At 60.1% G+C, this 57671-nt stretch carries 50 protein-coding genes, 2 tRNA genes and 1 pseudogene (1 of these 53 running past the window's edge); 32 read left to right on the top strand and 21 right to left on the bottom strand.

Annotated features, from left to right (window positions below; translation table 11 throughout):
- The 5 genes from arsB to ACTG2J_RS06150 all read right to left on the bottom strand — a co-directional run.
- Positions 1-569: the 5' portion of an ACR3 family arsenite efflux transporter gene (gene arsB / locus ACTG2J_RS06170; protein WP_019445633.1), read on the bottom strand. The gene continues 496 nt to the left of window position 1, outside the view; the window shows 569 of its 1065 coding nt (coding positions 1-569); its start codon is at positions 567-569; the stop codon falls past the left edge of the window.
- A gap of 109 nt (positions 570-678) precedes the next feature.
- The gene (gene arsA, locus ACTG2J_RS06165; protein ID WP_201990828.1) at positions 679-2442 is read right to left on the bottom strand and encodes an arsenical pump-driving ATPase; all 1764 of its coding nucleotides are present in this window, start codon (positions 2440-2442) and stop codon (positions 679-681) included.
- Positions 2443-2469: 27 nt separating this feature from the next.
- On the bottom strand, positions 2470-2838 hold the full coding sequence (gene arsD, locus ACTG2J_RS06160; RefSeq protein WP_113738853.1) for an arsenite efflux transporter metallochaperone ArsD: 369 nt from the start codon (positions 2836-2838) through the stop codon (positions 2470-2472).
- Between the two features lie 4 nt (positions 2839-2842).
- Positions 2843-3211, bottom strand: coding sequence for an ArsR/SmtB family transcription factor (locus ACTG2J_RS06155; protein ID WP_005338181.1), 369 nt, complete (start codon positions 3209-3211; stop codon positions 2843-2845).
- 256 nt (positions 3212-3467) lie between these two features.
- Entirely contained in the window at positions 3468-3866 is a 399-nt protein-coding gene (locus ACTG2J_RS06150) for an META domain-containing protein (RefSeq protein WP_005359119.1), read from the bottom strand.
- A 157-nt stretch (positions 3867-4023) separates the two neighbouring features.
- Between ACTG2J_RS06150 and ACTG2J_RS06145 the strand changes: the two genes are divergently transcribed.
- Positions 4024-4503, top strand: a complete 480-nt coding sequence (locus tag ACTG2J_RS06145) for a hypothetical protein (RefSeq protein ID WP_005359117.1) — start codon at positions 4024-4026, stop codon at positions 4501-4503.
- A gap of 1 nt (position 4504) precedes the next feature.
- Here ACTG2J_RS06145 and ACTG2J_RS06140 read toward each other — a convergent pair whose 3' ends face one another.
- Together ACTG2J_RS06140 and ACTG2J_RS06135 are read right to left on the bottom strand one after the other, a co-directional pair.
- Complete coding sequence (locus ACTG2J_RS06140; RefSeq protein ID WP_043818759.1) at positions 4505-4984, bottom strand: putative 4-hydroxy-4-methyl-2-oxoglutarate aldolase; 480 nt, start codon at positions 4982-4984, stop codon at positions 4505-4507.
- A 42-nt stretch (positions 4985-5026) separates the two neighbouring features.
- Complete coding sequence (locus tag ACTG2J_RS06135; protein ID WP_113738854.1) at positions 5027-5434, bottom strand: DUF3293 domain-containing protein; 408 nt, start codon at positions 5432-5434, stop codon at positions 5027-5029.
- A 396-nt stretch (positions 5435-5830) separates the two neighbouring features.
- On the opposite strand from ACTG2J_RS06135, the gene arcA reads away from it, so the two are divergent.
- Positions 5831-6550, top strand: a complete 720-nt coding sequence (gene arcA, locus ACTG2J_RS06130) for a two-component system response regulator ArcA (protein ID WP_005338193.1) — start codon at positions 5831-5833, stop codon at positions 6548-6550.
- 162 nt (positions 6551-6712) lie between these two features.
- Here the strand turns inward: arcA and ACTG2J_RS06125 are convergent.
- A tRNA-Gly gene (locus ACTG2J_RS06125) sits at positions 6713-6787 on the bottom strand.
- A 15-nt stretch (positions 6788-6802) separates the two neighbouring features.
- A tRNA-Gly gene (locus ACTG2J_RS06120) sits at positions 6803-6876 on the bottom strand.
- 201 nt (positions 6877-7077) lie between these two features.
- On the opposite strand from ACTG2J_RS06120, the gene cydD reads away from it, so the two are divergent.
- The 4 genes from cydD to ACTG2J_RS06100 all read left to right on the top strand — a co-directional run bounded on the left by cydD (position 7078) and on the right by ACTG2J_RS06100 (position 11501).
- A complete protein-coding gene (gene cydD, locus ACTG2J_RS06115; RefSeq protein WP_439988893.1) occupies positions 7078-8847 on the top strand; it encodes a heme ABC transporter permease/ATP-binding protein CydD in 1770 nt (589 codons plus the stop codon).
- Entirely contained in the window at positions 8840-10570 is a 1731-nt protein-coding gene (gene cydC / locus ACTG2J_RS06110) for a heme ABC transporter ATP-binding protein/permease CydC (RefSeq protein ID WP_335847969.1), read from the top strand. The genes cydD and cydC overlap by 8 nt, the downstream gene beginning before the upstream one ends.
- 163 nt (positions 10571-10733) lie before the next feature.
- Positions 10734-11105 carry an Rcs stress response system protein RcsF gene (gene rcsF, locus ACTG2J_RS06105; protein ID WP_013723982.1) on the top strand — a complete coding sequence of 124 codons (372 nt, stop codon included), beginning with the start codon at positions 10734-10736 and terminating at the stop codon, positions 11103-11105.
- A 9-nt stretch (positions 11106-11114) separates the two neighbouring features.
- Complete coding sequence (locus ACTG2J_RS06100; RefSeq protein ID WP_216948227.1) at positions 11115-11501, top strand: DUF488 domain-containing protein; 387 nt, start codon at positions 11115-11117, stop codon at positions 11499-11501.
- Between the two features lie 159 nt (positions 11502-11660).
- Here the strand turns inward: ACTG2J_RS06100 and ACTG2J_RS06095 are convergent, their stop codons facing one another.
- Positions 11661-12659, bottom strand: coding sequence for an NAD-dependent epimerase/dehydratase family protein (locus ACTG2J_RS06095; RefSeq protein ID WP_266134216.1), 999 nt, complete (start codon positions 12657-12659; stop codon positions 11661-11663).
- A gap of 212 nt (positions 12660-12871) precedes the next feature.
- Between ACTG2J_RS06095 and tsaA the strand changes: the two genes are divergently transcribed.
- Complete coding sequence (tsaA, locus tag ACTG2J_RS06090) at positions 12872-13576, top strand: tRNA (N6-threonylcarbamoyladenosine(37)-N6)-methyltransferase TrmO (RefSeq protein ID WP_439988894.1); 705 nt, start codon at positions 12872-12874, stop codon at positions 13574-13576.
- Between the two features lie 288 nt (positions 13577-13864).
- Positions 13865-14413, top strand: coding sequence for a cytochrome b (locus ACTG2J_RS06085; protein WP_439997290.1), 549 nt, complete (start codon positions 13865-13867; stop codon positions 14411-14413).
- Between the two features lie 75 nt (positions 14414-14488).
- On the opposite strand, the gene ACTG2J_RS06080 is transcribed toward ACTG2J_RS06085, so the two are convergent.
- Positions 14489-15169 carry a polymer-forming cytoskeletal protein gene (locus ACTG2J_RS06080; RefSeq protein ID WP_204483919.1) on the bottom strand — a complete coding sequence of 227 codons (681 nt, stop codon included), beginning with the start codon at positions 15167-15169 and terminating at the stop codon, positions 14489-14491.
- A 199-nt stretch (positions 15170-15368) separates the two neighbouring features.
- Here ACTG2J_RS06080 and ACTG2J_RS06075 point away from each other — a divergent pair, with 199 nt between their 5' ends.
- From ACTG2J_RS06075 to ACTG2J_RS06050, 6 genes are all read left to right on the top strand, one after another.
- The gene (locus tag ACTG2J_RS06075) at positions 15369-16043 is read left to right on the top strand and encodes a response regulator transcription factor (RefSeq protein WP_040066247.1); all 675 of its coding nucleotides are present in this window, start codon (positions 15369-15371) and stop codon (positions 16041-16043) included.
- A complete protein-coding gene (locus ACTG2J_RS06070) occupies positions 16043-17428 on the top strand; it encodes an ATP-binding protein (RefSeq protein WP_005338217.1) in 1386 nt (461 codons plus the stop codon). The genes ACTG2J_RS06075 and ACTG2J_RS06070 overlap by 1 nt, the downstream gene beginning before the upstream one ends.
- A 368-nt stretch (positions 17429-17796) precedes the next feature.
- A complete protein-coding gene (locus ACTG2J_RS06065; RefSeq protein WP_113738860.1) occupies positions 17797-18378 on the top strand; it encodes a HEPN domain-containing protein in 582 nt (193 codons plus the stop codon).
- A 38-nt stretch (positions 18379-18416) separates the two neighbouring features.
- The gene (locus tag ACTG2J_RS06060; RefSeq protein ID WP_113738861.1) at positions 18417-18698 is read left to right on the top strand and encodes a putative quinol monooxygenase; all 282 of its coding nucleotides are present in this window, start codon (positions 18417-18419) and stop codon (positions 18696-18698) included.
- 140 nt (positions 18699-18838) lie between these two features.
- The gene (locus tag ACTG2J_RS06055) at positions 18839-19267 is read left to right on the top strand and encodes an N-acetyltransferase (protein ID WP_113738862.1); all 429 of its coding nucleotides are present in this window, start codon (positions 18839-18841) and stop codon (positions 19265-19267) included.
- 112 nt (positions 19268-19379) lie between these two features.
- Positions 19380-19628, top strand: a complete 249-nt coding sequence (locus tag ACTG2J_RS06050; RefSeq protein WP_005338226.1) for a DUF3297 family protein — start codon at positions 19380-19382, stop codon at positions 19626-19628.
- A gap of 127 nt (positions 19629-19755) precedes the next feature.
- Here the strand turns inward: ACTG2J_RS06050 and ACTG2J_RS06045 are convergent, their stop codons facing one another.
- The gene (locus tag ACTG2J_RS06045) at positions 19756-21033 is read right to left on the bottom strand and encodes an NAD(P)/FAD-dependent oxidoreductase (RefSeq protein ID WP_113738863.1); all 1278 of its coding nucleotides are present in this window, start codon (positions 21031-21033) and stop codon (positions 19756-19758) included.
- 45 nt (positions 21034-21078) lie between these two features.
- Complete coding sequence (gene puuR, locus ACTG2J_RS06040; protein ID WP_113738864.1) at positions 21079-21681, bottom strand: HTH-type transcriptional regulator PuuR; 603 nt, start codon at positions 21679-21681, stop codon at positions 21079-21081.
- A 416-nt stretch (positions 21682-22097) separates the two neighbouring features.
- Here puuR and ACTG2J_RS06035 point away from each other — a divergent pair.
- The 7 genes and pseudogenes from ACTG2J_RS06035 to ACTG2J_RS06005 all read left to right on the top strand — a co-directional run bounded on the left by ACTG2J_RS06035 (position 22098) and on the right by ACTG2J_RS06005 (position 30939).
- A pseudogene (locus ACTG2J_RS06035) lies at positions 22098-23560 on the top strand (NAD-dependent succinate-semialdehyde dehydrogenase).
- Between the two features lie 124 nt (positions 23561-23684).
- The gene (gene gabT, locus ACTG2J_RS06030; RefSeq protein ID WP_376888537.1) at positions 23685-24974 is read left to right on the top strand and encodes a 4-aminobutyrate--2-oxoglutarate transaminase; all 1290 of its coding nucleotides are present in this window, start codon (positions 23685-23687) and stop codon (positions 24972-24974) included.
- A 366-nt stretch (positions 24975-25340) separates the two neighbouring features.
- A complete protein-coding gene (locus ACTG2J_RS06025) occupies positions 25341-26690 on the top strand; it encodes an APC family permease (RefSeq protein WP_005359067.1) in 1350 nt (449 codons plus the stop codon).
- 535 nt (positions 26691-27225) lie between these two features.
- Positions 27226-27492 (top strand): hypothetical protein, encoded by a 267-nt coding sequence (locus tag ACTG2J_RS06020; RefSeq protein ID WP_021230505.1) that lies wholly within the window; start codon positions 27226-27228, stop codon positions 27490-27492.
- A complete protein-coding gene (locus ACTG2J_RS06015) occupies positions 27492-28838 on the top strand; it encodes an APC family permease (protein ID WP_005350109.1) in 1347 nt (448 codons plus the stop codon). Before ACTG2J_RS06020 ends, ACTG2J_RS06015 begins: the two co-directional genes overlap by 1 nt.
- A 307-nt stretch (positions 28839-29145) precedes the next feature.
- Positions 29146-30294, top strand: coding sequence for a sodium:phosphate symporter (locus tag ACTG2J_RS06010; RefSeq protein WP_005338243.1), 1149 nt, complete (start codon positions 29146-29148; stop codon positions 30292-30294).
- A 174-nt stretch (positions 30295-30468) separates the two neighbouring features.
- Positions 30469-30939 carry an FKBP-type peptidyl-prolyl cis-trans isomerase gene (locus tag ACTG2J_RS06005; RefSeq protein ID WP_005338245.1) on the top strand — a complete coding sequence of 157 codons (471 nt, stop codon included), beginning with the start codon at positions 30469-30471 and terminating at the stop codon, positions 30937-30939.
- 65 nt (positions 30940-31004) lie between these two features.
- On the opposite strand, the gene ggt is transcribed toward ACTG2J_RS06005, so the two are convergent.
- Both ggt and rdgC read right to left on the bottom strand, forming a co-directional pair.
- Positions 31005-32786: a gamma-glutamyltransferase gene (gene ggt, locus ACTG2J_RS06000; protein ID WP_439997289.1), complete on the bottom strand. Its 1782-nt coding sequence runs from the start codon at positions 32784-32786 to the stop codon at positions 31005-31007.
- Between the two features lie 191 nt (positions 32787-32977).
- Positions 32978-33889 carry a recombination-associated protein RdgC gene (gene rdgC, locus ACTG2J_RS05995; protein ID WP_005347467.1) on the bottom strand — a complete coding sequence of 304 codons (912 nt, stop codon included), beginning with the start codon at positions 33887-33889 and terminating at the stop codon, positions 32978-32980.
- A 177-nt stretch (positions 33890-34066) separates the two neighbouring features.
- Between rdgC and ACTG2J_RS05990 the strand changes: the two genes are divergently transcribed.
- From ACTG2J_RS05990 to ACTG2J_RS05980, 3 genes are all read left to right on the top strand, one after another.
- Positions 34067-34495 (top strand): GNAT family N-acetyltransferase, encoded by a 429-nt coding sequence (locus tag ACTG2J_RS05990; protein WP_040065867.1) that lies wholly within the window; start codon positions 34067-34069, stop codon positions 34493-34495.
- A 103-nt stretch (positions 34496-34598) separates the two neighbouring features.
- Entirely contained in the window at positions 34599-35825 is a 1227-nt protein-coding gene (locus ACTG2J_RS05985) for an exonuclease SbcCD subunit D C-terminal domain-containing protein (RefSeq protein ID WP_439988898.1), read from the top strand.
- Positions 35822-39574, top strand: a complete 3753-nt coding sequence (locus ACTG2J_RS05980; RefSeq protein WP_439997288.1) for an AAA family ATPase — start codon at positions 35822-35824, stop codon at positions 39572-39574. Before ACTG2J_RS05985 ends, ACTG2J_RS05980 begins: the two co-directional genes overlap by 4 nt.
- 90 nt (positions 39575-39664) lie before the next feature.
- On the opposite strand, the gene ACTG2J_RS05975 is transcribed toward ACTG2J_RS05980, so the two are convergent.
- Positions 39665-40429 (bottom strand): DODA-type extradiol aromatic ring-opening family dioxygenase, encoded by a 765-nt coding sequence (locus tag ACTG2J_RS05975; protein ID WP_439997287.1) that lies wholly within the window; start codon positions 40427-40429, stop codon positions 39665-39667.
- Positions 40430-40596: 167 nt separating this feature from the next.
- Positions 40597-40839 (bottom strand): hypothetical protein, encoded by a 243-nt coding sequence (locus ACTG2J_RS05970; RefSeq protein ID WP_439997286.1) that lies wholly within the window; start codon positions 40837-40839, stop codon positions 40597-40599.
- Between the two features lie 308 nt (positions 40840-41147).
- Between ACTG2J_RS05970 and pykF the strand changes: the two genes are divergently transcribed.
- From pykF to ACTG2J_RS05945, 5 genes are all read left to right on the top strand, one after another.
- Positions 41148-42560 (top strand): pyruvate kinase PykF, encoded by a 1413-nt coding sequence (pykF, locus tag ACTG2J_RS05965; protein WP_031227651.1) that lies wholly within the window; start codon positions 41148-41150, stop codon positions 42558-42560.
- A gap of 149 nt (positions 42561-42709) precedes the next feature.
- On the top strand, positions 42710-46039 hold the full coding sequence (mscK, locus tag ACTG2J_RS05960; protein ID WP_201974877.1) for a mechanosensitive channel MscK: 3330 nt from the start codon (positions 42710-42712) through the stop codon (positions 46037-46039).
- 407 nt (positions 46040-46446) lie between these two features.
- The gene (locus tag ACTG2J_RS05955) at positions 46447-46851 is read left to right on the top strand and encodes a hypothetical protein (RefSeq protein ID WP_439988901.1); all 405 of its coding nucleotides are present in this window, start codon (positions 46447-46449) and stop codon (positions 46849-46851) included.
- A gap of 54 nt (positions 46852-46905) precedes the next feature.
- A complete protein-coding gene (locus tag ACTG2J_RS05950) occupies positions 46906-48936 on the top strand; it encodes a M13 family metallopeptidase (protein ID WP_439997285.1) in 2031 nt (676 codons plus the stop codon).
- A 339-nt stretch (positions 48937-49275) separates the two neighbouring features.
- Complete coding sequence (locus tag ACTG2J_RS05945) at positions 49276-50208, top strand: GGDEF domain-containing protein (protein WP_103251314.1); 933 nt, start codon at positions 49276-49278, stop codon at positions 50206-50208.
- Between the two features lie 98 nt (positions 50209-50306).
- Here the strand turns inward: ACTG2J_RS05945 and crr are convergent, their stop codons facing one another.
- The 4 genes from crr to cysK form a co-directional block, all read right to left on the bottom strand.
- On the bottom strand, positions 50307-50816 hold the full coding sequence (gene crr, locus ACTG2J_RS05940; RefSeq protein ID WP_005338264.1) for a PTS glucose transporter subunit IIA: 510 nt from the start codon (positions 50814-50816) through the stop codon (positions 50307-50309).
- A gap of 42 nt (positions 50817-50858) precedes the next feature.
- Positions 50859-52586 (bottom strand): phosphoenolpyruvate-protein phosphotransferase PtsI, encoded by a 1728-nt coding sequence (gene ptsI, locus ACTG2J_RS05935; RefSeq protein WP_439997284.1) that lies wholly within the window; start codon positions 52584-52586, stop codon positions 50859-50861.
- A 46-nt stretch (positions 52587-52632) separates the two neighbouring features.
- Positions 52633-52890, bottom strand: coding sequence for an HPr family phosphocarrier protein (locus tag ACTG2J_RS05930; RefSeq protein WP_005338266.1), 258 nt, complete (start codon positions 52888-52890; stop codon positions 52633-52635).
- 440 nt (positions 52891-53330) lie between these two features.
- Positions 53331-54299 (bottom strand): cysteine synthase A, encoded by a 969-nt coding sequence (cysK, locus tag ACTG2J_RS05925; RefSeq protein ID WP_047440293.1) that lies wholly within the window; start codon positions 54297-54299, stop codon positions 53331-53333.
- 159 nt (positions 54300-54458) lie between these two features.
- On the opposite strand from cysK, the gene ACTG2J_RS05920 reads away from it, so the two are divergent.
- From ACTG2J_RS05920 to ACTG2J_RS05910, 3 genes are read left to right on the top strand one after another with little or no spacing between them, the layout of a single operon-like run.
- On the top strand, positions 54459-55301 hold the full coding sequence (locus ACTG2J_RS05920) for an AAA family ATPase (RefSeq protein ID WP_013723987.1): 843 nt from the start codon (positions 54459-54461) through the stop codon (positions 55299-55301).
- A 3-nt stretch (positions 55302-55304) separates the two neighbouring features.
- Complete coding sequence (locus tag ACTG2J_RS05915; protein ID WP_201947976.1) at positions 55305-56468, top strand: vWA domain-containing protein; 1164 nt, start codon at positions 55305-55307, stop codon at positions 56466-56468.
- A gap of 54 nt (positions 56469-56522) precedes the next feature.
- A complete protein-coding gene (locus ACTG2J_RS05910) occupies positions 56523-57644 on the top strand; it encodes a beta-ketoacyl-ACP synthase III (RefSeq protein ID WP_201947974.1) in 1122 nt (373 codons plus the stop codon).
- Positions 57645-57671: the final 27 nt, after the last annotated feature.

Below are 57671 nucleotides of genomic sequence, written 5' to 3'. Positions count from 1 at the left end.
GTATCCCACGGCACTATGATGCTGGAGACCCCGAGCAGCAGCGCCACCAGCGGGGCAAAAGCAAACACCATGATGAGGTCGTTCACCGCCACCTGCGACAGGGTGAAGTAGGGATCGCCGTTGGTGAGGCGACTCCAGACAAACACCATGGCGGTGCAGGGAGCCGCCGCCAGCAGGATCAGACCCGCTACGTAACTGTCGAGTTGATCCGCCGGCAGCCAGTCAGCAAACAGCACGCGGATAAAGAGCCAGCCGAGGAAGGCCATGGAGAAGGGTTTGACCAGCCAGTTGATAAAGAGGGTGACCCCAATACCCTTCATGTGGCCCTTCACCTGATGCAGGGCGCCAAAATCGATCTTGAGCAGCATGGGGATGATCATCACCCAGATTAGCAGCCCCACCGGCAGGTTGACCTTGGCCACCTCCATGGCACCGATCGCCTTGAAGAGATCCGGCAAACCCTGCCCGAGGCCAATCCCCACCAGAATGCAGAGGGCGACCCAGGCGGTCAGATAACGTTCAAAAAAGCCGATGGCAGGCACGGCCTTGGCATCACATGTTGCAGACATCACAGCTCCCGATGCGGCGCAATTTCGCATCTTCTATTGGTTCAAAACACGGGTTTATAACAAGTAACGGCATATTCAAGCCGCCCCGGCAGCAGGCCGAGGCGGCGACTCAATGGTGCTGGCAGAGACGGCGCAGGGCATCGGGCCCCACCGGCTCCTCGGCGAGCAGCGGCACCACGGCGAAGCGGCTGGCGTGTTGCTGCTCGACCGCCTCGATATGGGACAACTGGCGCTCGGCCCGCAGTTGCAGCAGCGGCGAGCTGACCGCGGCTTGCTGCAAGCTGTGGTTGATAAGCCAGCCCCAGGGCTCGATGCCGGCCCGGCGCAGATCGGCCTGCAGATTGGCCGCCTCCTGCACTGGCGTGGGCTCGGGCAGCGTCACAATCAGCACCTTGGTCTGTTTGGGATCCTGCAACTGCATCATGGGGGTGGTGAAGTGCAGCCCCTTGCTTCCCATCTGGCGAGCGATCTCCCTGTGGTAGGCGCCGGTGGCATCGAGCAGCAGCAGGGTGTGGCCGGTAGGGGCGGTATCCATCACCACGAAACGCTTGCCCGCCTCGCGAATGATGCGGGAAAAGGCCTGAAACACGGCAATCTCCTCGGTACAGGGGGAGCGCAAATCCTCCTCCAGCAGTGCTCGCCCCTGCTCGTCCAGGGCCGCCCCCTTGGTGGCCAGCACCTGAGCGCGGTAACGCTCGGTCTCGGCGTGGGGGTCGATGCGGCTCACCTCAAGATGGGGCAGACTAGCTGCCAGCGTCTCGCTCAGGTGCGCGGCGGGATCCGAGGTGGTTAGGTGCACCGGCAGGCCGCGGCTCGCCAGCTCCACCGCCACGGCGGCCGCCAGCGTGGTTTTGCCCACCCCGCCCTTGCCCATCAGCATGATGAGGCCGTGACCATCGGCGGCCAGCTCGTCCACCAGCGAACTCAACTCGGGCTGGGCTGGCAGATGGGCTGACGTTGCCAGTGATACCTGCGCACCAGCATCCTGTGGTTGCAGCAGCTGGCGCAAACTGTCGAGCCCCACCAGATTGGTGGCCAGCAGCGGGATATGATCCTGCGCCAGCCCCTTTATCCCCTGCGGCATCTGGGCGAGAGCCTGTTGCTCGCGCTGCCAGAGCGCCATTGCCAGCGGATCTCCGGCAATAGCCCCCTCGGGGAAGAGGCCATTGATCACCAGTTGCTGGTTCAACAAGCCGATGGCGGCCAGCTCCTCGTGGGTGCGAGCCACTTCCCGCAGAGTGGATTGCTGGGCCCGCGCCACCAGCACCAGACGGGTGCGGGCAGCATCTGCCAGCGCGGCGACCGCGTCGGCATACTGGCTGCGCTGCTTCTCCAGCCCCGCCAGCGGACCAAGGCAGGAGGCATCCCCCTTGCCCTGCTCCAGAAATTCGCTCCAGGCGCCCGGCAGTTGCAGCAGCCGGATGGTGTGACCGGTTGGGGCCGTATCAAAGACGATGTGGTCATACTCGGCCAGCAGTGTTTGGTCGGTCAGCAGGGCGGTGAACTCGTCGAAGGCGGCGATCTCGGTGGTGCAGGCGCCGGAGAGCTGCTCCTCGATGCTGCGCACCACGCTCTCGGGCAACTTGCCGCGCACCGGCCCGACAATCCGCTCCCGATAAGCTTTGGCCGCCGCGGGGGGATCTATCTCCAGCGCCGACAAACCGGACACAGCGGCGATGGTGGTGACGCGATTGCCGATCTCGGTGGCAAACACCTGCCCCACGTTGGAGGCAGGGTCGGTGCTCACCAGCAGCACCCGCTTGCCAATATCACAGAGAGCCACCGCACTGGCGCAGGCTAGCGAGGTCTTGCCCACCCCGCCCTTGCCGGTGAAAAAGAGAAACGGCGGTGGATTGGTCAGAAAATGGTACATAGCCTCTCCCGAATGGTGCGGCGCGACTCAGCAGCAACCGCTGCCGGAGCAGCAGCCGCCCTTGACGCTCCCCTTGATTGCCGCTTGTGGCGCAGGCAGCCCGGCATAACGGGCCAGCTCGCTGCGGCTCGGATAACGGCCGGTCAACACCACCTGCCCTTCCACCAGCACCAGTGGCAACCCCTCCTCCCCGGCGTGGGTCAGAAAAGCGCTGACGGCAGGTGTCTCGGCAAATTGCATCGGCTGCTGGGCCAGATTGAAACGCTCGATGGCCACTCCCTGCTCCTTGGCCCAGGCAAGGTCGGCTGCGAAGGTGACCAGTGCCTGATCAACCTCGGTACCGCAGACACCGCTGGAGCAGCAGAGGGCGGGATCAAAAATCTGAATGGAGGACATGGCATTACTCCTTGTTGCAGCAGGGCTGCGCAGGCAGAACATGGGGGGAGCAGGCTGACTCGGCACGCATCACGCCGCACGCCTCGGGATGACCGGCGCAGCACTCCTCGGTAAGGTAGGCGATCACATCCAGCATCAGGGGAATATTGGCGCGGTAGCGCAGAAAGCGCCCCTCCTGCTCCACCGACAGCAGACCGGTGTTGAGCATCGCCTTGAGGTGAAACGAGAGGGTATTGGGGGCAATATCGAGCTCGCTGGCCAGTTCACCGGCGACCCGCCCCTCCAGCCCGGCCTTCACCAGCAGCCGCCATACATCGAGCCGGATGCCGGATGCCAGCGATTCAAAGACCTTGGTGGCCATCTCTTTGTTCATCTTCATTCCCCTTGGTGCGACCTTTTCATTTCAACTATACAAGAATTATCGAAATGATCAAGATGCGTACCGAAGCGAAGATACGAGGTGCTGACATCAAACCAGGCAGAAAGGGGGCGACGAGTGAACAACAGTAGCGGACGACCACACAGGGTTCATTGCAGATAAACAGACGCCCTCCAGAGGGAGGGCGTATCAGAGCGTTTGACCCGCCAGCACAGTCAGCGCTGTCGGGGCAATCAGACGAACGCGTGCCTTATTTGGCAGCTGGCACAGCGTTGAAGGTGAGCAGGGCCGCCTTGTTGGCATCGCTCAGAGTCAGCTGGTTGCCGTTGATGGAGTAGGTTGCCACCTTCTCCAGCTTTTGCAGGAACTCGGTCTCTTTGTTCATGGCGTCGCCGATGCACATCATGCGAGTGGAGCCCATGGCGCCCAGCGTCAAGACACCGTCACCCTGCTTGGTGATACCGCCAAAATAGCGGTTGCAGCCGCCCTTGCCCGCCACCTTGCCGTCGACCACTTGCAGGGTGAAGGTATCGCCGGTGGCGCCTTGCAGCTGCCAGCTGGATGCTTGCAGTTGAGCCATGCTGGAACCTGTTGCCATTGCGCAGCCTCCCAGTGCCAGCGCGGCCAGCAGAGTCAGTTTCTTGTTCATGGATTCACCTCTTAATGATTAGAGCCATCAATACGGCAGCCTGTTTAACATGGCTGACGCCCATGCCAAAGGATTTTATTGTGATCTCGCTTCACTTTACTACCAGCTGGCATGTGCCATGCTTAGGCTCAGTTCCGGACCCAGGGAGGGGAAACGAATGGTCAAATCACTCATCATCACACTGCTTGCAACCTGCGCCAGCATGGCCGCACAGGCCGCCGACTGGGCAGTGGTTCAGCCGCAATCCAACCCGTCTCTCTATGTCAAAAGTTACTCGGGTGTGCTGCTCAATGGCCATAGCCATCACAGCGACAGTTTTGATCTCTGGCTGGTCAATAGCGGCTATCAATATCCGGTGGTGGATGATGTGACCCTCTTTATGGAAGCGGGCCCGGCGGTGGCGGATCAAAATCGCACATCCGGTTTCAATATGAGTTCGGGGATACGCTACCAGCTCTCTCCGGCATTCAATATCGGCAGCCAGATCAAGCATCTTGATCTCAACAAGGCCAGCACCCTGCTGGAGCTCAACTCCAACCTGCTGCTGACACCGAGACTCTCCCTCACCGCCAACTACGGGGTCAGCGCCATCACAGCCGATCAGGCGCTGAGCCTGGGGGTCGGTTTCAACTTCTGAATCAGATCAGCGGCGTGGCACTCACCACCACGCCGTTGCGATCCGCATAGACGTAATCCCCTTCGTGGATGGTCACCCCGGCAAAGCTGACCACGGCCCCCAGCTCACCCAATCCCCGCTTCTCGGTCTTGACCGGACAGGCCGCCAGCGCCTTGACCCCGAGCGCCAATGTCGCCAGGGTGCCCACATCCCGCGCCGCGCCGTGGATCAGGATCCCCTCCCACCCCTGCTCCACCGCCTTGACCGCCAGTTGATCGCCAAGCAGCGCACGGCGCAGCGAGCCGCCGCCGTCGATCACCATCACCTTGCCGTGACCGGGGCGGGTCACCAGATCCCGCACCAGACTGTTGTCTTCATAACAGGAGAGCGTTACGGCGCGACCATAGAAGATGGCCTTGCCGCCAAAATCCTGAAACACCGGGTCGGCCACTTGCAGCAAGTCGCCATGTTGATCGCAGAGGTCGGGCAGGAGATCCAGCATGATTTGATTCCTTTCAGATACATGAAGGTGTTCATTCTTTCATCAGGCAAGGTTTCTGGCAATCCAGAAGGATTCAATATTGCCCAGATAAACTGCTGATTTATCCATCAATACTGGTGTCAGCCAGAGCTGGCCATCCTCCACCCAGTAGAGAGCATTCTGGCCAAAACGGGCAGCCAGCTGACGGGCTTGTGGCAGAGATAGCGCCACCGCCAGCGATGACTCCTGCCAGCGTTCGTCCGGGTCAGATCCCCAAAATGGCCCCACCACGGGCACCTGCAAATCCACGGTCAGATGGCGCCACATAGCCCGTTCCCGCCGCATATTGCGTCGTTCTGTGACCCACTGGCTGGCCGGATTCCAGGCTGTGATGATGGCAAAGGCAGACCAGTCTGGTGGCTCAAATGGCGCGATAAAGCAGATTTTCTTGTAGTTTTCCCACAAATTCATGTCAATCACATGTTACATTCCATTACATTTTGTAGGGGCGAAAACCCGGTTCAGGCCAAGTATGATGCTGCTGTACCAGGGTTTGACCTATATCAAATCAGAGTTAAAAAGTTGCTATCTGACGGCAAAGAGTGTTGTTATGCTCCTGTTAACTGATAAAATGCGGCCACTTTCGTAATGGACGACCTTTCCAGGCTCTGCTCGACCAGACTTGTCGGGAACCTATAAGTGGCACAGGGATACTTGCCGGTACTGATGCCTAATTCGCGATATTCCGACCTGACTCTCATACCCAGGATGACGTAATAAATTTTCAGGATCAGTCAGGAAATCGGTTTGAAACGCCAAAGAGTGTTAAATTTAAGATAATTAACTGATAAGAATCTGGGAATACTCATGCAAACACCACACATTCTGATCGTCGAAGACGAGCTGGTCACACGCAATACCCTGAAAAGCATTTTTGAAGCCGAAGGCTACATCGTGCTCGAAGCCAACAACGGCGACGAAATGCACCAGGCCCTCACTTCCCACACCATCAATCTGGTGATCATGGACATCAACCTGCCGGGCAAGAACGGCCTGCTGCTGGCCCGTGAGCTGCGTGAGAACGACAACATCGCCCTGATGTTCCTGACCGGTCGTGACAACGAAGTGGACAAGATCCTGGGTCTGGAGATCGGCGCCGATGATTACATCACCAAGCCGTTCAACCCGCGCGAGCTGACCATCCGTGCCCGCAACCTGCTGAGCCGCACCATGAACGTGGCTGCCGGTGGCGAAGAGAAGAAGCTGGTTGAGCGCTACCTGTTCAACGGCTGGGCGCTGGATATCAACAGCCGCGCACTGGTCAGCCCGACTGGCGACATGTTCAAGCTGCCGCGCTCCGAATTCCGCGCCATGCTGCACTTCTGCGAAAACCCGGGCCAGATCCAGACCCGTGCCGAGCTGCTGAAGAAGATGACCGGCCGTGAGCTCAAGCCCCACGACCGTACCGTCGATGTGACCATCCGTCGCATTCGCAAGCATTTCGAAAGCGTCAACGATACTCCGGAGATCATCGCCACCATCCACGGCGAAGGCTACCGTTTCTGTGGTGAGCTGGAGCAGGAATAAGCTCCCGCTACGCTGTTGATCTGAAAAGGCGCCTCGAGCGCCTTTTCTGTCTCTGCGATTTGCCTTAAAAGCCGAGAAACCGTGAGCGTGACGTCGAACGGCGCACAAGACAGATGAAAAACAAAAAGCCCACTCGCAGGAGTGGGCTTTTTGTTTTGAAGCTGGAGCGGGCAGCGGGAATCGAACCCGCATCATCAGCTTGGAAGGCTGAGGTAATAGCCATTATACGATGCCCGCCTGGCATCTGAAATTTGGAGCGGGTGATGGGAATCGAACCCACGTATGCAGCTTGGGAAGCTACCGTTCTACCATTGAACTACACCCGCGTCAGGGCTCCTACTATATGCATTTTGCCGCCGAGCGCAATGGCGCCTTTGCCACTTTTTTCAATAAATCAATCTGTTCGGACAAGGATTGAACAGACGGTTGCTTTTTCAATCAAACATTTTCAACACAGATAATTTACAAGGTTGCCAAGGCCAAACGGCAAGGATAGTCTTGCGCCACTCGACGCGAGGATGGTGGTAATGGATAAAAAAACGCAAAAACGTCTCTATGGCTGGTTGCGCAAGCAATCGAGTCACGGTCGCCGCTGGATCACGATATCCATCGCTTTTGGCCTTGGCCAAGGCATTCTGATGGTGGCGCAAGCCTGGCTGCTGGCGACCCTGTTGCACGGCTTTATCATCGAAGGCTCAACGCCTGAACAATCCATCACGCTCTTTATTACCCTGCTGCTGGTGACGCTTTGCAAGGCAGCGCTGGCCTATGGCCGGGAAGTGGCCAGTTTCAAGGCGGGCAGCGCGGTGCGCCAGACCATCCGCCAGCTGGTGCTCACTCGCCTTAGCCGTCTCGGCCCTGCTTATATCCAGCGCCGTCCGGCCGGTAGCTGGGCCAGCCTGTTGCTGGAACAGATTGAAAACATGCAAGATTTCTTCTCCCGCTATCTGCCGCAGATGGCCATCGCCGTCTTTATTCCGGTGGTCATTCTGGTGGCCGTGTTCCCGGTCAACTGGGCGGCGGGCCTGATCCTGCTGGGCACTGCCCCCCTCATCCCTATCTTTATGATCCTGGTGGGTGTGGGCGCCGCCGATGCCAACCGCCGCAATTTTCAGGCGCTGGCTCGTCTCTCCGGCCACTTCCTCGATCGGCTGAAAGGGCTGCGTACCCTGCAACTCTTTATGCGTACCCAGGCGGAAGGTGACGCCATTCGCGACGCCTCGGAAGATTTTCGCGAGCGCACCATGGAGGTGCTGCGCCTGGCGTTTCTGAGCACCGCAGTGCTGGAGTTCTTCGCCGCCATTTCAGTGGCGCTGGTCGCCGTCTACTTCGGCTTCTCTTATATCGACCATCTGAACTTTGGTAGCTATGGGGTCAAGGTCACCCTCTTTACCGGCCTGTTCGTGCTGTTTCTCGCCCCCGAGTTCTACGCCCCGCTGCGGGAACTGGGTGCCCACTACCACGCCAAGGCGCAGGCCATCGGCGCAGCCGAACAGCTGCTTGAATTCCTCGAAGCCGAAGTGAGCGAACCGGCCGCAGGCACAGCGCCATTCCATGCCGACAGCCCGGTCAAGGTAGAAGCCAAAGGCCTTGAAGTGCTCAGCGCCGAGGGCAAGGTGCTGGTCGGCCCTATCGATTTCACCCTGGAAGCCGGTTCACGCACCGCCCTCATCGGCGTCAGCGGCGCCGGCAAGAGCTCGCTGGTCAACGCCCTGCTCGGCTTTGCCCCCTATCGCGGTGAGCTCAAGGTCAACGGGCAGGAGCTTGCCACCCTCGACATGAGCCAGTGGCGCCTGCAGTTAGGCTGGCTCTCGCAAAACCCGCAGCTGTTCCACGCCTCCTTGCGTGACAACCTGCTGCTGGCCAAGCCAACGGCCAGCGATGCCGAGCTGGAAGATGCCCTGAAACGGGCACAGGCGTGGGAATTTGCCATGGAGAAGGGGCTCGACTATCCGGTCGGCGATCAGGCGGGCGGCCTCTCGGTCGGTCAGGCCCAGCGCCTCGCACTGGCGCGAACCCTGCTCAAATCGACCCAGCTGATGGTGCTCGATGAGCCGACCGCCAGTCTGGATCGCCACTCCGAGCGCGCCATCATGACCACCCTCGAGCAGGCGATGGCTGGCCAGACCCTGCTGATGATCACCCACCGCCTCGATCAGCTCACCAAGATGGACAAGATAATGGTGCTGGCCCGCGGCCAGCTGGTGGAGCAAGGCAGCTTCCAGCAACTTAATTCTGGGCAGGGGCCTTTTGCCCGCCTGCTCTCCCAACGTTCCGGAGGTTCTCTCGATGAGTGATCTGTTGCCGTTTCTGCGCCTCTATCGCCAACACTGGCTCAGCCTCACCATTGGTTTGCTGCTGGCGCTGGTGACCCTGGCCGCTGGCATGGGACTGCTCTCCCTCTCCGGCTGGTTCCTCTCCGCCGCAGCCGTGGCGGGAATGACCGTTGCGACGACCCATGCCTTTAACTACATGACCCCTGCAGGCGGCGTGCGCTTCTTCTCCATCGTCCGTACCGCCGGTCGCTGGGGTGAGCGGGTAGTGAGCCACGACGCAACCTTCCGAGTGCTGACCCGGTTGCGGGTCTGGTTCTGGCAAAAACTCTCGCCGCTCTCCACCGGTACCCTGGCCGGTTTCCGTCAGGCGGATCTGCTCAACCGACTGGTGGCAGACATCGATGCGATGGACCACGTCTATCTGCGGCTGATCACCCCCATAGGCGCGGCCCTGCTCAGCACAGCCGGACTGGTCTTCTTCCTGTCGTTTTTCGACAGCCGCCTCGCCCTCACACTGGGTGCCATTCTGCTGTTTGGCATGATCGCCCTGCCGCTGGTGTTCTACTTCCTCGGCCGTCGCCCCGGTCAGGCGCTGATTGCGGAAAAATCAACCCTGCGTACCCGGATGGTGGACTATCTGGATGGTCAGGCCGAGCTGCAGATGTTTGCCGCCGCCCCCAAGGCGCTGGTTGAGCTGCAACAAGCCGAACAGGCTCTGCTTGCCGCGCAGGCCCGCATGGCCAAGGTGAGCGGGCTGGCCAACTTCTCGGTGCAACTGCTGAGCGGCTGGACCCTGACCCTGATGCTCTGGCTGGCCGGTCATGGGGTAGCGGGCGCTGCGCCCGACCCCATTACCGCACTGATGGTCTTTGCCACCCTGGCAAGCTTCGAGGCACTGATGCCGCTGGCGGGGGCTTTCCAGCACCTCTCCACCAGCCTCACCTCGGCACGCCGCCTGAACGAGATCCTGCAAGAGGCAAAAGCCCCCGTGTGGGGCGACGAACAGACCCACGCCACTGCTGGCGCGCTGCAGATCAATGACCTCTATTTTGGCTACCCCGGCAACCCCCAGCCGGTGCTGCGTGGCTGCACCCTGCAACTGCACGCCGGTGAGAAGCTGGCGCTGCTGGGCCAGACCGGCTGCGGCAAATCGACCCTGATGGGGCTGCTGACCCGGGAGTGGAGCCCGCAAGCGGGCAAGATCCTGCTGGGTGGCAAACCGCTCACCGACTACAGCGAAGGGGCGCTGCGCGCCTCCATCTCGGTGGTAAGCCAGCGGGTGCATCTGTTTGCCGATACCTTGCGGGGCAACCTCAAACTGGCCGCCCCGACCGCCACTGACGAGCAGCTGATTGCGGTACTGACCCAGGTCGGACTGGCCAATCTGCTGGAAGATGAGGCGGGTCTGGATGCCTGGCTCGGTGACGGCGGCCGCCCCCTCTCCGGTGGCGAGCGTCGCCGTATCGGCATCGCCCGCGCCCTGCTGCACGATGCGCCGCTCTGGCTGCTGGACGAACCGACCGAAGGGCTCGATAGCCAGACCGAGCGGGAGATCATGGATCTGCTGTTCAAGCTTGGGGCAGATCGCACCTTGCTGCTTATCTCCCACCGCCTGCTGGGGATGGAGCAGATGGACCGGATTGCCCTGATGGAAGAGGGGCAGATCCGCCTCTGCGCCCCTCACAACGAGCTGCTGGCGGATGATTACTACCGCAGCCTCTATCAGCGGCTGGCTCCGGTTTGATATCAGGCTGATGGGGGTCACACCCTGACAACCGGGCGCAAAACGGGGCTGGTCGCCGCAGGCGGCTGGCCCCTATAATGTCCCCCTCATTATTCAACAAGATGCCGACATGGAGCGCCTGCGCATTTCTACTGTCCTCATCACCGACACAAGATACGAGACGATGAAACGCCTGATCCTGATGATGCCCCTGATTGCCTCCGGCTGTGCCAACTACGCCTTCAACAGCAATCTGGATAAAGAGAACTTCGACGAATACTTCAAACCCGGTAGCGTGCGCATCTATGAACAGGATGAGCTGGCTGACCTCAACTACCTCTACCTTGGCACCATTGAGGGTGAATCCTGCCAGGCCGATGCCAACCAGCCGGTGCCCAACGCCGGTGAAGCGCGCACCCTGGCCCGCCGCCGCGCAGCCGACATGGGTGGCAACGGCGTCACCATCGACAAATGCGCCGAGTTCAGCGACACCCCGGGCTGCCTGAAACAGGTGATCTGCTACGGGCAGGCGCTGAAAGTGGCCGAAGAGAAGTAACCCGCTGTCATGGCCCTCGCTATCGTTCGCCTTGGCAGCCCGCGCCAGCCCGATGAGGGGCTGCGGATCGGCACGGTGCGCCGCCCGCCCCGCGGCGTACCCAAGAGCGAATTTGCCAGCCAGCATTGGTACGATGTCTGGTTTCCCAACCTGGCCCCCAGCAGCGAGACCATGAAGCTGGGGCAGGCAGCCGAGACACCCGCCCAGTGGGCGGCGTTTGGCAAACAGTACAAGGCCGAGATGGCGCAACCTGCCGCCAGGCATGATCTGGCGCTGCTGGCCGCCCTCTCCCACACCACCAACCTATCGGTGGGCTGTTACTGCGAACAGGAGTCCCGCTGCCATCGCACCATTTTGAAAGAGCTGCTGGTAGCCGCGGGGGCCGCCATTCGCTAACTCGGTGAGCGACAGCGATGTGATGGAGAATCGCGTCAGCCTGTATTCGGCAACCATCAGGCATGGATAGACAGAGAGGGCATCCCGCGGGATGCCCTCTCTCGTTGTATTCACACCTGCCGCGCCACGCTCGGTAGCAGCGGCTCGATGCCCCCTCTCTTATTGCAGACTGGGCTCCAGCAACTGCTGCCGCAGCGAAGTCTCCTCGGCCTGAGTCATGGCATGTTCCGCCACCCCGGCGACAGGCTCGATGGCCAGCCAGTGGGCAAGGTCGGCGGCGGTCTCCTCCAGCGGCCGGAAGTTCAATCCCTTCACGATGGCCGCCTCGGCGCTTATAGAGCCGTAACCGGTAAACTCCACCTGCGCGCAGGGCAGCAGGGTGGGATAGCTCTTCCAGGGCTCGATTCCGGCCGCCATCAGGGTCGACCAAGGCAACCACTCGGGCTGGATGGGGCGAGCGGGCTGCAACCGGGCGCTCAGCCGCTCCAGCCAGTCGCAGAGGGTAATGCCGGGCTTGAGCAAGTTGAATGTGCCCCCCAACTGCTGCTCGGCCGCGCGCAACACAAACTCGGCGCAATCGCGCACATCGAGATACTGCAAGCGATCCTCGCCACTGCCCGGCAGCAACCAGGGCCCGCCCTGCTGCACCCGCTTAATCCACCAGGCCATGCGACCGGTGGGATCATGGGGGCCGCACAGCACGCCCGGGCGCAGGATGCAAAGCCGCTCGCCCCAGCGGGCGCGATACTCCTGCTCGCACAACACTTTGAGCGGGCCATAGTCAGTGGGCATTTCCCCTTCGGGGATAGCATGCAGCGGCGCCGACTCATCCATTCCGGGGATTGAGAAATCGCGATAGACGCTGATGGTGGAGATAAAGATCAGCCGCGCGCAGCGCCCGAGCAAGGCCGTCGAGAGGCTCGCCGCCTGCTCGGGGCGATAGCAGCAGGTATCGATGACGAGATCCCACTGCAACCCGGCCCCTTGCAGGGCGCTCAGGCTCTTGTCCCTGTCGCCGGTGAGCTGCACCAGATCGCGCCAGTCCGGATGCTGGTGCAGGCCACGGTTGAACAGCGTCACTTCATGGCCCCAATTCAGCGCCAGCGCGGTGAGGTGGCGCCCCAAAAAACCGGTGCCACCGATAATCAGCAGTTTCATCCCTCTCCCTCCCCCTTGGACGCGAGTGCGCATATTTCATCCTGACACGCCAATGCCTCCACCCTACGCAACTCGGCGCGCGGGCACAGCCCCCGACTGGCCGGGATGGGACAGGGATCACGGCAGCGCCGCAGAAAAGGGCGTAGCGAGGCCAAGCCTGCGTTTTGGGGCCGCCTGTGCTAAATTGCCGGGGTTTTCAGTCAGGATCCGCCATGAAGTTCGAAATCGACACCCTCGGGATCATCCGCTCTCCCTACAAGGAGAAGTTCGCCATCCCCCGCCAGCCCGGACTGGTCAAATCGGCACGCGCCCGCCTCGAGCTGCTCCCCCCTTACGAGCAGCCGGATGTGCTGCGCGGCATCGAGCAGTTCTCCCATCTGTGGCTCAGCTTCGTGTTTCACCAGACCATGGCGCAGGGCTGGCACCCGACGGTGCGCCCGCCGCGCCTTGGCGGCAACGAGCGGGTTGGCGTCTTTGCCACTCGCTCCACCTTCCGCCCCAATCCGCTAGGGCTCTCGGTGGTCGAGCTGCACGGGGTAGGTCGCGAACGGGGCAAGTTGTGGCTGGAGCTGGGAGCGGTGGATCTGCTCGATGGCACCCCCATCGTCGATATCAAACCCTATATTCCCTATGCCGACAGCCTGCCGGATGCCCGTGGTGGTTTTGCCCCCGATGCGCCCACCCCGCCGCTGGCGGTGAGCTTCAGTGCCGAGGCAGAGCAGCAGTTGCAACCCTGGCTCAAGGCCCACCCCGAGCTGCGCCAGCTGGTGAGCGAAGTGCTGGCACAAGATCCGCGCCCCGCCTACAAGAAGGGCAAGCCCGATGAGAAGGAGTACGGGGTGCGGCTGTTTGACTGCAACGTCCGTTTTCGCATCAACGAACCCGCGTGTCTGGTAGTGGCCATCGAGCCCGCCTGAACCTGGGCGGGCCGACATCACTGATGCTATTTCACGCCTTCTTCACGTCACAAGGGGCTTAATGAGCCTGTAAATTGTGTGGCATTGATCAGACTATCCACCCGGTTGCCAGTGATACCATGCAGACAGCAGAGGGCATCTCCTCTCTGACTGATGCCAGCGGCAGACTGCCGGTTGATGGCAAGCATGGCAGCTCTGCTGTTGCCGCCAAAGGATCAGGCCTCGCCCCGACACGCTTGAGTACGGGGATGCCACACGGATGTGACAACACTTCGAAGGAACAAACCTATGCTGATGAACAGTGAACAACGTTATGGCACCCTGAATATCGGGCTGCACTGGCTGACCCTGTGGGCCATGATCGCCGTCTACGCCCTGATCGAATTTCGTGATATTTTCCCCAAAGGGGACCCTGGCCGGGATCTGATGAAGGAGTGGCACTTTATGCTGGGGCTGCTTATTTTCGCTCTGGTGTTTGTCAGACTGGCCCTGCGCTGGATAAGCCCGACGCCGCGTATCGTGCCCGAGCTCTCCCCAGTCATGCATAAGCTGGCAAAACTGGCCCACCTCGCCCTCTACGGTTTTCTCATGCTCACCCCGCTGTTTGGCTGGCTGCTGCTAAGCGCCGCGGGCAAGCCCATCCCCTTCTTCGGGCTTGAGCTGCCATCCCTGCTCTCCCCCAGTCCGGATCTCAAGGGGCTGATCAAGGAGGTGCACGAGACCCTGGGTAATATCGGTTACGCCCTGATCGGCCTGCACACGGTGGCGGCCCTCTATCACCACCATATTCTCAAAGACAATACCCTCACCAATATGCTGCCGCCGCGCCGCAGCTAACGGCTAACGGGGAAATGCAGAGGGGGCCATTGTGGCCCCCTCTGCATTTCCTGAACAGCACGCTGGCAAACGACATCACGCCTGCTTGGCCAGCTCCTCGGTCGGCTTGCCTTTCGGCTCGTGCGGCAGCTTTTTCACATTGCTCTTGCTCTCCGGCTGCTTGCTCCCGGACGAACTGTTTTCAGACAAGGCTTGCAACACGGGATCGGCCTTGCCGGCCACGGTGGGCTGGGACTGGCCAACAAAGTTGCCGCCCTTGCAGATGGAGAGACTGCCCCCCTTGAAGATCCCCTGCATCTTGCCGCTCTCCAGGATCTCCACCTCGGCGGAGGTACAGGTGCCTTCCAGCAGACCATTGATGATCACGTGGGGCGCACTCACCTCTCCCTCAACGCTACCACCCTGCATGATGCGCAGCACACCACCGATGAGCTGGATGGTGCCATTGATCTGACCGCGCACCTCCAGATCCCCCTCCACCTGCAACTCGCCCTTGAAGCGGGCCCCAGCTGCAATCACAGTGGCCCCGGCCGACGCAGTAGCCGCACCACCTTTGTTTCTTCCAAACATCCGTACTCTCTCCACCAACCACACAAGCAGAACCAGCGGCATCGGCGCCACTGGCCACAGAAAACAGGGCGACCCCAGCACGTAGAGCAGCAAGGCAGCCCCCCAGCAGAGCCAGACAATATAGAGGAGGTCGCTGCGCTCACGCTGTTGCAGTCGCGCCAGCAGCCTCCCGGCTATCTCTCTCATCACATCAAACCTTTCGCAGCATGGCTGCCGACCAGCAGGCCATCGACAACCCGGACAATGGTTAAACGACCAGTTGGCACGAACTCTGAAGTCCCGCTGATTCAGTCCCGATACAGCCGGGATGCATTAGGATTCGAATTGACTCGAAGCGACATACACTTTCTAATTGACAGCCTGGATCCCTATGACCGCTCACATCATGAAAATTCTGTTGGTCGAAGACGACAAGCTGCTCAATCACCACCTCTCCTCTCTGCTGACCGAAGCCGACAATCAGGTCTACAGCACCGACCAGGCCGGGATTGCACTGCACTACGCCGCCGACTATCCCATTGATGTGGCCATCATCGACCTCGGTCTGCCCGATATGGACGGCCTGCAACTGATCCGGCAACTGCGTGAACGGCAGATCCCCTTCCCCATCATTGTGCTGACCGCCCGTGGCAACTGGCAGGACAAGGTCGAAGGACTGGAAGCAGGTGCTGATGACTATCTGGTCAAACCGTTCCAGAAAGATGAGCTGCTGGCCCGACTCAATGCACTGGTGCGCCGCAGCGCCGGTTTTATCTCGCCCAAGGTGAAGGCCGGTGATTACGAGCTGGATCTCTCCCGCAAGGAACTGACTATCGCCGGTGAAGTGGCGGTGCTCACCAGCTTTGAATACCTCATTCTGGAGTACCTGATGCGCAATGCTCGTCAGGTGGTCTCCAAGCAGCAACTGCTCGACCAGCTCTACGGCGATGGCGAAGGGGACCCCAATACCATCGAGGTGATGGTGAGCCGCCTGCGCAAGAAGCTGGATCCGGAGGGAACGATTCAACCCATCTCCACCATCCGGCGTCAGGGTTACATCTTCAACCTCTCCTGTAACTGATGCAGTTTCATCTGCCGCGCCCCATCAAGATGATCCGCAGCTCACTGCACATCAAACTGCTGCTCAGCTCGCTGCTGGTCATCGCGCTTATCATGGGGTTTGCCGTCTACGCCCTCTACCTCGGCCATGTCGAGGAGCAGACCCAGAAGGCCAGCGCCCGAATGCAGGAGAACCTGGCCAAGCTGTTTTCCTCCACCGAGCCGGATGACAAGGGGTCAAACGTCGAGCTGGGGCGGATATCCCGTGGTGCGGGGGATCGCAACCTCGATACCCTGATCTGCCGCGCCGATGGCGATCTGGTCTGGTCGAGCCTCCATATGCCGGAGGTGATCAAGGCCAAACAGACCATCTGCGGCGATCTGATGAAGTATCTGGGGGGGATGGATCTCGACTACTTCTTCAAGAAGCACACCATCAAGAACGGCGAGAGCTACTTCGTCTACAGCCTGCGGTTTATCCGCAATCCCGGCAGCGGCACCACCGCCTACTACGTGGTGATGATCGACTCGGCCAAACGCTACCACGAAGAGTCCCGCACCTACCTCTACCAGACTGCCAAACAGGCGCTGCTCGCCTATATGCTGCTGGCCGGGCTGCTGCTGCTCACCACCTTCTGGAGCCTCAGCTCCCTGCGCACCATCGCCCGTCAGATCGACGATATCCGGGCTGGCAAGCGCGATGACCTCTCGAGCGATTTTGAACGGGAGCTGGCCCCGCTGACCGACTCCATCAACCAACTGCTGGAAAACGAACGCCAGCAGACCCAGCGCTACCAGCACGCCCTCAACGATCTCGCCCACAGCCTTAAAACCCGGCTGGCGCTGATCCAGATCACCACCCGCGAAGTGAAGCTGGGGCGGGAGATCCACGACAACATCAACGAGCAGATCCTCACCATGGATCAGATGATCCAGTATCAGCTCAGACGGGCCGTGACCGGCCGCCAGCGCCTTGCCAGCAAAGGAACCGAGCCGGTACCGCTGATTGAAAAACTGCTGGCCAGCCTGACCAAGGTCTATCGCCACAAGAAGCTGCAAACCCACTTCAAGTTCGACGATGACGCCCTCTTCCACGGCGAACAGGGCGACCTTATGGAGCTGATGGGCAACCTGCTCGACAACGCCTGCAAGTTTGCCATCAGCGAAGTGAAGGTGACGGTGCGCCGCCATCTCGAGCGGCTGCGTATCGAAGTGGAAGATGATGGCCCGGGAATCGATCCGGCCAAATCGGAGCAGATCTTCCAGCGCGGCGTGCGGGCAGACAGTTCACCCGGTCAGGGCATAGGACTGGCGGTGGTGACCGAAATCGTCCACAGCTACGGCGGCCAGATCCGGGTCGATGAATCCCCCCTCGGCGGTGCCCGCTTTACCCTGGACTTACCCTGATCGTCATTGCCCTACCCAGCCTCGCCAGTGATGCCCCTATCACAAGGCCCCCAACCTCGGGGGCCTTATCGTTTCTGCCACCCAAGTTGTTTTAATTTATTGATCCGGAACTGATTCTCGCCCCTCTGCCCTTCCACCACCGGCTTCAATCGGTATCATGGTTGCGCGGCACAAAGCCTCTTACGGATCTACGCCATGAGCCTTCGCTGTCAGAAGGGTGTTTCCGCAGAACATGGGTTAAAAGAAGCACACCGGGAGCTGGAACCTGGAGGGTTAGATTTTTATGATATTGGGATGAATATATTCATATGTGGTTTAACATAAATATATTTTTCTTAGTTACAGCTTAAATTAACAATGAGGTTTTCGTGGACAAATGGTTATGTTTTTATAGGAAATATTTTTGTTCCGAGCCTCAACTTAAATTTTTCGTTGAGTCTTGCGAACAACTAAATTTAGAAAATGATAAACATCGAGCCAAGGTTATGATGCACCAAGGCCAGCGATTATCAATGATTGCCGATGCAATGGAAGATGTTGTTGAAAACAGGGATCAACTAAAATTATTATTTCTAATAATCGCTACTGAAAACATTTCGAAATTGCACCTTGCTATTAATAAAGAAGGACATTCTAAATATCATGTTAAGCGTTTCTTCAAAACTTTTTGTTGTGAAAAGGATCAACAAACACTGATTGATTGCATTCAAGTCATTGGTGGGAATAAAGATATAAACTCTGTAGTTGATGTTTTATACAAAATTAGATGCGATGTTGTCCATGAAGGCAACTATTGGTGGTTCAACTTTGCTACTGATACCAGACCATCTATTCTATCGAGCAAAGATGGTACGCAAATGATAAAACTTAACATTAAATATCATGACTTCAAAGATATTATAGTTAGGGGTATAATTAAAGCCACACAGGATATACTTCAAACACAGTAATGAAAATAAATATTAGTGTGTGCATGCAAGGATGAAAAATGTACAAGATTATATTAAATGGATTTATTATCGTCCCCCCCAACGATTTGGCTGCGGTCAAGGATGAACTTGATAACCATATCTATTTAACCCGCGCTGAAACTGGATGCCTGATCTTTAAGGTGACTCAAGATCCTGTCAATCCCTGCCGATTCGATGTCTATGAAGAGTTTGTTGATGATGCGGCTTTTCAAGCACACCAAGCCAGAGTCAAATCCTCCCGTTGGGGGGAAATAACCGTCAATGTCGAGCGACACTATACGGTAACAGGGATTGTATAAATCACAGCCTTGCCATTTTGGCCAAGGTGGCGAACCGGGAGTGGCGCAGAACTCTCCCCCCCCTCTCGCTACCGCGAATGCCCGATTACGCTGCGCTTATCGAACCTGCGTTACTTCCACTCTTTGTTATTAAGGCCACTATGATCCGCCCATTATTAACAACCGATCTGGATGCCGCCGTCGAGCTCTGGTATCAGGCTTCGGTCAAGGCCCACGACTTTATTTCCGCCGATTTCTGGCATGCGCAGCGTGCAGCGATGCGGGATATCTATTTGCCTGCCAGCGAGAGCTGGGTCTATGAGGAGGATGGACTGCTACTGGGCTTTATCTCCTGGTATCAGGGGTCTCTCGCCGCGCTGTTTATCTCCCCAACTCACCAATCACACGGGCTGGGTCGCCAACTGCTCGAACACCTCAAAGCCCAATATAACCGACTCGAGTTGACGGTCTACGCCGAAAATGAGCAGGCGCGGCGCTTCTATTCCCGCAACGGTTTCAAAGAGGGTGAGCAGCAGTTGTGCGAGCATAGCGGACACCCCGAGTTGGTGATGCATTGGCAACGGGATTAAGCGGGTTTCCCATAGCGATGGCGAGCACGCTTTGCCTGTTTTGTAGCCGCCTTGAATGCCATGGCGGCATTCTCTACAATGACCCACTTTTTATTCATTTCGGGTTATATCGATGAGCGATACCAGCACCAAACCGGCTCTGCCGGATCACCTCTCCTGCAATCCCCGCAGCCCTCACTATGTGGCCGCCTGCTTCGAGCACCCGATCGGTATTCGCCTGAACGGCAAAGAGCGCACCGACGTCGAAGAGTACTGCATCAGCGAAGGTTGGGTAAAGATCCCCTCCCCCAAGGCGCTGGATCGCCGTGGTCAGCCCATCCTGATCAAACTCAAGGGCACCGTTGAAGCCTTCTACAGCTAAACAGCGCGCTGCAGTTTGATAAACAACAAGGCCACCCTCGCGGTGGCCTTGTTGTTTCCGGTATTGGTGCTTGCGTCAGCGTTATCTAAGCGGCAGCCACCAACCCACATTTCTCGCAGAGCGGCTCTTATACCCCCAGCCGGTCGCGCAGGGTGTACCAGGCGGCGCCCGCGGCGGTAAAGGGTATACGGAACAGGCGGCCACCCGGGAAGGGGTAGTGCGGCAGTTTGGCAAAGGCATCGAAGCGCTCCGCCTGACCGCTCAGCACCTCGGAGAGCAGCTTGCCCGCCAGATGGGTACAGGTGACGCCGTGGCCGCTGTAGCCCTGCATGTAGTAGATGTTGGGGCCGATGCGACCAAACTGTGGCAGCCGCGACAGGGTGAGCAGGAAGTTGCCGGTCCAGGTGTACTCCACCTTGACGTCGGCCAGTTGCGGGAAGGTTTTCAGCATCTTGGGGATGATCAGCCGCTCGATATCCGCCGGATCCCGCGCGCCATAGACAACGCCGCCGCCATAGAGCAGCCGGTGATCGCCGGAGGTACGGTAGTAGTCGAGCAGGTAGTTGCAATCCTCCAGACAGTAGTTCTGCGGCAAGAGAGACCGGGCCCGCTCCTCTCCCAGCACCTCGGTGGCGATCACCTGGGTGCCACAGGGCATGCTCTTGCTGGCCAGTTCCGGCACCAGATTGCCGAGGTAGGCATTGCCCGCCACCACCACAAAGCGCGCCTTCACCGCCCCCTTGGCGGTCTTGACCAAGGCTGGCTGCCCCGGGGTGATACTGGTGACGACGGATTGTTCGAAGATCTGCCCGCCCTGGATGCGGATGGCTTCCGCCTCCCCCAACGCCAGATTGAGCGGGTGAATATGGCCGCCGCTCTTGTCGAGCAGGGCGCCGACGTAGCGATCGCTCGCGACCACCTCGCGCACCCCCTTGGCATCGAGCAGCTCCAGCTGGTCGTTGCCCCACTTCTGCCAGCGGGCGTATTGGGATTTGAGCTCGTGCAGCTGCTTCTCGGTCTCGGCGGCAAAGACGCCCCCCTCCTGCAGATCGCACTGGATGTTGTAGCGCTTGATCCGCTCGCGGATGATCTGGCCCCCCTCAAACAACATGGAACCGAGCAGCCTGGCCTGATCCGGCGGGCAGTTCGCTTCTATGGTGTCGATGTCGCGGCTGTAGGAGTTGACGATCTGGCCGCCGTTGCGGCCGCTGGCGCCAAAGCCGACCCGGGCAGCCTCCAGCACCACCACCCTGTAGCCCTTCTCCACCAGATGCAGAGCGCTGGAGAGGCCGGTATAGCCCGCGCCGATGACGCAGACATCGCACTCCAGCTGCTCGGTCAATGTCGGATAGGGCGCGTGTTTATTGGCGCTAGCTGCGTAGTAACTGTTTACATGTTCGGTCATGATCCCTGTTTCCTTACCGGTTCGGTTGCCAAACTACTGTCAGGATTAAAAGCTCGCCGGGGTGTGGGCGCTGACGATGCGACAGGTCTCCCCCGACGGATTGCTGAAGCTGTGGGGCTCGCCGGTGTCGATCACATAGCTGTCGCCCGCCTCCAGCGGATAACTCTGGCCCGCCACCGTCAGGATCACCGACCCCTCCAGCACAGTGCCGACCTCCTCCCCCTGATGAGTCACCTGACCGCCAGTGTCGGTGCCGGGGGGATAGGTCTCGAGCATAAAGCCGAGCTGGCGGCGGTTGTTGCCGTTGTGCACCAGCTTGAGGGAGACCCCCTGACTGCCCAGCTCGATCAGCTGATCAGCCTTGATCACCACCTCCGGAGTGCGGCTCTCCTCCTCGGCGAAGAAGCGAGACAGCGGCAGGCCGTAGATGGTGAGCAGCTTTTGCAGGGAGGCGACCGAGGGGCTCACCTTGTCCTGCTCGATCATGCAGATGGCGCCATGAGTCAGGCCGCTCAGCTCGGCCGCCCGCCGCTGGGAGAGCCCCAGCTGATGGCGCACCGCCGCCAGCCGTTCCCCCATGGTGCGCGCCCCGGTGTCAGCCCCACTCAACGGTCGAGCCACGCCTTCCCGGCTCTGTGGCCCGCTCACCGCAAGCCTCCTCTTGCTGCGCTATCTCTGCATCCTTGCATCATCAGCCTCTCCTGCTTGCGCGTGATCGCATCGGATCAAGCGCAGCCTGTTTACCCTGCTGGTTAAAATAGCCAACCAGCTTTCCCTTGCCGTTCACTATGTTACACAACACAACCGTTCATTATTTTGCACACCTGATTTACCATCCCCCGGTCATCTGCCCACCTGCAGCCTGCAAGCGAACCGGAGAAAGCGCGCTACACAGCCCATTTTCTAGCATGGCGCCCCCCGGCAATTCAAATATATTTAACACTTGAAAAACATTTCAGCTCAAATTATGGTCTTCCTGTGCTTATTATTTTATACGGCAGCGGCGCAGGAAGGGTCGGCTCACTCCGGCAACCAGCTGCTCTGACCCACACTCGAGGCTTCTCATGTCAGGAACAACATCCCACTCCAGCTTGATCACATCCCGCGCCTATATAGATGGACAGTGGTGCGAGGCCGCCAGCGGCCGCACCTTCGAGGTCACCAACCCCGCCAGCGGTGCCGTCATTACCCAGGTGCCCGACATGGATGCCGAGGATACCCGCCGCGCCATCGCGGCCGCCCACGCGGCGCAACCCGCCTGGGCAGCGCTGACCGCCAAGGAGCGCAGCAACAAGCTCTACGCCTGGTTTGCCGCCATCACAGCCCACAGCGACGAACTGGCCCGCATCATGACCTGCGAGCAGGGCAAGCCACTGGCGGAAGCAAAGGGAGAGGTGGCCTATGGCGCCAGCTTTATCCAGTGGTTCGCCGAGGAGGGCAAGCGCGCCTATGGCCGCACCATCCCGGGCTTTAGCGGCGATCGCCGGTTGGCAACCATCAAGCAGCCGGTCGGGGTCGTCGCCGCCATCACCCCGTGGAATTTCCCGATTGCCATGATCACCCGCAAGGCGGGCCCGGCGCTGGCAGCCGGTTGCACCATCGTCATAAAACCTGCCGCCGAGACCCCGCTCTGCGCGCTGGCACTGGCGCTGCTTGCCGAGCAGGCGGGCATCCCCGCCGGTGTCATCAATATCGTCACCAGTCATCAGGCTAGCGCGGTAGGCAACGAGCTGTGCAGCAATCCGGTGGTGCGCAAGCTCTCCTTCACCGGCTCCACCCGCATCGGCAAGCTGCTGATGCGCCAGTGCGCCGACACCATGAAAAAGCTGTCGCTGGAGCTCGGTGGCAACGCTCCCTTTATCGTCTTTGACGACGCCGACCTCGATGCCGCGGTGGCCGGGGCGCTCGCCTCCAAATACCGCAACGCCGGGCAGACCTGCGTCTGCGCCAACCGCATTCTGGTGCAGGCCAGCGTCTACGACGCCTTTGCCGAGAAGCTGACTGCCGCCGTCAAGGCCTTCAAGGTGGGGGATGGCATGGCGGAGGCACCCAAATTGGCCCGCTGATCAACCCGGCTGCCGCCAGCAAGGTGGCCGAGCTGGTGCAACAATCGGTCGCCGCCGGTGCCGAGCTGCTGCTGGGGGGCGAAGCCCATCCCGCCGGCCCCCTCTTCTACCGCCCCACCATTCTGGGCAAGGTGGATAAAACCAACCCCATCCTGCAGGAGGAGATCTTCGGCCCGGTCGCCCCGCTGGTGCGCTTCGAGACGGAAGCCGAGGCCATCGCCATTGCCAACGACACCCCTTATGGCCTGGCCGCCTACTTCTATGGCCGCGATATCACCCGGGTGTGGCGCGTCGCCGAACAGCTGGAATACGGCATGGTTGGCATCAACGAGGGGATCATCTCCACCGAGCTGGCCCCCTTTGGCGGCATCAAGGAGTCGGGTCTGGGCCGGGAAGGGGCCGCCGAGGGACTGGAGGAGTATCTCGAGACCAAATACCTCTGCTTTGGCGCCATTCGCTAGGGCAGCAACAGAGAGACAAGGCGCCGCCGATCTGGCCCGATGGGCTGAGCGGCGGTGATCGGCGCCAAAACGCCTGCCACATTTTCAGGGAATATCGGGGGCTGCGGCCCCTCAGGGAGGAAAGATGAGTCAGTCAGAATCAAACAAGGCGTGGCAAGCGCGCCGCGAAGCGGCCGTGGTCAACGGCGTTGGCACCCTGCTGCCGGTCTTTATCGACCGGGCGCAAAATGCCGAGCTGTGGGATGTGGAGGGCAACCGCTACATCGACTTTGCCTCCGGCATCGCCGTGCTCAACACCGGTCACAACCACCCCAAAGTGGTGGCGGCGGTGCGTGAACAGCTCGAAAAATTCAGCCACACCTGCTTTCAGGTCACCCCCTACCCGGGCTATATCGAGCTTGCCGAGAAGCTCAACGCCCTGGTGCCCGGCCCGACGCCGAAGCGCACCCTATTTCTCTCCACCGGCGCCGAGGCGGTCGAGAACGCCATCAAGATCGCCCGCGCCCACACCGGTCGCAGCGGCACCATCGCCTTCAAGGGGGGCTTTCACGGTCGCACCATGATGGGAATGGCGCTCACCGGCAAGGTGGTGCCCTACAAGACCGGCTTTGGCCCCTTCCCGGGGGAGGTCTACCACATCCCCTTCCCTGCCGATTATCTCGGGGTGAGTGAAGAGGATGCCCTGCACGCCCTCGAGCTCTGCTTCAGCGCTGATATCGAGCCGAGCAGGGTGGCCGCCATCATCATCGAGCCGGTGCAGGGCGAAGGGGGCTTCTATCCCGCCTCCCCGAGCTTTATGCAGAAGCTGCGCAGCGTCTGCGACCAGCACGGCATTCTGCTGATCTGCGACGAGATCCAGAGCGGTTTTTGCCGCACCGGCAAGACCTTCGCCACCGAGTATGCCGGCATCGAGCCGGACATCATGACGTTGGCCAAGAGTCTGGCGGGTGGCTTCCCCCTCTCCGCCGTGGTGGGCAAGGCGGAGATCATGAACTCGGCCAAACCGGGTGGTCTGGGTGGCACCTATGCGGGGGCCCCCATTGCCTGCGCCGCCGCGCTGGCGGTATTGCAGGTGATCGACGAGGAGAAACTCAACCAGAAAGCGCTGGATCAGGGGGAGCAGATCAAGGCGGGGCTGGAACGCATAGCCGAGCGTTTTGACTGCATAGGTCAAATTCGCGGCCCCGGTGCCATGGTGGCCATGGAGCTGGTAAAACGGCGTGATGCCAGTCAGCCCGATCCCGACCTTACCAAGCGACTGGTGGCCGAGGCGGGCAAACGGGGTCTGGTCCTGCTCTCATGCGGGGTGCGCGCAAATGTCATCCGTTTTCTCGCCCCCCTGACAGCCCCTGCGGCAGTGATTGACGAGGGGCTGCAACTCCTTGAAAAATCACTGGAGGCCGTGCTGGCCTGACCAGCAGGAAAGTGACCACTTACCTGTGCAAATAAATGCAATTTTGCCCCCTTTTTTTCTTGTCAAGGGGGCCCTGCAAATGCACAATGCGCCGCCACTGAAAGAACCGATGTAAAACAATGGCATCGGTTCTTTTTTAGACAGTGAACAAACCCATAAACGAGGCCGGATCACCCCCGGAAAAGATAGCGAGATTGGCAGCAGTCTCCCGACACCAAGTCTAGTGAGGAACAACATGGGGCATCTCAATGCTTTCCAACCGGCCATGGCCGGTGTGCGCCGCCCTGGCGCCCTTGATTCCCGGGCCTCTCTCCCGGTTTCGTTGATGGACCGTGCCACTCTGGCACTGCATGAGGAACATGCATAATGGCGGCCCAGCAGGTTGGTCTGAAAAAGACCCTCAAACTGTGGCAGGTCGTGGTTATGGGACTGGCGTACCTCACCCCCATGGCGGTGTTCGACACCTTCGGCATCGTTACCGAGATCACCGAAGGTCATGTGCCAACCGCCTACCTGTTTGCCCTCATCGGCATGCTGTTCACTGCCCTGAGCTACGGCCATCTGGTGCGCAAGTTCCCGTCAGCCGGCTCGGCCTATACCTATGCCCAGAAGGTGTTTCACCCCTATGTCGGCTTTATGGTGGGCTGGACCTCCCTGCTCGACTACATGTTCATGCCGATGATCAACATGCTGCTGGCCAAGATCTATCTGGAAGCCCTCTTCCCGAACGTGGAGCCCTGGACCTATATCTTCGGTCTGGCGGCGGTGATGACCGCCCTCAACCTGCGCGGCATCAAGCTAGTGGCCAACTTCAACAGCCTGATCGTGGTAATGCAGTTCAGCATCATCGCCATCTTCATCGGACTGATCGCCTGGGGCGTGCACAACGGTGAAGGGCTGGGTACCGTGGCCAGCAGCCGTCCATTCTTCTCCGAGCAGATCCAGGTGTCACCGCTGCTGATGGGGGCCTCCATCCTCTGTCTGTCGTTCCTCGGTTTTGACGCCATCAGTACCCTGTCGGAAGAGACCCCGGACGCGGATCGGGTGATCCCCCGCGCCATCGTGCTGACGGCATTGATCGGCGGCGTGCTGTTTGTCACCACCTCCTACTTCCTGCAACTCTACTTCCCGGACATCTCCCGCTTCCAGCATCCGGATGCGGTATTGCCGGAGATCGCCCTCTATGTCGGCGGCAAGCTGTTCCAGGCGGTGGTACTGGTCTGCACCACAGTAGCGGTACTGGCCTCGGGGCTCGCCTCCCACGCCGGTGTATCGCGCCTGCTCTACGTGATGGGTCGTGATCGCGCCCTGCCCGCCCGCTTCTTCGGTTACATCCATCCGAAGTGGCAGACTCCGGCGTTCAACGTGCTGCTGGTCGGCCTGCTGGCCCTCTCTGCGGTGTCGCTGGATCTGGAGATGGCGCTGGCGCTGATCAACTTTGGCGCCCTGGTGGCCTTCACCTTCGTCAATCTGGCGGTGATTGCCCACTTCTATGTGAAGCTGGGCCGCAACAAGTGTCTCAAGGACCACCTGATGTACCTGCTGCTGCCGCTCTGTGGCGCCGCCTGCATCGGGGTACTGTGGCTCAACCTCGAGCCCTCCTCCTTCGAGCTGGGGCTGATCTGGGCGGCGCTGGGGGCCATCTACCTGTTCCTGCGCCTGACCGTGTTCCGCATCCCGCTGCATACCGCCGACAAGGTGGAGATTGCCCAGTAACCGCTGGCGCCCCCCCCCGATAGCGAACAAGGAGCCTGCGGGCTCCTTGTTGTTTTTGCGGCGCGCTGGTGGCCAGCTGCACGGGTTGCCAGAAACGCGGTTTCTGCAGGAAGTGTGACTGATTTCAAATAACTACCCAGCCGGGCTGCTCGCCGTGCCATGGCCCGAGCCGCGTTGCCTTCTATCCTCAGTCATTAATGTGAATGGATATGCAATAGATCTTTTTCCACTTCACCCCCTTCCATCCCCCGCCAGCCGATAAGATCGCTGGACTCGAGCCCGGGGGAACGCCGGCAAATATGATCAGGATCAATGTTGAGGCGCTATGCACCCTGCAGCCCCGATTTGCCGATTTTTCATACGCCACGACAGGGTTCTCTTCCCCCCGAAAAAGGGGGAGCGGCTCGGGGACGGCTGCAGGGGGCGAGTGACCACTTACCTGCCCCGTGCGTATGCAAAAAAATGCGTTAATCCGCCCTTTTTTGCTTGTCAAGGGGGCTGACCGAATGCACAATACGCCGCCAATAAAGGACCGATGTTCACTGCGACATCGGTTTTTGTATTTTTGAAGTGCAGTACAAACCCACCACAAGAGGCCGGAACGTTTCCGGAAGTGATATTCGAGATTGCCAAACAATCTCCCGACGTTGAGAGGATAACAATGGGGCGTTTTAATGCTTTCCTGCCGGTACAGCCCGGTATGCGCCTCCCCGGCGCCCTTGATGTACAGGCTTGCGAATCCATCGTATCCCTGCGCTCGTTGCAAGCACGTGCTGCGGCACTGATTGAGGAGAAAGCGTAATGGCATCGCAAAACGCCAAGCTGCTCAAGACCCTTACCCTGACACAAGTGATTGTGATGGGTCTGGCCTATCTGACCCCCATGGCTGTCTTCGACACCTTCGCCATCGTCGGTGACATCACCGATGGCCGGGTCGCCACCGCCTATCTGCTGGCTCTGGGTGGCATCCTGCTCACCGCTTTCAGCTACGGACATCTGGTACGCAAGTTCCCCTCTGCGGGCTCTGCCTATACCTATGCCCAGAAGGTGTTCAACCCCTACGTCGGTTTCATGGTCGGCTGGTCATCCCTGCTCGACTACATGTTCATGCCGATGATCAACATCCTGCTGGCCAAGATCTACCTGACCGCCATGTTCCCGGGCGTCGAGCCCTGGGTGTTCATCTTCGGTCTGGTGACCGTGATGACCTTCCTCAACCTGCGCGGCATCAATCTGGTGGCCAACTTCAACGGTCTGATCGTGGTGATCCAGCTGGCCATCATCACCCTCTTTATCGGCCTGATGGCGTGGGGCATCTACCACGGTGAAGGGGCTGGCACCCTGATGAGCAGCCGTCCGTTCCACTTCGAGTCAGCACAGCTGGTGCCGCTCTTTACCGGTGCAACCATCCTCTGCTTCTCGTTCCTGGGCTTTGACGGTCTGAGCTCCCTCTCCGAAGAGACTCCGAACGCCGGCAAGGTGATCCCCAAGGCGATCGTGCTGACGGCTCTTATCGGCGGCATCATCTTCGTGGTGGTCTCTTACTGCCTGCAGCTCTACTTCCCGAGCCTCTCCCGCTTCCAGCATCCGGATGCGGTACTGCCGGAGATCGCCCTCTACGTTGGCGGCACCTTCTTCCAGTCCGTGGTGCTGGTCTGCACCACGGTCGCGGTACTGGCCTCCGGCATGGCGGCTCACGCCGGTGTGTCGCGCATCCTCTACGTGATGGGTCGTGATCGCATGATCCCGGAGCGGGTGTTTGGCTACATCCACCCGAAATATCGTACTCCGGCTATCAACGTGCTGATGGTGGGCGGTCTGGCCCTCTCCGCAGTGTCGTTTGATCTGGATACCGCGCTGGCGCTGGTCAACTTCGGCGCACTGGTGGCGTTCAGCTTCGTCAACCTGTCGGTGATCGGTCAGTTCTGGGTGCGCGAGAAGCGCAACAAGACCCTCAAGGATCACGTCATCTACCTGTTGATGCCGTTGCTCGGTGCCGCCACCATCGGTGCTCTGTGGATCAACCTGGAGCAGAGCTCGCTGGAGCTGGGCCTGATCTGGGCTGGCCTCGGCGCAACCTATCTGTTCCTGCGTCTGGCGGTGTTCCGTATCCCGTTCCGTCAGTACGAAGAGGCGGCTGACGCCTGATCCTTTGCGGATAACGGATAGACAGAAGGGGAGCCATGGCTCCCCTTCTTGCTATTTGACGGGCTGAATATGGGGTTCGACTATTGCCACTCTCCCGCACTTGCTTGGTCGGCAAGAAACAGACAGGGTGGATGGCGCCACCAGCCATATTTCTCGCCATCCCCATCATCTATTGACGAGCAAACCACCAAAGCAAGTCATAAAACCATCATAAAAGTGTCACCTTGTCATATTTCTGTCATTAACCACTGATTAAATGCGCGGGTCATCAACAACCCAAGACGGAACGACCGTCTCAAGAGGCTTTATGCAACACCATCACTCCTTGTCACAGCCGCCCGCGACCCGCGCCCTGTTCAACTGGATGAGCGTCATCGTACTGGTCTACCTGATCCTGGTTGCCGTGGGCGCCATCTCCCACGGCTTCAAAGATTTCTCCGGCGGCGCCGAGGGCGCAGCCCAGATCTTCGCCTTTGCCAACAACCCCTTTGTCGCCCTGCTGCTGGGTATTCTCGCTACCGCGCTGGTGCAATCCTCCAGCACCGTCACCTCGGTGATCGTCGGTCTGGTGGCTGGCGGCCTGCCCATCAGCATGGCTATCCCCATGGTCATGGGTGCCAACCTCGGCACCACCATCACCAACACCATCGTCTCCATGGGCCATGTGCGGGATCGCGCCGAGTTCCGCCGCGCCTTCGCAGCCGCCACCGTGCACGACTTCTTCAACCTGCTGGCGGTGTTCATCTTCCTGCCGCTGGAGCTGATGTTCGGCCTGCTGCAACACAGCGCCGAGTGGCTGGCCAACCTGCTGGTAGGCTCCGCCAACATGTCGATGAAGGGCATGGATTTCATGAAGCCGCTGACCGCACCGGCCCAGCAGCTGATTGACAGCGCTGTTGCCTTCCTGCCGGGCAAGGGTGCCGCCATCGCGACCATCATCATCGGTATCCTGCTGATCCTCGCCTGCGTCACTTATCTCGGCAAAGTGCTGCAACAGGTATTGGTTGGTCGTGCCAAAGAAGTGCTGCACAAGGCGCTGGGCCGTGGCCCGCTGACCGGCATCACCTCCGGTGCGCTGGTGACCATCATGGTGCAGTCCTCCTCCACCACTACCAGCCTGATGATCCCGCTGGCCGGCGGCGGCGTGTTCAGCACCCGTCAGCTCTACCCCTTCACCCTGGGGGCCAATATCGGCACCACCATTACCGCCCTGCTGGCTGCCACCGCCATCAGTGGAGCCGGTGCCCAGCTGGCCCTGACCATCGCGCTGGTCCACGTGCTGTTCAACCTCTTTGCCGTGGTCATCATCTATGGCATCCCCTTCCTGCGTGACCTGCCGGTGCGCGCCGCCGAGGGGCTGGCCCGGGTAGGCAGCGAGAACAAGCTGCTGGCTCTGGGTTATGTAACGGGTCTCTTCTTCGCCCTGCCCGCCCTGATGATGGTGGCCGCCAAGTAAGCGCAGCTGCCATGAAAAGGGGCGAGTCACCGACTCGCCCCTTTTTGCGTCTGCGTCACCGGGCTTTGCCTGCCCGCTCACATCCTCCCGCCCTGTGGCTCGCCATCAGGGGCGGTGCGCGATAAGATGGCGCCCTCATTGCACTTTTTACATTTCATGGAACAGGAAAAACCGATGAAATTCATACTGATCGCGCTGCTCATCGCCGGTGTGGCCTACTACTTCTACTCCAGCAGCAACAACAAGAAGCTGGCGGCCGACAACGTGCGGATTGGCGCCGAGTTCCTCGCCAGCAACAAGGACAAACCGCTGGTGACCACCACCGCCTCCGGCCTGCAGTACGAAGTGCTGACCCCGGGCACCGGCACCGTTCACCCCACCGCCACCAGCAAGGTGAAGGTGCACTACGAGGGCAAACTGCTGGACGGCACCGTCTTTGACAGCTCGGTCGCCCGTGGCGAGCCCATCGAGTTTGGCCTCAATCAGGTGATCGCTGGCTGGACCGAAGGGGTACAGCTGATGGTGGAAGGTGAGAAGACCCGTTTCTACATCCCCGCCAACCTCGCCTACGGCGACCGCGCCGCTGGCAAAATCCCGCCGGGATCCGTCCTGATCTTCGACGTGGAGCTGCTGGGTATCCAGTAACTCGCTCTGCCATGCACCATCAGCAACAAGGCCAGCATCATGCTGGCCTTGTTGCTATGGGAGCCTCACTCCCCCTTGGCGATCCCTTCCCGGCGCGGATCCGCTGCGCCAAACCAGCCGCCAGCGTTGCGCTCAACCCCCTGCAGGCCGGAGGTCTGCTCGTTCAATACCACCTCGTGTCCCCTCGCCTTCAATCCCTCGACCACCGACAGGGGGGTGCGCCCCGCTTCCAGCTCGGTGGGGCCGTTGCGGCTGCCAAAGTTGGGCAGGTTGATGGCCTGTTGCAGGTTCAGGCCCCAATCCTGAGTACCGAGCAGGGTCTTGCCCACGTAGTTGATGATGGCGGAGCCCCCCGGCGAGCCCAGCGTCATGGTCAGCTCGCCGCTTGGCTTGTCAAACACCAGCAGGGGTGACATGGAGGAGCGGGGCCGCTTGCCCGGCTCCACCCGGTTTGCCACCGGCAGACCGGCAGCATCCACCGAGGTGAAGGAGAAATCGGTGAGCTGGTTGTTGAGCAGGTAGCCGTTGACCATCTGACGCGATCCGAAACCATCCTCGATGGAGCTGGTCATGGAGATAGCCATCCCTGCCTTGTCGACGATCGAGACATGGCTGGTGGAGGGGAGTTCCGGGGTCGCATCCTTGCCCCGCGCCAGCGCCAGTGGCGGCGTACCGGGCTTGGCAATCCCCATGGAGAGCTGACCGACAAGCTTGCCGCGTTCGGCCAGATAGCCCTTGTCCAGCAGCCCCTGCACCGGCACGCTGACAAAATCGCTGTCGGCGACGTACTGGTTGCGATCGGCGAAGGCGAGACGCGCCGCTTCGCTGTAGAGGTGGATAGCCTCGCTGGAAGCAGCCAGTCCCCCTTCCTTCGTGGTGATCGGCTTGAGGGCGGCCATATCGCGGCTCTCCAGCATGCCGAAGATCTGGCCGAGTGCCAGGGTGCCGGACGAGGGAGTGGGAAAGCCACAGATCTTGCTTTGGCGATAGTCAAAGCAGAGGCCATCCCGCACTTTGGCCTGATAGCTGGCCAGATCGGTGGCCGCCAGTACCCCGGGGTTGGTGGGATGTTGGCGTACCTTGGCTACCATGGCATCCGCCAGCGGCCCCCGATAGAAGGCATCAGCCCCCTCTGTGGCCAGAGTGCGCAGCACCCTGGCCAGCGCCGGGTTGGTCAGCCGGGTACCCGCCGTTTTGGGGCTGCCATCCGCCTGATAGAAGTAGGCTCGCGCCTGCGGATCCCGTGCCAGATAGGGATCCTTGGCCAGCAATGTAGCCAGCCGTGGACTTATCACAAATCCTTGCTCTGCCAGCGTGATGGCAGGCTCGAACAGCGCAGCCCAGGGCAGCTTGCCATAACGCTGATGGGCCAGTGCCAGAGCGCGCAGGGTACCGGGAACGCCGACCGAGCGGCCACCCACCACCCCATCATAAAACGCCAGCGGCTTGCCATCTTGCATAAACAGCTGGTCGGTGGCGGCAGCCGGCGCCGTCTCGCGGCCATCCACCGCACTCACCTTGCGGCCATCCCACACCAGCAGCAGCGTCCCGCCACCGATCCCGGAGGATTGCGGCTCCACCAGCGTCAGCACCAACTGCACCGCAATGGCGGCATCGACGGCACTGCCACCGGCCTTGATGATCTGGTAGCCCGCATCCACCGCCAGCGGGTTGGCGGCAGCCACCATGAAATCATGGCCCTGCCAGCCCTGTTTGTCGGTCCAGCCACTGGCGGCTTCCGGCGCAATCAGGGTCTGGGCTGGCGGGGTGTAGTGAAAGCCGTTGTCACTGGCACAACCGGCCAGCAAGGCAAGGGCGATAGCGAGCCCCAGAGGTTTGCGCAACATGACACTCTCCTTGTCTGTTTTATGACCATGAAGAGGGACTATGTCACGATTGGCGCTGACAGCTCAAGTTATTGAACAAGATCAATATCTTACTCATCTATCAATAATGGCTATCCGCAATAGATATAAAAAAACCGCCCGAAGGCGGTTTTTACGATGGGATGGCAGAGGCCAAACAGGTGCAAGTCCGGTTAGATGGACTGCTCTTCGCCCCCCAGGGCGGCAAACAGCGCCGGGATAAACTGGGACAGCTCTGCGGTGACCAGCGCGAAATCGGCATCCAGACGGGCAGCCGGATCTTCGCTGGTGACGTCATCGTTCTGCTCGCGCAGCTCTTCGCTGAATTTCAGGCGCTTGATGGAGAGATCATCCCCCAGCACGAAGCTGACGGTCTCGCCCCAGTTGAGGGCCAGCTTGGTCACCAGCTTGTCGTTGGCCAGGTGGTTCTTGATTTCATCCGTCATCAGATCCTGCTGCTTGCAGCGGATGATGCCGCCGTGCTCCATGGCACTGCGCAGCTCGGCTTCATCTTCCAGCGTGAAGGAGGCAGGCAGGTTGCCCTCGTTCAACCACTCGGTCATGGTGATCTCCGGCGGGTTCTTGAGAGCCACCGGCACTACCGGCAGGGAGCCGATGGATTTGCGCAGCAGCGCCAGCAGATCGTCTGCCTTCTTGGCAGAACCTGCGTCCACCACCATCAAATTGTCGGCCGGATTGATCCAGGCGAAGGTCTGGCTGGTACGACTAAAGGCACGGGGCAGCAGAGTGTGGAGGATCTCCTCTTTCAACGCCTCCTTCTCTTTCTTCTTGAGGGCGCGTCCCTGTTCGAACTCGATCGCTTCTACCTTCTCGGCCAGCATCTCCTTGACCACGGTACCGGGCAGCATCTTCTCCTCTTTGCGGGCGCAGATGAGGATGTGGCCGGAGGCAGAGTGGGTCAGGGTTGAGCCGAATTTGCCAAGGGGCTTGACCCACCCGAAACGGGAGATGTCCTGACTGCCGCAAGGGGTGAAGGCACAGGCTTCCAGCTGGGTTTCCAGCTGATCTACGGTCAGGTCAAAGGGGCGGGTAAAGCGATAAATCTGCAGGTTTTTAAACCACATGGCGTCCTCGGTCTCTAGATTGTCCGGCGGGCATTGTACTAGAGAGGCGCTTTGTGATCAGCCAATCATTCTCGCTAAATAAAGGGCGATCGACCTCACAGGGTCTCATTTATGTCACCTGTTTGTTCATCAAGTTCTCCTAGACTGCGAAAGTAAATTGTTAATAAGGATGAAGGTATGTTGCGGCCCAGTCGCCCGGAAGACATGGAAGAGATCGTCGAAATCTGGTTGCTGGCCTCCCTGCAGGCCCACGATTTCGTCGATGCCTCCTGCTGGTGGCAGGCCCAGGAGGATCTGCGTACCCGCTATCTCGATCGCGCCGCAATCTGGGTGTTCGAGGAGCGTGGCGATCTGCTCGGTTTCATGGCGATGGTGGACAACTATCTCGCCGCCCTGTTCGTACGCCCCGACCGTCAGGGCCGCGGCGTCGGCCACGCCCTGCTGCAGGAGGCCAAGCGTCAGGGGGCGTCGCTCCACGCCCGGGTCTTCGTCGAAAATGATCAGGCGGTGCGTTTCTATCGCCGCCACGGTTTCGTTATCGAGGCCGAGGAGTCCGATCCCCTTACCGGCCACCCCCAATACCGGATGTGCTGCGAACCTGCCTGAATCGATGCCAGCCCCCTGTTTTACTTGAAAAAAGCACGGGGCATCCTCATCTTGTCCTCATCGGGTGCCACAGGCACCGTCCCTGCAACCGGGCTGCTTTCCAATGAAAATCCTCCATACCGCCGACTGGCACCTTGGCCACCAACTTCATGGTCATGACCGCCGTTTTGAACACGATGCCTTTCTCGACTGGCTGAGCGACACCCTCAAGGCGCGCGAGATTGACGCTCTGCTGGTAGCGGGTGATCTGTTTGATACCGCCAATCCCCCCGCCAGCGCCTGGCAACAGCTCTACCGCTTTCTGGCCAGACTGCGCGCCGAAATGCCCCGCCTCAACATGGTGCTGATCGGCGGCAACCACGACTCCCCCTCCAAGCTCGATGCCCCCCACGAGCTGCTGCGCGCCTTTGATCTGCATCTGGTGGGCAGCATCAGCCGCGACAGTGAGGGCAAGCTCGAGACCGACCGCCTGCTGGTACCGCTGCAAGACCGGGAGGGCAACATTGCCGCCTGGTGTGCCGCCGTGCCGTTCCTGCGCAGCAGCGATCTGCGGGTGGAACAGCTGGCTGAGGGGCAAGACAGGCTGATCGAAGGGGTACGGCAGGTCTATGCCGAGGTGCTGGCTGAAGGGCGCGCTCGCTGTGGGGAGGCGCTGCCACTGATTGTCATGGGCCACGCCTATCTGGCGGCGGGCCAGCTCTCGGAACTGTCAGAGCGGCGGGTGCTCGGCGGCAACCAGCACGCCCTGCCCGCCGAACTCTTTGCCGGTGCAGACTACACGGCGCTCGGCCACCTCCATCTGGCCCAGAGCCCGGCCGAGGGGGTGCACTACAGCGGTTCGCCACTACCGCTCTCGCTTGCCGAAGCGAACTACAACCATCAGGTGCTGGAAGTGACCTTTGCAGAAGGCAAACTGACCGGATTGGAGCGGATCCCGGTGCCCCGCGCGGTGGAGATGATCCGCCTGCCCCAGAGCACCCTCGACGACGCGCTGAACGCCATCGCATCGCTCGAGCTGCCTGCTTGTCCACAAGAGGCACAACCCTTCCTCGAAGTGCGGCTGCTGCTGCCCAAGCCCGAGGCGCGCATCCGCGAACGCATTCTGGCCGCCATCGCAGACAAACCGGTGCGTCTGGCCCGCATCAGCACCCAATATCAAGGCTCCGGTGAAGGGCTGGCCGATGGCCGCGAGCGGCGCAGGCTCGATGAGCTCTCCCCCACCGAGGTGTTTCGCCTCTGCTATCAGCGCCAGTTTGAAGGGGAGCCCGAGGCGGGGTTGGTTGCCTCGTTTGAAGAGATCCTGGAGCAGGTGAAGGAGTCAAACCAATGAAAATCTTGTCTCTGTCAGGTGAGAATCTGGCCAGTCTGACCGGCCCCTTCACCATCGACTTTACCAAGGGGGCGCTCGGCGCCGCCGGCCTGTTTGCCATCACCGGCAACACTGGCGCGGGCAAGAGCACCCTGCTCGACGCCATTTGTCTGGCTTTATACGACGAGATGCCGCGCTTTATCGCCAATCGCAAGAATGTGGCCGAAGTGGGCCGCATGGATGACGAAGAGAAGCTCAAGGCCAACGACGTGCGCGGCATCCTCAGTCGCGGCCACGCCAGCGGTTTTGCCGAGGTGCAGTTTCGTGGCTGTGATGGCCGCATCTGGCTGGCCCGCTGGGCGGTGCGCCGGGCGCGAAACCGCTCGGAGGGGCGTTTTCAGGCGCAAGAGCGCACCCTGACCGATGTGGAGTCAGGGCAGGTTTTCTCCGGCAGCAAGCGGGAGCTGCAGGATCGCATCGACGAGCTGGTGGGACTCTCCTGGGAGCAGTTCCGCCGTGCGGTGATCCTGCCGCAGGGGGAGTTTGCCGCCTTCCTCAAATCGGACGCCAACGAGCGCTCCGCCCTGCTCGAACGGATGACCGGCACCGAGCTCTACTCCGCCATCTCCATCCAGACCTATGAACGGGCGCGGGAGGAGCAGCAGAAGCTGGCCACCATCGCCCAGCGCCTCGGCGACGTGGCGCTGATGGACGAAGCGACCCGCGAACAGTGGGTGAGCCAGCAGATCAGCCTCTCCACCACCCTCAAGCACGAGCAGCAACAGCAGCAGCTGATGCAGGACTTGCGCGACCTCAATAGCCGCATTGCCGCCCAGCTGCAGGGCTGCGCCGAGGGGCAGGCGGCGCTCGATGCCGCCCTGCAGGCCCACGGCGCTGCGGCCCCCGAGCGCGAGGAGTTTGCCCGTGCCGAACAGGCCCAGGTGGCCCGCGCCGATCACGACGAGCTGGCCCGCCTCACCCTTGAGGTACAGCAGCAGGAGAAGCTGATCGCCGAGCTGGTACCAGAGCTGGCCAAACTCGAGGAGCAGACCCAGCAGAGCGCGCTGACCGAGCAGCAGTTGCTGGCGGAGAAGATCGCCGCCGAGCGGGAATGGGGTGCCCTGCAACCCGAACTCAAGCGGGCACAAGAGCTCGATACCCGCATCCGGGAGAAAGTGCAGCAGTTGCAGAAGATCCAGCAGGAGGGGGCACAGGAGCGAGAAGTGCAGCTCACCCTGGAGCAGGGCTGGCGCGAGCAGAGCAGACAGGTGGAACTGCTCAAGCAGCAGCACCAGCAGTGGGGCCTTTGGCTCGAAGAGCACAAGGAGCTGGCACCGGTTGCCCGCCAGTGGCAGCCCCTGCTCACCGCCATGCAGGATTGGGCCGAGGATGCCGACAAGCTGCAGCAACTGCTCACCCTGCGGGATCACAAGCTGCGCGCCCTGCAACAGTTGCAGCGCCAGCTGGAGCAAGGCCAGCAAGAGCGCGACTACTGGCAACATGAACAAGCTCGGCTGCAACAGCAACAGAACGAGCTGCAGGAGCAACAGTGGGAGAGCCGCCTCGCCAAGGCGCAGGAGCAGTGGCAGCAGCAGACCGAACAACTGGGTCAGCTGCGCCAGCTGCTGGAGCTGGCCGATTACGGCCGCAACCACGGCGAGCAGCATACCCGCCTGCAACAGGAGATTGGCCAGCTGGAGCAGGCCCTTGGCAAGCTCGCCACCCTTGGCGAAGAGCTGGCCCCCGCACGCGAGCGGCTCGCCCTGCAGCGGGACGAGGCGCGCCATGCGCTGGAGCAGTCCCGCGCCATCGCCAGCTTCGAGCAGTATCGCCATATCCTGAGCGATGGCGAACCTTGCCCGCTGTGCGGTTCTGGGGAACACCCCTACAGCCAGAGCCAGCCCCAGGTTGCGGGGATCCTGGGTCAGCTGGCGGAACGGGCCCGCAGCCTCGAACTGGAGTGGGATCGGCTCAATCATCAATACATCCAGTGCGAGAGCGAGCGTCAGGAGCTGGCCCGCCAGCTGGCGGTGCGCCAGCAACATCTGCCGGAGCTGGAGGCACGCGCCGAGCAGCTGACCCAGCGCTGGCAACAGCTGGGGGGCGATACCCTGCTCGGCCATCCGCTGCCGCTGCGCCAAAGCCCCATTGAGTGGAACGAGCTGATGAGCACCCTGCTTGGCCGTGGCCAGGCGCTGGAGCAGGGGTTGGCCCAGAGCCAGCAGCAGCTGCGTCAGGCCCAGCTTGGTCAACAACAGCTGCAAGGGGTGCGTCAGCAACTGAGCCAACTGGCTGCCCAGCACCAGCAGTTCGAGCAGCAGTGGCAGGAGGCCGACCGTCATCGCATTGCGCAGGAAGGGGAAGTGAAGGCAATGGGCGAGCAGGAAGCGACCCTGCGCCAGCGCCTCGAACAGGGGGGCAACCGTCTCGATGAACAGATGGCTGGCCAACCCTGGCGCCAGTGGCTCGGCAGCCAGCAGTGGCACGAGTGGCAGCGAGCCTGCGAAGCCTGGCTGCACGGCCAGAGCGAGTGGGAGCGGCTGGCCAGCGAGATCGCCAGCCTCACCCCGGCACTAAGTGCGCAGGAGGCGCGCCTGCAGACCCAGCGCGAGCTGCTGCACAAACTCGAGCGGGACTACAAGGAGCACGAGCAGCAGCGGCAGGGGCTGCTCACCAGCCGCAGCGGTTGTCTCGGTGGCGAGGAGATCCCGCAGGTCGAGAGCCGCTGGCAACAGCGGCTGCAACAGCTCGCCAGCGAACTGGAGCTGATGCAAAGCAGCGCCCGCGTTCTGCGGGAGCGGCAGACCGAACTCAAGACCCGTCTCACCCATGTGGAGCAGGAAAAGCAGACCAGCAGTCGCCGCAAGCGGGAGGTGCTGGGGCGCTGGGCTGCCCACGCCAGTACCCTCGGCATTGCCGAATACGACCTGCGCCGCCTGCTGGCCATCACTCCCGATGAACTCAAGGCTCGCCGCACCGCCCTGCAAGGATTGGAAGATGCCCTTGGTGAGGCGCGTACTCGTCTTGCCGAGCGGCAACGGGCGCTGGCGCTGGAGGAGAGCAAGCGGGATCGCTATCGTGAGCATCACCCCGAGCTGGCCGCCCTGCCGGATGCAGAGCTGAGCGATCTACTGGCGGCACTCGATGCCCGTTGTCGCGCCCTTGAAGAGCAGCTGTTCGAGTGCAAGAGCAAACTGGCACAGGCCGAAGCCGCCGCCCTCAAGGCGGGCAGCCTGCAACAGGAGCTGGCCGCCCAGCAGGCGGTGGCCGACCACTGGCAGCAGCTGTGCGATCTGATTGGGCAGGCCAACGGCGCCAAGTTCCGCACCTTCGCCCAGAGCCTCACCCTTGAGCGCCTGTTGCTGGAGGCCAACGCCCAGCTCGCCGAACTATCACCGCGCTACCGGCTGGAGCGGGTACCCGGCACCGATCTGGCGCTGCAAGTGGTGGATCTCGACATGGGGGATGAGGTGCGCTCGGTGGACTCCCTCTCCGGTGGCGAGAGTTTTCTGGTGTCGCTGGCGCTGGCGCTGGCCCTCTCCAGCCTCTCGTCACGGCAGACCCAGGTCGAGTCGCTCTTTATCGACGAGGGATTTGGCACCCTGGATCCGGACAGTCTGGATCTGGCGCTCGCCAGCCTCGACTCCCTCCAAGCCGCCGGTCGCCAGATCGGGGTCATCTCCCACGTCCAGACGCTGGTGGAGCGGATTGGCGTGCAGATCAGAGTCGAAGCCCTCGGCGGCGGCGAGAGCCGGGTAGTGGTTCCCTGAGAGCCTTCGGCTCAATCACCAGTATCATCGGCACCCCCACGCCGTAAATAACAAGACCCCGCCAATTGGCGGGGTCTTGTTGAGAGGCAATCAACCGAAGCGGTAGGCGCCCATATAGAGGCTGCCGCCATCCCAGCTCTCGTGCAGCCGGGTGGGCGCCACACCATCAGCGGCCCCCAACGCCACAAAGAGTGGGCGCAGATGATCGTCGTGGGGATGGGACTCCACCGCGCCTGGAGCCTGCTGGCGATAGTTGAGCAGCGCCAGCCGATCCTCGTCGGCCATCTTCTGCTCCAGCCAGTCGACAAACTGGCTGGCCCACTCCGGCACCGGCGAGCCCTCCGGTGCCAGCGCCCGCAGGTTGTGGGTGATGGCACCGGAAGCGAGGATGCCAATCCCCTGACTACGCAGCGCCCCCAATACCTCGCCCAGTTGCCACAATTGGGCCGGGGTGAAGCTCGCGGGAATGGAGATCTGCACCAGCGGGATCTCGCTGTTTGGGTCTATCAGGGAGAGGGGCGACCAGACCCCGTGATCCAGCTCGCGCCGCACCGGGGTGGCGGTCAGTCCGGCCAGTGCCAGCTGGTCGCTCACCCCTTGTTGCAGCCACTCGGGGCTGCTGGCAGGCCAGCGCATCCGGTAGAGGGGCTCGGGGAAGCCGTAAAAGTCGTACATCAGCTCCGGTTTGGGCTCGACGTTGATCTGCAGCTCGCGGCTGAACCAGTGGGCGGAGATGACCACCAGCCCCTTGAGCTCACCCAGACGCAGGGTTCGCAGAAAGCGGGTGGCGGGTTGCTCACGCAGCACCAGATCCGGTGCGCCGTGAGAGATAAACCAGACAGGGGCGAGGGACATAAAGCGGACTCCAACAAAGTATCAAGGGGCGATACCGGAGGGGATATCGCTGTTGGAATCGATTATCCTCCCGCCATGAAAGGTGGACAATCCAGCAAGATATATAAGCACTATCAACCAATGGTTGATAATTTCACGCCTTCACGACAGGTAAACAGCAATAGATATCAAGGCTGAGGAGCATCCGGCAGCGGTCGGGCTACGCGAAGCGCCATCCGGGTCGCTGCACTGTGATCCTGCCACTCTCGCCACGCCAATCCCTCGGCGGCCACCTCCCCTTTCACTGGATGGGAGAAGATCGCCAGCAGTCGCGCATTATCAGGCCAGTAGCGGGCTGGCAGTGTCTGAACCAGCAGCAGGGCGGCGCCCAGCAAGAGCAGAGCCCATCCGGTTTCATGGCTGTTTTTCATCCCGGCCTCCTTCACCCGCGCGCCAATGAACTAACATTTTTGCGCAAGCCGGTGACAAGACGGTGACAGCGGGCGGGTGGTCATTTTACAACATCTGAACCTCAACCCGGCCAAACAACCACAGATGGCAACATTTGTATCCCTTCAGCCCGAACCTGTGGCCGTATGCTCTAAAATGTGACTCACAGGAAAACGTTATCCCTGAAAAGAAAACGTTATCTGGTCAAAACGTTGTTTCTGGATCATAAAAAGATTCCAAAAACTGGTGTATATTGCTCGGCGGAAATTCCTTAACCATGAAGATTGACATGAAAAAGACCAAAATTGTCTGCACCATCGGTCCGAAGACCGAATCCAAAGAAATGCTGGCCAAAATGCTGGACGCCGGCATGAACGTCATGCGCCTGAACTTCTCCCACGGTGACTACGCCGAGCACGGCAGCCGCATCAGCAACCTGCGCGCTGTGATGGCCGAGACCGGCAAGCACGCAGCTATCCTGCTGGACACCAAGGGTCCGGAAATCCGTACCATGAAGCTGGAAGGCGGCAACGACGTCGCGCTGGTCGCTGGCCAGACTTTCACCTTCACCACCGACCAGACCGTGGTTGGCAACAAAGACAAAGTGGCCGTGACCTATGCAGGTTTCGCCAACGATCTGCGCGTCGGCAACCGCATCCTGGTTGATGACGGTCTGATCGGTCTGGACGTTATCGAAATCACCGAGCGCGAAGTTATCTGTAAAGTGCTGAACAACGGTGACCTGGGCGAGAACAAAGGCGTTAACCTGCCGGGCGTCTCCATCAAGCTGCCGGCCCTGGCCGAGAAAGACAAGCGCGACCTGATCTTCGGTTGCGAGCAAGGCGTTGATTTCGTTGCCGCTTCTTTCATCCGTAAGAAAGAAGACGTTCTGGAAATCCGTGAACACCTGAAAGCCCACGGTGGCGAGAACATCCAGATCATCTCCAAGATCGAAAACCAGGAAGGTCTGGACAACTTCGACGAGATCCTGGCTGTTTCCGACGGCATTATGGTTGCTCGTGGCGACATGGGTGTAGAGATCCCGGTTGAAGAAGTTATCTTCGCCCAGAAGATGATCATCGCCAAGTGCAACAAAGCCCGCAAAGTGGTTATCACTGCCACCCAAATGCTGGACTCCATGATCAAGAACCCGCGTCCGACCCGCGCCGAAGCTGGCGACGTGGCTAACGCCATCCTGGACGGTACCGACGCAGTGATGCTGTCCGGTGAATCCGCCAAGGGTAAGTACCCGCTGGAAGCAGTGACCATCATGGCCACCATCTGCGAGCGTACCGATGCCGTGATGCCGTCCAACCTGTCTGCTGCCAACGACAGCAACAAGCTGCGCATCACCGAAGCCGTATGTAAAGGCGCCGTAGAGACCTCCGAGAAGCTGGACGCCCCGCTGATCGTGGTCGCTACCGAAGGCGGCAAGTCTGCCAAGGCCATTCGCAAGTACTTCCCGAAAGCCTGGATCCTGGCTATCACCACCAACAAGAAAACTGCTGCCCAGCTGGTTCTGACCAAGGGTGTGGTTGCTCACGTGGTTGACAGCATCGCCTCTACCGACGATTTCTATCGCATCGGTAAAGAAGCCGCGCTGGAAATCGGCATGGGTCTGAAAGGTGACGTTGTTGTGATGGTCTCCGGTGCTCTGGTACCGAGCGGCACCACCAACACCGCTTCTGTTCACGTTCTTTAATCAGAGCTGAACGAGTTGAAAACGGCGCCTGCGGGCGCCGTTTTTTTTGTCCCTCCCCCTGCTTACCTGACAAGCCCGGTGTTAGAATCCACGCGAATTTAATCTATGCGGGAAATCTCCCGAATATCGCGTAATAACCCGGAAGTTATATGCCCTCAATACGTTTTAAAAGAGTCTCGGCCACCCTGTTGCCGCTGCTCTGTCTCCTCGCCAGCCTCTGCATGCCGCAAGCCATGGCGCAAGATGTCCCCTCTCGCAACGCAGTTCAGCGAGCGCTGGATGGTCTGGGTAAATCAGAGACCCTGACCGTCAGTCAGCAAGCGGATCAGAAGTTGCTGACCGAAACCCTCGGACTGCTCGACAGCATCGACAAGGAAGAGGCGAAGGCCAAGACCCAGGCCCAGCGGATCCGCAACCTGCCCACCGAGCTCAGAGAGATCAGCGCCAAGCTCGATGCCCTGACCAAGGGCAAGAGTGCCGAGCAGATCAAGAGCGAATACGCCAGCATGAGTCTGGCAGAGCTCGACAGCCGTCAGCCAGAAGTGCTGGCCAACATGCAGGCGGCCCAGGAGGCCCTCGGCGCCATCGGCAGCCAGCTCACCAGCTTGCAGACCCTGCCGGAGCGCGCCCAGGCCAGCATGAGCCGCGCCTACCAGCGCAGTCAGGAGATCCGTACCCGCCTCAACGCAGGTGAAAGCGTCTCCAGCGCCGAGAAGATGAAGCTCGGTGCCGAGCTGGCCCTGCTCGACCTGCAACTGGCCCACCTGCAAAAGGAGCTGGATAACCGTACCAGCATGCAGGATCTGGCGATCAAGCAGCGCGACTACCAGAGTGCCCGTCTCGCCAGCGAAGAGCAAAAACTGCAGCTGTTGCAGGATCAGAGCAGCGCCAAGCGCCTCGGCGACACCGAAAAAACCGCCGAGCAGACCGGTGAACTGGTGGCGACCGAAGACAGCCCGCTGGTGCAAAAAGAGCAGGAGCTCAACCACCAGCTCAGCCAGCAGCTGATCGGTGCCACCACCAGCCTCAACTCGCTGGTACAGAAAAACCTGCAAGCCAAGAGCTGGCTGGAGCGCGGCATCCAGACCGAACGCAACCTCAATGAACAGGTGCAGATGCTCAAGGGCAATCTGCTGCTGTCGCGCATCCTCTATCAGCTCTACCAGCAGCTGGAAGCGGCACCCACCATCGCCGTCAAAAACCTGGAAGAGCAGATCGCCGATCTGCATCTGGCTCAGTTTGAACTGAGCCAGCAGCGTGACCAGCTGTTCCAGAAGAACCTCTATCTGGACAATCTGATCGCCGGCAGCAAGGATCCGGTCAGCGAGGAGGACAAGCAGAGCCTTGCCAAGCTGCTCGATACCCGTATCAATCTGCTCGATCAGCTCAACCGCCAACTCGACAGCCAGCTCACCAACGCCATCAGCCTGCAGCTGACCCAGCAGCAGCTGGCGCGGGTCTATGCTTCTATCGAATTTACCCTGCAGCAACACATCTTCTGGGTAAGCAGCAACAAGCCCATCGACAGCAAGTGGTTTATCAGCTGGCCCGCCCAGGCCTACAAACAGGCCTCCGACTGGGTATTGAAACCGGACTGGAAACGCTGGCGCGAAGAGCTGCTGGGGATCTCCCTGCTCGCCTTCCCGCTGCTGCTGATCGGCGGCTTGCTGGTCTGGAAACGTCCGGCGCTGGTTGAGCGCGAGAAGAAGATCACCAAGGACCTTGGCCGTTTCCGTCAGGACAGCCAGTGGCACACCCCGCGCGCCCTGCTCTATACCGTGCTGCAACGCCTGCCGGGCAGCATGTTCATTCTGGCTGGCGGTCTGCTGCTCACCTACTGCGGTCTGCTCAGTCCCAAGCTGATGTTCCAAATCACCCTGAACCTCGCCCTCGGCTATCTGGTGTTCAGCGTCTATCTGGCGGTGATGCGCCCGGGTGGCATCGCCGAAACCCACTTCCGGATCCCGAAAGCGGAGCTGCAGGCCAAGCGCAACAGCATGCGCTACATCTGGTTGCCACTGCTGCCGCTCATCATGCTCGCAACCAAGGCGGTGGTTGAACCCTCCACCCTGGGCAACGATGTGATCGGCCAGGCCATGACCCTGACCCTGCTGGGGCTGGCCGCCTATCTGGTGTTCCCCATCTCCCGCGCCCGCATCAAGGGCGAGGCGAGCATGCAGAAGTCGCTGATCGCCATTGCCCTGGCGCTGGCACCGGTGGCGCTGATTGTGCTGGCCGTGCTCGGTTACTACTACACCGCGCTGAAGCTGACCGGGCGCCTGATCGAATCCTTCTACCTCATCATCATCTGGAGCCTGGTCTACCGCACCGCCCTGCGTGGTCTGGAGCTGGCTGCCCGTCGTCTGGCCTACCGTCGTGCGGTGGCCAAGCGTGAGCACAAATCTTCGGAAGATGCGGAAGGTGGTGAATCCATTGAAGAGCAGCCCATGGATCTGGAGGATGTCAGCCAGCAGTCCCTGCGTCTGACCCGTACCGTGCTGATGCTGATCTTCGGCGTCGCCTTCTACTGGCTCTGGTCCGATCTGGTCGCGGTCTTCTCCTACCTCGACAGTATGGTGCTGTGGCACCGCAGCGAAGGCACCGGCGCCAACGCCGTGCTCTTCCCCATCAGCCTGAGTGACGTGCTGATCGGCTTCCTGCTGCTCGGCGGTGCCTGGTCACTGGCGCGCAACCTGCCGGGCTTGCTGGAGGTGCTGGTGCTCTCCAAGCTCAACCTGGCTCAGGGGACCGCCTACGCCATCACCACCATGCTCAACTACGTGCTGATCGGCTTTGGCTCCCTCACCGCTCTCTCCATGATGGGCGTGCAGTGGGACAAGCTGCAGTGGGTAGCGGGTGGTCTGTCAGTCGGTATCGGTTTCGGCATGAAGGAGATCCTCTCCAACTTCGTCTCCGGCATCATCATCCTGTTCGAGCGTCCGGTGCGGATCGGTGACACTGTCACCATCGGCTCCTTCTCCGGTACCGTCTCGCGGATCCGCATTCGCGCCACCACCCTGACCGACTTCGACCGCAAAGAGGTGATCATCCCCAACCAGCAGCTGATGACCGAACGGCTGATCAACTGGTCGCTGAGTGACACCGTCACCCGGGTGATCGTGCGGGTGGGCGTGGCGTATGGCTCGGATCTGGAACTGACCCGTACCCTGCTCAAACAGGCGGCCGACGAAAACAGCCGCGTGCTGAAAGATCCGGCCCCCATCGTCTACTTCCTCACCTTTGGCGCCAGCACGCTGGATCACGAGCTGCGCTTCTTCGTGAGCGAACTGGGTGATCGCAACCCGGCGGTGGACGAGTTGAACCGCAAGATCGACCAGCTGTTCCGCGAGAACGGCATCGAGATCGCCTTCAACCAGATGGATGTCTACATCAAGAACATGCAGGGCGAAGAGCAGAAGGTGGAGTCCAACTCCGCCGCCCTGCCGCCGCCCGCGGAAGATGGCAAGCAGCCAGCCTGATAGCGAACTGCACTGATCTGATGACAACAGCCGCTCACCCAAGTGAGCGGCTTTTTTATGCCCTGTTTATGAAGATAGAGACTGTTATCCATTGCCAACATGGCTGGCCGCCGCACAACAGGCAGCCATCACCCTTGATAAAATATAAAGAGAAATAAAAGTCTAAAAACAAACACTTGCCCCACACCACTACTTACCGCACAGATGAAACCTGCGCCCTTCTCCCCTCACCGCTTACCCATACCGCGCTCGCTCCGGCTCCCGGATTTTTATAACTTTTTTTAATTTTATTTGAGTGTCCTCTTCATCCTGTCCATTGCAAAGTGGCGCCATTCCAGCGCCGGGCCCTGTGACCACCACCCGGCTGACACCGACTTGCTCATTTGATAATTGAAAGGATCCGAGAGATGAAACACCCCTTGATGGTAATGGGAATAGCCGCCTGTCTGGCATTAAGCGGCTGCCAGAATATGGACACCAAGAAAGTCCTGATAGGTGCAGCTGCGCTGGGGGCCATCGGCGCCGCTGGCTATTACGCCGGGAAAAAGCACCGCGATAACAAACACGAGCATGATGGCCAGCATGACGATAGCGATGACCAGCATATGGCCACCAGCAAGATGCCCCGTTACTGCTCGGGGGAAGCGGCCAGCAAATTCCATGTCTCCCCGCGCGATATCACCACCGCGTCGGCAGAAGAGAGTGGCCACAGATACAAGGTCTATGGCCAGTACGAGACCGACGATGATGCGGTCGACTTTACCTGCACCTTCAATCACGACGGTCGCTTCCTCTCGGTCGTTCGCAGCTGATTGACCATCAGGTATAGCCAATTCACCACCGACTCTCCATACAGGACACACACGATGAAACAGCAACGCAGCATGATCGCCAGCCTCATTGTGCTGGCCCTGCTCGGCCTCGCGCCATGCGTCGGTGCCGCCAGCGGCCACTCCGGGGTGGATCTGGCCAGCATGGATAACAGCGTGCGCGCGGCGGACGATCTGTTTCGCCACGTCAACGGCAACTGGCTGGCCCAGACCCAAATACCGGATGACCTGCCGGGGCAGACCATCGGCAATCTGCTGGCGGACAAGTCGCTGAAGGATCGCAAGGGGTTGCTGGAGGCGCTGCTCAAGCGCCCGCAACAGGCCGGAACCCCTCGCCAGCAGATCGCCGATCTCTACGCCAGCTATCTGGATCAGGCCGGGCGGGATGCCAAAGGGCTGACGCCCATTCAACCACTGCGCGACGAGATCATGGCCATCCATGATGGCGCCTCGCTGGCCACCTACTTTGCCCGTGTTAACAAGCTGGGGGGCGGCGCTCCCTTTGGTATCGGGATCATGGCCGACAAGAAGCAGCCTGACAGCTACGGGATCTACCTGCAGCAATCCGGTCTCGGTCTGCCGGATCGGGACTACTACCTGAAAGAAGATGCCGCCAGCAAGGCTCTGCGGGCCAGCTACGAGCAGTTCATTACCGCCCTGCTCAACCATGCCGGCGTCGAGGGGGCGAGCGAACAGGCCCATCGCATTCTGGCGCTGGAAACCCGGCTCGCCAGCCTGCAGTGGGACAGAGTCAAGCGGCGGGATGACAACCTCACCTACAACAAACTGCCCATCGCCCGCCTCAGTCAGTTGCTGCCCCCCCTGGATTGGCAACGCTACCTGACAGAGGCCGGTATCGCCGGGGAAACGGAGATCATCGTCAGTGAGCCGGACTATCTGGAGAAGCTGACCGCCGTGATGCAGGAGACCAGCATCGCGCAGTGGCAATCCTACTGCCTGTTCCATCTGCTACGCACTTATGCGCCCTATCTCGACAGCCAGAGCAATGCCCTGCACTTCGCTTTTTACGGTACGACCCTGAGCGGCATCCCCCGGCAGCGGGAGCCCTGGAAGCAGGCCATGGAGGTGCTGGACGACTATCTGGGTCAGGCGGTGGGCAAACTCTACGTGGAGCGCTACTTCCCGGCCGAAGCCAAGGCACAGATGGCGAGCATGGTGCGCAATCTGATCGCCGCCTATCGCCAGGAGATCGGTGGGCTCGACTGGATGTCTGCTCCGACCAAACAGCAGGCGCTGGCGAAACTGGAGCAGGTACGGGTCAAGATCGGCTATCCCGACCAGTGGCAGGATTACAGCGCAATCGAGATCCGTCCCGATGATCTGGTCGGCAATGCCCAGCGCGCGGCCACGGTGCGTTACAACGAGCACCTTGCCCGCCTCCATCAACCGGTGGATCGGGAGGAGTGGTTCGACAATCCGCAGACGGTGAACGCCTACTACAACCCGAACAACAACGAGATCGTCTTCCCGGCAGCCATACTGCAACCGCCCTACTTCGATCTGAAGGCGGATGATGCGGTTAACTATGGCGCCATCGGCGCGGTCATCGGTCACGAGCTGAGCCATGGTTTCGATGATCAGGGGGCCAAATTCGATGGCAACGGTGCCTTGCACAACTGGTGGGCTCCGGCCGATCTCAAGGAGTTCACCGCCAGAGCGCAAAAACTGGCGAAACAGTACGACCGTTTCGAGCCCATCAAGGGGGAGCATGCCAACGGCCAGCTGACCCTTGGCGAGAACATCGGCGATCTCGGCGGCCTGACCATCGCCCACAAGGCCTACCAGCTCGCCCTGGGCAACCGCCTGCCAGCGGTGCTCGATGGCTTCACAGCCGAGCAGCGTTTCTTTATCGGCTGGGCGCAGGTGTGGAAAGGGAAGTACCGGCCCGAGCTCGCAGCCGTCCTGCTCAAGACAGATCCCCACTCGCCGCTGGAGTACCGGGTCAACGGCGTCGTCGTCAACATACCGGCCTTCTACAGTGCCTTTGCTATCAAGCCGGGAGACAAGCTCTATCTGCCACCTTCCGAGCGTGTGAAGATTTGGTGACCACCAGCAGAGGCCCTGGCCCGAAAAGCTCCAGCAGATGGACCACCTCCACCTGAGCTGAAGATGACCGACACAGGGAATGTCTGTTTTACCCTGGCTGGTTTTTCCCGACCTACATGTGCCTGACCATGTGGGTTTTTTTGACCCTTTTGCCCCGCCCCTTCTCCTCAGCCTGCCCAGCTTTCACCCGATACGGCCACGGCAAACAACTCCGCCGTTTTCTCGCCTTTGCCATTGGCTGAAAAACCGGCGGCGGAACCGCTATAAATCGGTTTACCACCAAACAGGTCTGACCTATGGTAAAGCATGTAAAAGATGCATCGTGGAGCCGCTTTTCCTATGAATGACCGAGAACTGCAACAGATCCTGTTTCGCTCCTTCGATGTGATCCCGCTGCCTATTCTGGTGTCAGAATCTATTGCCCGTCACGATGGCTGCTCACCCGACATGATCCCGCAGCGGCGCCACCGCTTTCTGAATAAAGCCTTTATTGAGCAGCTAGGCTACAACCTTGACGATCTGCCGGACATGGCCTCCTGGTTTCAGGTCGCCTACCCGGATGAAGGGTATCGCCGCACCATCATCGACTCCTGGCACTCCCAGGTGGAACAGAGCTTGTCGCAAGGGCTGGAGGTCGCCGAAATGCCTGCGCTGATCCGCTGCAAGAGCGGTCAGTCACGCTGGTTTATCGTCACTGCCCAGCTGGGAGCCGATGCCATCCCGGATGGCCATATCGTCACCTTTCGCGATATCCACGACCTGCAGTGCATGGTGGAAGAGGTGAGCCGCCTCTCCTGCACCGATCCGCTCACCGAACTGACCAACCGGCGTGGCGCCCAGCAACAGCTGCAGGCCCTTTGGTTGCAAGGTGAGCCCCTCTCGGTGGTGTTGGGAGATATCGACCATTTCAAACAGGTCAATGACCGCTACGGCCACCCTGCGGGCGATGCCGCGCTCTGCGCCGTCGCCCACGCCATGGCGGGCCAGCTGTTGCCGGGGGAGAGTCTGGCCCGTTGGGGCGGGGAGGAGTTCCTGCTGATCCTGCCTGGTTGCGATATTGAACAGGCGGCACGGCGCGCCGAACAGCTGCGCCAGCATGTCAGTACCACCCGCTTGCCATGGCAGGGGAAGCAGCTCTCCCTCACCATCAGTCTGGGGTGTGCCAGCATGAAGGGGCAGGAGAGCATCGACTATCTGCTGATGATGGCCGACCGGGCCCTTTATCAGGCCAAGGATCAGGGGCGTAACCGGGTTGTCATCTCGACGGAATAGAGTGATCACCAGAAAGGAAAGCCGACTCGCGGCCATAAAAAAACCGAAGCACAAGGCTTCGGTTTTTTACTGCGCAACTGGCGTGAGCCAGCCTGGCATTACTTCTTGATACGGATAACCGGGGTCTCGCCCACAGTCACGGCACCAGTCATTTTGATCAGCTCTTTGATCTCGTCCATGTTGGAGATGACAACCGGAGTCAGGGTAGACTTGGCTTTCGCTTCCAGAACGGCCAGATCGAACTCGATGATGGTGTCGCCGCGCTTGACCTGTTGACCTTCCTGAGCGATACGCTTGAAGCCTTCGCCTTTCAGTTCAACGGTGTCGATACCGAAGTGAACGAACAGCTCGATACCGGAGTCGGATTCCAGAGAGAACGCGTGGTTGGTCTCGAAAATCTTGCCGATGGTACCATCGCACGGAGCAACCATCTTGTTGCCAGCCGGCTTGATGGCGATACCGTCACCAACGATCTTCTCGGCGAAGACAACGTCAGGCACATCTTCGATCGGCACGATTTCGCCAGACAGCGGAGCAAAGATTTCGATGCCGCCGGTGTCAGAGCTATCGTCGGAAACCAGTTTCTTCAGTTTATCAAACAGACCCATATAAAGCTCCTAGAGATGATTTGTCGCTGTTTGCAGCCGATCTTAGCAGACTGCTTTCTGCTTAATAAAGTTATCTACGCATGCTTCGATTTCAGCGGCGGTGGCAAAGCTCAGTGCTTGATCAGCCATTGCCTTCACATCTTCGAAGTTGGTGTTGCGGATAAGCTTCTTGATACGCGGTACAGAGATGGCGCTCATGGAGAACTCATCCAGACCCATACCCAGCAGCAGCAGGGTAGCGCGCTCGTCACCAGCCAGTTCACCACACATACCGGTCCACTTGCCTTCGGCGTGGGACGCATCGATAACCATCTTGATCAGGGTCAGGACGGAGGGTGAGAGCGGGTTGTACATGGCGGAGATCATCTCGTTACCACGATCGACAGCCAGAGTGTACTGGGTCAGGTCGTTGGTACCGATACTGAAGAAATCCACTTCCTTGGCCAGATGATCAGCCATCACGGCAGCGGCCGGGGTCTCGATCATGATACCCACTTCGATGGATTCATCAAAGGCTTTGCCTTCGGCACGCAGTTCGGCTTTCAGCGTCTCTACGGTAGCTTTCAGGCTACGGAACTCTTCGACAGAGATGATCATCGGGAACATGATGCGTAGCTTGCCGAAGGCAGAGGCGCGCAGAATGGCCCGCAGCTGAGCGTGCATGATGTCTTCGCGGTCGAAGAAAATACGCACGGCACGCCAGCCCAAGAAGGGGTTCATCTCTTTCGGGAAATTCATGTACGGCAGCTCTTTGTCGCCGCCAATGTCCATGGTACGCACGATGATCGGCTGATCCGGCATCGCTTCGGCCACTTCTTTGTAGGCTTTGAACTGCTCTTCTTCGGTCGGCAGCGCGTCACGGTCCATAAACAGGAACTCGGTACGGTACAGACCCACGCCTTCGGCGCCATTGCGGATGGCACCTTCGGTATCCTTGACGGTACCGATGTTGGCGCACACTTCGACCTGGTGACCATCCAGCGTGATGGCAGGCAGATCTTTCAGCTTGGCCAGCTCATCTTTCTCGGCCTGGAACTGAGCCTGGAACTTCTTGGCTTCGGTCAGCTGTTCAGCGGTCGGATTGATGATGATCTGGTTGTTGATCGCATCCAGCACCAGCATGTCACCGTTCTTGACGCGCTCGGTGATGTCGTTGGTGCCTACCACGGCCGGCAGCTCCAGGGAGCGGGCCATGATGGAGGTGTGAGAGGTACGGCCACCGATGTCGGTGACGAAACCCAGCACATATTTCAGGTTGATCTGAGCGGTTTCAGACGGGGTCAGGTCTTTGGCGACCAGGATCACCTCTTCGTCGATGGTGCTCAGGTTGACAACGGCGATGCCCAGTACGTTCTTGACCAGACGGGTACCGATGTCACGGAAGTCGGTAGCGCGTTCGCGCAGATAAGGGTCATCCAGCTCGGCCATCATCTTGGCGTACTGTTCGATCACCTCATAGATGGCTTTGTCAGCGGAAGCCTTGTTCTCTTTGATGAAGGATTTGATATCCCCTTCCAGCTCCTCATCTTCGAGCAGCATGATGTGGCCTTCGAAGATGGCCTCTTTTTCCTCACCGAAGGTGCGACCGGCCATCTCTTTGATGGCTTCCAGCTGGGCAGCTGACTTGGTACGAGCTTCGAGGAAACGGTTGATCTCGACATCAATCTGGTCAGCAGAGATTTTGCCCTGATTGATAACGATTTCATCTTCTTTCAGAAGAAGCGCCTTACCGAATGCGATACCGGGGGACGCAAGAATGCCAGATATCATAATCCTTCCTATTAAAACGACTGTGGGGGAGGAATCTAAAGCTGGATTACTCCAGCTCGTCCATCAGGGCAACCAGCTTCTCAACAGCTTGCTGAGCATCCGGGCCATCAGCCTGGATAGTTACGTTGGTACCCTTGGTCAGGCCCAGGGTCTGCAGCTTGAACAGGCTCTTGGCGCTGGCGGACTTGCCACCGGAGACCACAGTGATCTCGCTTTGGAATTCTTTGGCTTCTTTCACGAACTGAGCTGCCGGACGGGTGTGCAGGCCGTTTTCAGCAGTAATAACAACAGACTTCTCGTACATGGTTTCACCCCATATTATTGATATTTTTTGGTGGGTTGGTCGTTTTTGAAGCAACCTGACCCACCGTGTCAGTATGGATATGTTGTAAAGTAACGAAAGCAGACCCGCAATGGTTTAATCCAGGTCAAGTTTCTGTGCAGTAATCGGCGCGCTGGTTGGCAATTTTCAGTTATTGGGCTACAAGCCGCATCAGGACTGGCCTGAAATTATTTTATAACGAAAAATAACACTTTGTTACTTTGTGATACCCAGCCAGCAAACACCGCGTGACGCCGCACAGGATATGAGATTTAGAGCGGAATGTCTGCTTTTTTTCTCACTCCGGAACTTGTTATTTTACCCCAAAAAATAAGGATCAAGTGACACTAACAGGGGTTGAGTCTAGCCCATAAAGAAGCGGCGCTCCTGGGAGCGCCGCTGTTTTGAAAGATTCCGATCAGTTACTGCTGCAGTTCCTGCTCGCTGAACACCCCGGCAAACAGGGCGCTGGAGAGGTAACGCTCCGCCGCACTCGGCAGGATGACCACAATGGTTTTGCCCGCAAATTCCGGCAGCTCGGCCAGACGGCTGGCAGCCACCACCGCAGCACCGGAGCTGATACCGGCCAGGATCCCCTCCTCCTCCATCAGGCGGCGAGCCATCTCGATGGCTTCATCGCTGGTCACCTTCTCCACCCGATCGATCAGGGAGAGGTCCAGGTTGCCCGGAATAAAGCCGGCGCCGATCCCCTGGATCTTGTGGGGGCCGGGTTTAATCTCTTCCCCGGCTAGCTTCTGGCTGATGACCGGCGACTCCGCCGGTTCGACCGCGACAGAGACCACCGCCTTGCCCTGGGTCTTCTTCAGGTAGCGGGAGACACCGGTAATGGTGCCGCCGGTACCTACTCCGGCCACGAACACATCCACTTCGCCGTCAGTGGCATCCCAAATCTCGGGGCCGGTGGTCTTTTCGTGGATCTCCGGGTTGGCCGGGTTTTCAAACTGTTGCAGCAACACATACTTGCCCGGCTCGGATTCGAGGATCTCGTTGGCCTTGGCAATGGCCCCCTTCATGCCGAGGGGCCCTTCGGTCAGCACCAGATTGGCACCGAGCGCCTTGAGCAGCTTGCGGCGCTCCAGGCTCATGGTGGCCGGCATGGTCAGGGTGATGGGATAGCCGCGAGCTGCCGCGACAAAGGCCAGAGCAATACCCGTGTTGCCGCTGGTGGGCTCGATGATCTCCTTACCCTTGGTCAGGATGCCGCGCTTCTCGGCATCCCAGATCAGGTTGGCACCGATACGGCACTTGACGCTGAAGCTGGGGTTGCGGCTCTCGATCTTGGCCAGCACGCGACCTTTGGTAACACGGTTGAGACGAACCAGCGGGGTGTGACCGATAGTCTGGCTGTTGTCCTCAAAAATTTTGCTCATGGCGCTATCCCTGTGTTTGTTACGACGATGAAACAAGATTACCCTGTGGTTTCTGAATGAGAAGTGACTATTCGTTATAACCATATGGTATTACAACATATAGAGCTTATTCTCTCTGGCCCCTGACTCCGGGTGCCAATCGTCAAAGGAACCGACGTTATGGGATTTTCAGGAAGCAGCCAGTATCTCGCCTCCGATGCATTGAAGATGGCGGTCAATGCCGCCATCACCCTCGAAAAACCGCTGCTGATCAAAGGGGAGCCGGGCACCGGCAAGACGGTGCTGGCGGAAGCGGTCGCCGACCATCTTGGCACCGATCTCATTGCCTGGCATATCAAGTCCACCACCAAGGCCCAACAGGGACTCTACGAATATGATGCGGTGGCCCGGCTGCGCGACTCCCAGCTCGGCGATCCCAGAGTGGCCGATATCAGTCACTACATTCGTAAAGGCAAGTTGTGGCAGGCCTTCAGCGCCGAGCAGCGACCTGTGCTGCTGATCGACGAGATCGACAAGGCCGACATCGAATTCCCCAACGATCTGCTGCTGGAGCTGGATCGGATGGAGTTCGACGTCTACGAGACCGGCGAGCGAGTCAAGGCGCGCCAGCGGCCGGTGGTCATCATCACCTCCAACAATGAGAAAGAGCTGCCGGATGCTTTCCTGCGCCGCTGCTTCTTTCACTACATCCGCTTCCCCGACAAGGCCGAGATGCAGGCCATCGTCAAACTCCACTACCCCGACCTCAAGGAGAGCCTGCTTGGCGAGGCAATGGATCTCTTCTTCGAGCTGCGCGAGGTAGAGGGGCTGCGCAAGAAGCCCTCCACCTCGGAGCTGCTGGACTGGATCCGCCTGCTCTTGGCCGACGATATCGCCCCCGAGGCGATGCGTGCCCGCGAGCCCGGCAAGCTGGTGCCCGCGCTATACGGTGCTCTGCTCAAGACCGAGCAGGATCTGCATCTCTTCGAGAAGCTCGCCTTTCTGGCCCGGCGCGGCAGCTGACCCATGCTGATCGACTTTTTTACCCACCTGCGCCGCCACAAGCTGCCGTGCAGCCTGCGCGAGCTGCTGGACTTGCACGCTGCACTGGCTGCTCGGCTGGTCACCATCGATATGGACGAGTTCTACCAGCTATCCCGCTGCCTGCTGGTAAAAGACGAGGCTCACTACGATCGCTTCGATCGTGCCTTCGCCGAATACTACGAGGGTCTGGATGCCATTCCCCTGCTGCCGGAGAGCCTGTCCGAGGAGTGGCTGCGCAAGGAGTTCGAACGGCTGTTGAGCCCAGAGGAGAAGGCGCTGCTCAAATCCCTCGGCGGACTCGACAAGCTGCTGGAGACCCTTAACCAGCGATTACGCGAGCAGAAAGAGCGCCACGCCGGTGGCAACAAGTGGGTAGGGACCGGTGGCAGCAGCCCGTTTGGCCACGGCGGTTTTCACCCCGAGGGCGTTCGAATGGGTGGAGAGGGGCAGCACGGCAAGGCGGCCAAGGTATGGGAGGCCCGTCACTATCGCAACTTCAGCGACGACTCGCCGCTCGGCCAGCGCGCCATCCAGCTGGCGCTGCGCAAGCTCAGACGTTGGGTGCGCAAAGGCAATCCCGACGAGCTGGATCTCGACGACACCATAAAAAGCTCTGCCCGCCAGGGTTGGCTCGATGTGAAGTTACGGCCCGAGTGCCACAACGGGGTGAAGCTATTGGTTTTCTTCGATGTCGGAGGCTCCATGGATGCCCACGTAGCAGAGGTGCAGCGCCTCTTCTCCGCCCTGCGCCACGAGTTCAAGCATCTGGAGTACTTCTATTTTCACAACTGCCTCTACGACTTCGTCTGGAAGGACAATAACCGCCGCTTTGAGGAGCGATTCGATACCCTGCGGCTGCTGCGCACCTACGGCAGCGACTACCGGGTGATCCTGGTGGGGGATGCCACCATGGGCCCCTACGAGATCACCTGGCCAGGCGGCAGTGTCGAGCAGTGGAACGAGGAGTCGGGTCAGGTGTGGCTTACCCGCTTGCAGCAGCACTTTCCCAAACTGGTGTGGATCAACCCCACCCCACGGCGGGAGTGGCTCTGGCATCCCTCTATCAAGCTGATGAATGACGTGGTTGGCGGGCGGATGCATCCGCTGACCCTGGCGGGTCTCGCTGCGGCGATCGACCAGCTGTAACCCTCTCTACCCTATAAACCGACAAGCCGGGAACGCACCCGGCGAGGAGCAAAGATGACCTCTATCGTGATCAGTGGCTCAGGCCTCTATAACCCACCCTTTGTCGTCAGCAATGAAGAGCTGGTGGCCGCCTTCAACCAGTATGTGGATCTCTACAACGAGGAGAACGCCTCCGCCATCGACGCCGGCCAGCTTCCCGCCAAGCAGCACTCCAGCTGCGAGTTCATCGAGAAGGCATCCGGCATCAAGAGTCGTTATCTGGTGAGCCGAGAGGGAGTGCTCAACCCCGACATCATGCAGCCGCTGCTGGCGGAGCGGCCCGACGAGATGCCCTCCATCATGGTGGAGATGGCGGTGGCCGCCGCCGAGCAGGCACTGATCGCCGCCGGCCGCGAGCCCGGCGAGATCGATCTGGTGATCGTCGCCGCCTCCAACATGCCGCGCCCCTACCCGGCTCTGGCCATCGAGCTGCAGCACTATCTGGGGGCGAGCGGCATGGCCTTTGATATGAACGTGGCCTGCTCGTCTGCCACCTTCGGCATCAAGACAGCCGCCGACATGCTGGCGGCAGGCACAGCCAAACTGGCACTGGTAGTCAATCCGGAGATCTGCTCGGGGCACCTCAATTTCCGGGACAGAGACAGTCACTTTATCTTCGGCGATGCCTGCACCGCTGTGCTGCTGGAGCGGGAGGCCGATTGCAAGATGGCCAATCCGTGGCAACTGGTGGCCAGCAAGCTGGTGACCCAATACTCCAACAACATCCGCAACAACTTCGGCTTTCTGAACCGGCTGAGCCCGCGCACCCGCTACGGCGACGACAAGCTGTTTCGCCAGCAGGGGCGCAAGGTGTTCAAGGAGGTGTTGCCGCTGGTGTGCGACCAGATAGCCAACCAGCTCGATGAGCAGGGCTGGCCTGCCGAGAGCCTGAACCGGCTCTGGCTCCATCAGGCCAACCTCACCATGAACCAGTTCATCGGCCGCAAGCTGCTCGGTCACGATGCCAGCCAGCAGGAGGCGCCGGTCATTCTTGATAGCTATGGTAATACCAGCTCGGCGGGTTCCATCATCGCGTTTCATCTGTACAATCGCGACCTTCCTGCGGGTGCTCGCGGCGTACTGTGCTCCTTTGGCGCTGGCTACTCCATCGGTAGCCTGCTGCTGCGGCGCCTGTAATGGCGGGCCTCCCGCCGACATAACAAT

The organism is Aeromonas sp. 6P, assembly GCF_051919525.1.
Classification (GTDB): Bacteria; Pseudomonadota; Gammaproteobacteria; order Enterobacterales; family Aeromonadaceae; genus Aeromonas; species Aeromonas veronii.
This window is presented reverse-complemented; position numbering and strand designations above follow the sequence as displayed.

Bases quoted from the DNA above. Each gene is read 5' to 3' on its own strand.
- ACTG2J_RS05980 (WP_439997288.1), top strand. From the start codon at position 35,822: ATGAAAATCTTGTCTCTGTCAGGTGAGAATCTGGCCAGTCTGACCGGC.
- ACTG2J_RS06070 (WP_005338217.1), top strand. From the start codon at position 16,043: ATGCAGTTTCATCTGCCGCGCCCCATCAAGATGATCCGCAGCTCACTG.
- ACTG2J_RS06075 (WP_040066247.1), top strand. From the start codon at position 15,369: ATGAAAATTCTGTTGGTCGAAGACGACAAGCTGCTCAATCACCACCTC.
- gabT (WP_376888537.1), top strand. From the start codon at position 23,685: ATGAGTCAGTCAGAATCAAACAAGGCGTGGCAAGCGCGCCGCGAAGCG.
- ACTG2J_RS05970 (WP_439997286.1), bottom strand. From the start codon at position 40,839: ATGAAAAACAGCCATGAAACCGGATGGGCTCTGCTCTTGCTGGGCGCC.
- ACTG2J_RS06025 (WP_005359067.1), top strand. From the start codon at position 25,341: ATGGCGGCCCAGCAGGTTGGTCTGAAAAAGACCCTCAAACTGTGGCAG.
- ACTG2J_RS06045 (WP_113738863.1), bottom strand. From the start codon at position 21,033: ATGACCGAACATGTAAACAGTTACTACGCAGCTAGCGCCAATAAACAC.
- ACTG2J_RS05930 (WP_005338266.1), bottom strand. From the start codon at position 52,890: ATGTACGAGAAGTCTGTTGTTATTACTGCTGAAAACGGCCTGCACACC.
- ACTG2J_RS05985 (WP_439988898.1), top strand. From the start codon at position 34,599: ATGAAAATCCTCCATACCGCCGACTGGCACCTTGGCCACCAACTTCAT.
- cydD (WP_439988893.1), top strand. From the start codon at position 7,078: ATGGATAAAAAAACGCAAAAACGTCTCTATGGCTGGTTGCGCAAGCAA.
- ACTG2J_RS05950 (WP_439997285.1), top strand. From the start codon at position 46,906: ATGAAACAGCAACGCAGCATGATCGCCAGCCTCATTGTGCTGGCCCTG.
- ACTG2J_RS06100 (WP_216948227.1), top strand. From the start codon at position 11,115: ATGGCCCTCGCTATCGTTCGCCTTGGCAGCCCGCGCCAGCCCGATGAG.
- mscK (WP_201974877.1), top strand. From the start codon at position 42,710: ATGCCCTCAATACGTTTTAAAAGAGTCTCGGCCACCCTGTTGCCGCTG.
- ACTG2J_RS06005 (WP_005338245.1), top strand. From the start codon at position 30,469: ATGAAATTCATACTGATCGCGCTGCTCATCGCCGGTGTGGCCTACTAC.
- ACTG2J_RS06020 (WP_021230505.1), top strand. From the start codon at position 27,226: ATGTTCACTGCGACATCGGTTTTTGTATTTTTGAAGTGCAGTACAAAC.
- arsD (WP_113738853.1), bottom strand. From the start codon at position 2,838: ATGTCCTCCATTCAGATTTTTGATCCCGCCCTCTGCTGCTCCAGCGGT.
- ACTG2J_RS05920 (WP_013723987.1), top strand. From the start codon at position 54,459: ATGGGATTTTCAGGAAGCAGCCAGTATCTCGCCTCCGATGCATTGAAG.
- ACTG2J_RS05975 (WP_439997287.1), bottom strand. From the start codon at position 40,429: ATGTCCCTCGCCCCTGTCTGGTTTATCTCTCACGGCGCACCGGATCTG.
- ACTG2J_RS06140 (WP_043818759.1), bottom strand. From the start codon at position 4,984: ATGCTGGATCTCCTGCCCGACCTCTGCGATCAACATGGCGACTTGCTG.
- cysK (WP_047440293.1), bottom strand. From the start codon at position 54,299: ATGAGCAAAATTTTTGAGGACAACAGCCAGACTATCGGTCACACCCCG.
- ACTG2J_RS06010 (WP_005338243.1), top strand. From the start codon at position 29,146: ATGCAACACCATCACTCCTTGTCACAGCCGCCCGCGACCCGCGCCCTG.
- cydC (WP_335847969.1), top strand. From the start codon at position 8,840: ATGAGTGATCTGTTGCCGTTTCTGCGCCTCTATCGCCAACACTGGCTC.
- ACTG2J_RS05910 (WP_201947974.1), top strand. From the start codon at position 56,523: ATGACCTCTATCGTGATCAGTGGCTCAGGCCTCTATAACCCACCCTTT.
- ACTG2J_RS06145 (WP_005359117.1), top strand. From the start codon at position 4,024: ATGGTCAAATCACTCATCATCACACTGCTTGCAACCTGCGCCAGCATG.
- ACTG2J_RS05945 (WP_103251314.1), top strand. From the start codon at position 49,276: ATGAATGACCGAGAACTGCAACAGATCCTGTTTCGCTCCTTCGATGTG.
- ACTG2J_RS06015 (WP_005350109.1), top strand. From the start codon at position 27,492: ATGGCATCGCAAAACGCCAAGCTGCTCAAGACCCTTACCCTGACACAA.
- tsaA (WP_439988894.1), top strand. From the start codon at position 12,872: ATGAAGTTCGAAATCGACACCCTCGGGATCATCCGCTCTCCCTACAAG.
- ACTG2J_RS06155 (WP_005338181.1), bottom strand. From the start codon at position 3,211: ATGAACAAAGAGATGGCCACCAAGGTCTTTGAATCGCTGGCATCCGGC.
- ACTG2J_RS06050 (WP_005338226.1), top strand. From the start codon at position 19,380: ATGAGCGATACCAGCACCAAACCGGCTCTGCCGGATCACCTCTCCTGC.
- ACTG2J_RS06095 (WP_266134216.1), bottom strand. From the start codon at position 12,659: ATGAAACTGCTGATTATCGGTGGCACCGGTTTTTTGGGGCGCCACCTC.
- crr (WP_005338264.1), bottom strand. From the start codon at position 50,816: ATGGGTCTGTTTGATAAACTGAAGAAACTGGTTTCCGACGATAGCTCT.
- ACTG2J_RS06085 (WP_439997290.1), top strand. From the start codon at position 13,865: ATGCTGATGAACAGTGAACAACGTTATGGCACCCTGAATATCGGGCTG.
- rdgC (WP_005347467.1), bottom strand. From the start codon at position 33,889: ATGTGGTTTAAAAACCTGCAGATTTATCGCTTTACCCGCCCCTTTGAC.
- arsA (WP_201990828.1), bottom strand. From the start codon at position 2,442: ATGTACCATTTTCTGACCAATCCACCGCCGTTTCTCTTTTTCACCGGC.
- pykF (WP_031227651.1), top strand. From the start codon at position 41,148: ATGAAAAAGACCAAAATTGTCTGCACCATCGGTCCGAAGACCGAATCC.
- ggt (WP_439997289.1), bottom strand. From the start codon at position 32,786: ATGTTGCGCAAACCTCTGGGGCTCGCTATCGCCCTTGCCTTGCTGGCC.
- ACTG2J_RS05990 (WP_040065867.1), top strand. From the start codon at position 34,067: ATGTTGCGGCCCAGTCGCCCGGAAGACATGGAAGAGATCGTCGAAATC.
- arcA (WP_005338193.1), top strand. From the start codon at position 5,831: ATGCAAACACCACACATTCTGATCGTCGAAGACGAGCTGGTCACACGC.
- ACTG2J_RS06060 (WP_113738861.1), top strand. From the start codon at position 18,417: ATGTACAAGATTATATTAAATGGATTTATTATCGTCCCCCCCAACGAT.
- rcsF (WP_013723982.1), top strand. From the start codon at position 10,734: ATGAAACGCCTGATCCTGATGATGCCCCTGATTGCCTCCGGCTGTGCC.
- ACTG2J_RS06080 (WP_204483919.1), bottom strand. From the start codon at position 15,169: ATGAGAGAGATAGCCGGGAGGCTGCTGGCGCGACTGCAACAGCGTGAG.
- ACTG2J_RS05955 (WP_439988901.1), top strand. From the start codon at position 46,447: ATGAAACACCCCTTGATGGTAATGGGAATAGCCGCCTGTCTGGCATTA.
- ACTG2J_RS05915 (WP_201947976.1), top strand. From the start codon at position 55,305: ATGCTGATCGACTTTTTTACCCACCTGCGCCGCCACAAGCTGCCGTGC.
- ACTG2J_RS06135 (WP_113738854.1), bottom strand. From the start codon at position 5,434: ATGAATTTGTGGGAAAACTACAAGAAAATCTGCTTTATCGCGCCATTT.
- ptsI (WP_439997284.1), bottom strand. From the start codon at position 52,586: ATGATATCTGGCATTCTTGCGTCCCCCGGTATCGCATTCGGTAAGGCG.
- ACTG2J_RS06150 (WP_005359119.1), bottom strand. From the start codon at position 3,866: ATGAACAAGAAACTGACTCTGCTGGCCGCGCTGGCACTGGGAGGCTGC.
- ACTG2J_RS06055 (WP_113738862.1), top strand. From the start codon at position 18,839: ATGATCCGCCCATTATTAACAACCGATCTGGATGCCGCCGTCGAGCTC.